The sequence below is a fragment of the Bacillus sp. BML-BC051 genome, assembly GCF_019656175.1.
Taxonomy (GTDB): Bacteria; Bacillota; Bacilli; order Bacillales; family Bacillaceae_G; genus Bacillus_A; species Bacillus_A mobilis.
Genome location: NZ_BPLI01000100.1, coordinates 1 through 54,746 on the forward strand (window position 1 = coordinate 1; position 54,746 = coordinate 54,746).

Consider the following 54,746-nt stretch of genomic DNA (forward strand, 5'->3'; position numbering starts at 1 on the left):
AAATAATACACGAACAAGTACAAGTATATATAAAATATAAATTCACGATGAATTATTAATCGAAATCAAAGTAATTGCTATAGCAAACTAATTATAAATATAGTTTGGTCAATCTAAAAACAACTTGTTTAATTATTAATTCTAAACAAGTTGTTTTTAATTTTGTTAATTAACATCATATACAAAAAAAATTAGAATTCTAAATCTATCAAATTACACCAATTCAAAACAATGAATGGATAACTAATAAATAAAGAAAAAGGGGGGGAAAACACACAACTAATATATAATAAGTTTATTACTTTTTACTAGTTGACATAATATATATTATAGGCAGTTATAGAAACAAAGCAATATCAGGTATCAAAAACCAAGTAAACTATACTTAATGAGACGAAACAGAGATTTTTAGTGAGATTTACATAAAATCTTAACTAAACGAATTTCTACAGTTTTTATTGTTTTTTGTTATAAATCTATCACAGCAAGTCTTATTCGATAATCGCTTAGGATTTAACGAATCAAAAATATATTTGATCGGCAAGAAATTTTTATACAGAAAAATTATTTCTATACAAAATATAAATCAATAATTTTATTTTATGTTTTACTTTATGAATTTAATGCTATTTACACACGTTTTATAACTTTAGATTATTTTTGTTATTTACGCTTGACTTTCATTACACTCATTGTTTTTTATTCTAGTTAACATAACGTTTATTTTTAACATAAAAAAATCTCCCTCACCTTCAGGAAGATTTTTTAGCTTGCTAGTATTTCAGTTATATACTCTTAATAACAATCCCAATTATAAATTACATTGGAAAAATCTAGATTTAACAAATCGTCTTTCTTTATAAAGAAATTAGCAACACCAGAATCTCCCCACATAATATTTAATGAATCGTCTGTGTCGATTTGTAGTAATAATACCTCATGTTGCTGGTATTTTTCTTCCCATTCCCTTGGATCTGTCTGTGTAAAAAATGGGTAACCACCAATTTTATGTCCTTGATCTTCACATAAATCATCATATAGTTCGCCTAATTCTGTATTATTTTCTTCATCAACAATTTCTTCCCAATCAATTTCCTCACTAAACATCTTTTCAAATCGATAATCCCTTGATGTTACTGGTTGATAACCTAATTCAAACTTTAATTTTGCTGCTTCGGGAATAATAAAGCCCTCTAATTCTAAAGTGTTTAAATAACTAAAATCAGTAATTACCTTATTTAAATCTTTTATAATTGTCGAATGATAAATAATTCGAAAGTCTTTTTGGGCTGTTGGATGATCAAAATCTGCTCCGTAAAGTTCATCATCAGCACTTACGAAAAACTGTAACATTCCCTCTTGAGGCATGTATTCAACATGCGGCATTTCTTCAAAGTTTAGCTGCGCAAGTAACATCATAGGTTGTCCATTTGAATCTTTAGGATGCTCATGATCTATAGGTAAATACGGATAACCACCAAACTTACTCTCAAAAGGTGTTGTCTCTGCTAATGTTCCAGACACGTTAATATACGGTTTCACACTTTCTTCTAAAATAGTACGATACTGCTCTAGTTTTTTTGGAATTTGAAGTTGATACGTATTCTTCATTGCATTTGCCTCCCTTTAATAATGAATTGAAAATGCCTTACTTAATTATATAGCAAAAGATAGCTTCATTAAAAACCGTTAAAAATCCGTTTTCACCCTTGTTTTTTGCGCACTTGGTGGACAAAGTAGATTATGTTCTAATACCTTTTTATTAATAGTTCGAATTAGATCCGCCGCTTCTGCAATATTTGTATTATCTTTTAGTTTTTCTTTTAATTCATCAATTTCCTTTGAAAGCTCAATCCACCTAGGTAAAACATGATTATTCTTTAAAGTCCTATACAGTTGTTTTTCAGGATTGTACGAAAGGTCTTTATCAAGATTAAGAGGTTTCCCTTTACCGAGTAAATTATCAAAAGACCCTTTCTTTTCTGCTTCTTTAACGATAGAACTAATATGATCCTCATACGTATAGGACCAAACTTTCTCATCTTTTACTAAAATCTCTTGCTTTTTCAGTTTTTTATCTATTTCTTCTTGATTCATAGATTCTCGCTCCTTTTTATTTTATAGTGTCGTTTTTTTTAGTTTTAATGCTTTCAATCCATCAAACAACTTTTCTCGCCACCACACGCCGTCATGTCCGCCTTGAAACTCTTCATAAGTAATTTGGTATCCCTTTCCTTTTAAAGCTTTATACAGGCACCTATTAGCCGTTAAAAGAGGTTTGTTTTCAAGTTCTCCTGCTGCTATATAAAAATGAGGTTTAGTTGCATTTGAATTTATAGTTGAAATTTGATTTTCATAACCATCCTTTTTCCAATGCACGGATCCAGACATTGACAACACGTTTCCGAAAACATGTGGATTTTGAAGTGCTGCATAAAAAGCTGCTAAGCCACCAAGACTGAAACCGGAAATTGTTGTATGGTTCGCTTCTTGATGCACACGATACTTCGCCTGAATCCACGAAAGTAATTCCTCTGTTAAAAATGCATTCATTTTATCGTTATAAGTTAGCTCTTCTAGCCGATTAACTGGTTCTATAGCAACAGCAATACAAGATGGGATTTCTTTTTCGTAAATTAAATAATTGAGTGTTTTTGCGATTGAAAGGTCATTAATGAATGAATTCCCATCAAATACAATGAGAAGTTCTTGAAGATGTGAAGTGTGAGAATAATCATGAAGCGTATAAATATAAATTTTACGTGTGTTATTTAAAATTGAACTATGAAAAGAATATGTTTCAATTTTTCCAGATGGATAATGATCTGAAGGAAAACGACTGCTATACTGCACTTCCATTCCTATATTTAACAAAGACGCTTTATTGGCATCTTCTCCAAATGTATTTTTATTAAATTGGTCTAATTGATACTGTTCACTACGCTTTATCCAATCATTTTCGAAAAAATCGTTTACTGAAAAATAGTACGTTGAAATAAAACTCTTATCCGTCCTAAACGTTGCATACCAAATATCTGTCTGTAACAACCGTTGTAGTTGATTTACAGACAGATCCCAACCAGGAAAACTACCGAATACATAAACGTTTTCCGTTTTTTGATCACCTAACCATATACGTTATAAGCTTATACTGACTTTCTACAGGACATTGTTCTATTAGTGGCGTATGATTCAACTTTATTTCATGAAAAAAAGTATACAAAGCTTTCTCATTTCCATTCTTTAATTGATTGTTAAGCTCCTCTAACTTAGGACTAATTATTGAAGTCACCCATCTTCCTCCTTTGCATTTCTTTTTACTAGATTGCTTTTATGAAATTTAGGATTAGGATGTTATGTATGTAGATGAGTTATTTATTAGAAAGTTTATCAATTGCCTGAATAGAAAGTTCCAATGCTTTTATCCGTCTTGTTAAAAGTGTTCTTTGAGGACTTCCAATTTTAGACTTATCATAGGATTTCTCTATTGATGGGAGCAAACCAGCAAGGATATTACGAGCCTCTGCTAATTCTTCTGGACTATATTGGTGAATTTCTTGATTCCAAATATTTTCTAGTACTGCTAACCCTACGCAAACTGCTTTAAGTCGTTTTTTTACTAATGTAGTATTGGCACCTTTTTCAGTCATCTGTGATAGTGCATTTTCAAGTTTACGAATTGTTGATTGTAAAGATTTTATTGATTCCAATTTATCTATATTTGATACGTTTTCCATTTTAATGTTGTCCCTCCTGGATTAACTTATTAAATACTGGATATAATAAGTACTTGATTTCACTCGAAATATTTTATCATAAATAACTAACTATATTCGAGTTGGATAATGGATTAAAGGAAAACGGTATCTAAATGCCTCTCCCTCCCTTACATCATTCTATATGTACTTCTTTTTTCTTATTAGAATCCCTATTTAAACAAGGTATTAAAATTGTATTTTTTATGAACAAAAAACGCACAAGCAGCATAACTTGTACGTTTTTATTTTTATTCAGTAAGATAATATAGTAATAGTTTTCGTGTTTTCTCATAATTCCTGAAATCTCTATACAAAATGGGATACTTCACAATTTCTGTTTCTATAGAACGATATTGCGGAAACCATTCAAAAAACGATTTCCTTAGCCACTTTATTTGTTGAAACGTAATATTCTGTTCGTTTCCATTTAGTACAGAACTTAAAGTACCTGCTGTATGCATCCAATAATGATTAAAAACAGCGTTTATACAGTCATCTTCGGTAAATTTACTTTTTAAGTCTCGCTGCAATTTTGCAGTAGCACGATACGGAAACGATTTATGCAGTGAACTATACATTTTCTGCAATTCATTAAAAATAACTTTTTTTCCTAATAGCAACTTTCCACCCCTTTATTTCTCTATCCAACTTAATAATTTTTCATAATGATATTGAGCATCTGTATAGCCAAGATTATATAGGTTAACAAGTTTCTCTTTATTCCTTTCTATTCCGCTTATAGGAAGCTGTACGCTAGGCTGAATGACATAAAAATTGTCTTTTTGTTCTATTCGATTCATATAAGATATCGTCTCATTATAAAAACGATAATGTTCTACTAAAGACTCTGCGATATTCGGATATTTTCTATATAAAATTTTAGCTAGTCCAGAAAACTTATTTCGCTGCTTCTCATATCCTACTGGTTTTGTCATAATTACGACGTTCTTTTGATAACCATCAGTTTGCGCTTTTAAAACCGGTATAGGATCTATAATCCCTCCATCTAGCAATTTCCGATTATCATATTCTACAACAGGTGCTATAAATGGGACCGAGCTTGATGCACGAATGATTTTTAAAATATCATTGCCATGTTCTATTTTATTGTAATAAACTGCTTTTCCAGAATCACAATCCGTCGTGCCTATAACAAACTGCTCCTTTGAGTTTAAGAAAGTATGAAAATCAAATGGTACAATTTTATTTGGTACTTCATCAAATAAAAAATCCATTCCGAATAATTCACGTTTTCGTATCAAATTTCGATAAGATATATAACGGTGATCTGATACGAGCTCTGTATTTACTTTTTTATTTCTTCCTTTTTGGCGTGATAAATAAGTGGCTCCCATACATGCTCCAGCGGATACGCCAACTACATAAGGAAAGTATAAGTTCTTTTCCATAAAATATTCGAGTACTCCTGCAGTATATAACCCTTTCATTCCTCCGCCTTCTAATACTAAACCGATATTTTTCATGCTATATCCCTCTGCTTCTTTTTTCTTACTTACATGTTAGCACAAGATTTTAAGATGAGGTTATATAAATGAATTGCAACAATAACCAGAAACTACTAAAGTAATGTCATAATTTCTTAGTAAATAGCATGGTACAATATAAGTAACACATTCCACAAATAACGGAGGAGGAATTTCCTATGGGTTTATTTAGCGGTATTTTAGGAAATGCATCAAATGCGAGTACAGAAAGTGTAGAACGTGATTTAGAGAAGATTATGTTAGAGGACGAGAAAGTTGAGCATGCTTATAAATTAATTCGTGATTTAATCGTATTTACAAATCGTCGCCTTATTTTAGTAGATAAACAAGGGATATCAGGTAAAAAAACAGAGTATCATTCTATTCCTTACAAAAGCATTACACAATTTAGCGTTGAAACAGCTGGGCATTTTGATTTAGATGCTGAGCTTAAAATTTGGGTATCTAGTTTGAGTACGCCAATTACGAAAGAATTTAAAGGTGACGATAGTGTTTTAAGCATTCAAAAAGCGTTAGTAACATATACGACGAAATAACGCCTTTTTGTATGTTTATTCATTTCTAAAATTACTAACCCGAGTATTTCGGAAGAATATGCATAGATTTTGTATATTTAATCTTAGATAACAGAAAAAGGTAAAGCGTATTTCAAATGCTTTACCTTTCTTTTTTGTAATAAACAAGTGTAGTTTTATCATTTAATTTCTTTGTTACTTCTGTTCTTTTATATCCCATCTTTTCGTATAGAAAACAATTTCTTTCTTCTTCTAAAATCGTAGCAAGTTCAAAGCTTCGTGCTTCTGGAAACATCTCTTCAATTAAAATAAGTATCTGCTGAGCAATTCCTTTCCCTTGATAGATTGGATGAATGAACATTGGACTAATCCAAAATTTATATGGTATTTCTTTTTTGGAAATGCATATCGCTCCAGCAAGGTTCGAATCAAATATAATCTTATAAAAGTTATTACTTGGATTATTTATCCTTAAAATCGTTTTTTCAATAGATTCATTCGCTGGATTTGTTTCATAGTCTTTATATTTATTTAATAAAGGGTTAAACGATTCTATTTGCATTTGAAATAAAGCTGCTGCATCATTTTCTGTCGCCTTCTTTAAAGTAATCTTCATGTTACCAATTTAGTCGCTTTCTTAATGAAGTAATATGAGCTGTATGATGACGTCCGTGCCATGCATATAGTCCAATTGCAGCAGCAAGTTTTGTTTCGCCTGTTTCTGGATGATTAAATGTCTTTTCAAGATCTTCAAGTTCTAGAGAATATAAAAGGTTAACCCATCTTTTATGTAATGAATCTAACATTACTAGTGAAACATCTACTGGTAATTTAGAATCAGGTAGTTCTGCCCACTTTTCTTCTTTATACGGTTTAATCGTAGGGTTCTTTTCTGTTAGTGCTAATTTAAAGCGTATGTAGCTGTTCATATGGCTATCAACAACGTGATGGACTACTTGACGAACCGTCCATCCACCAACTCGATATGGCGTATCTAACTGCTTCTGATCTAAATCTTTAATAGCCTTTGTTAGTTCATTTGGTAAATCTTCAATTTCTTGAATCCATGTATCTATCATTTCTTCCGTTATAGGGCGTTTGTATGTAAATTGCCCAATTGGATAACGTAAATCATTCATGAATAAGTCCCCCTTATTATAAGCGCGAAGTATTTCTCCATATATAATGTACAAATTTCACATGTTCTCCATTTAATTCTACAAATGTTGTATCTGCTTCGTTTTGATAGGAAGAAAACCCGCTTTTTTCTAATACACTTTGTGATGCGAGATTATTAGTAGTTGTTTTAGCATGAATCTCATTAATTTTATTATTTTTCGCTACTTCTAAAACTAATTTTACAGCTGCTGTTGCAACTCCTTTTTTAGTAAACTTTTCTCCGACTCGATACCCTAACGAACTGCTTCGGTTTTCCGTATCTATATCTACTAAATTTATTCGTCCTACAATTTCTTTTTCTTCATTACGAATTAAATAAAAATAAGAATCTCCATCCGCCTGTTCTATTAATAAATCGTCTAGTAGTTTTTGAAAATATTCAAAATCGAAATATTGCGAGCCGCGATTTGGTACCATTGTTTCAAAAAAAGATTTATTCGTAAGTTCAAACGTAAATAAATCCTTCGCATCGTTTTTCTTTAATTGTTCTATGTATATTTTCATTTCGTTTACCCCTTCTATATCTACTAACTGTTATATATTCTTTTTTAATCAACTATTTTCCTGCTATTTCTTTCGCTTCAGTAACACAGCGAGTAGCACTTTCGGATGAAATAGGTGAAATGGACTACGAATTAAATTCATCACTCTTACTAATCGAATATAAATGTCAGAGTCACTTGCAGATAGTTCATATATTTGTTTCGTATACCAAAGCTGAAATTTTTGCTTTATCGTTAATTCTCTTTTTAGCTGAGGATGGCGTGATATCTCCGTTGTAGTCATTTCCCATGGAGTTTGTATGATATGAGCGGTCTCTTTATAAAACCGCTGAGTAAATGCTTTATTAAGTTTTTGTCTTCTTTGTAAAAGTAACTGTAATTGGTGAGCTTCCATAGCAGCAACTGAAACACCTTGCCCGAATACAGGATCAAAACGACAAAATGCATCCCCAACTACTAACAGTCTTTCGGGTAGATCATTCACTAAATCAAATCGCCGACGTACTTGATAAGGAATTTTGTACGTTTTAATATGTGAAATTGGCTCTGCTTTATTTAGAAAATCAGTAACATTAGAAATTGATAGGTTTTCAGCAAAATTATAAAATTCCTCATCTGTTTGTGGCGCTGTTTCATTTGCATATCCGCTGAAAGTAACAAAATAACGATTATCTTCAATCGTTTGAATAAGAACGCCATACGGATTATCTGGGAAACTTGGAGACATTAGCATATTACAGCAGTCTAATTTTTCATTTCCTTTAAGTTTAAACATTCTAGTTGCGTAAAATAAATCAATACGCGCTTTCTCTTCTTGCACTTCGATATTATATTCACGTAACCACGCTATACTTTTTGAACCGAATCCACTTGCATCAACAACTATATCTGCTTGAATTTCTTCTTGTGTGCCAGTCTCTAAACATTTCGCTTTTACTCCACATACTTTGTTACGTTTTCCATCTATTAATAACCCTTCAACCGATGTTCCATATTTAGTCGTAACATTTGAAATATCATCAATTCGTTTTTGGATATGCCATTCAAGCAAAAACCTACTTTGTTGGATCATATCTACTTTTCCTATGAATTGCTGTTTCCATAAACCAAATTGGTGCCATTTTATATCACGAGTAAAGTTATTTACGATACTACCGGCTTCAATTAGTTCATTAGTGATAGCAGGAAACAATTCCTCAATTGCTTTTTCTCCACCCTTTAATAACACATGGGGATGACTACTTTGCGGAACTCTTTTTCTCGAAGCTTTTCCATCCCATCTTTCACCAGCTTCTATAATGATTACTTCTTTAAAAGTAGTTGATAATGCTTTTGCTGCGAGTTTCCCTGCGATACTTCCGCCAATCACAATAGCCTTATTAAACATATTTTCCTCCTTAATGAAAAAAGACCCTGCCTTGTATGAATGAAACAGGATCTAGACGAATAGTTACTACATTAAAACACGTTAGTATATTGCAACGTTAAAATTAAAATGCCTAATCCCCATACGTAATACGCGAATACTTTTAATGAGTGACGTTTTAAGTATTGAATCATCCATGAAACAGCTATGTAACCGAAAAATGCTGCTGATAATGTTCCGACGATTAAAGATGTACTGGAAATAGATTCTGCTTTCCCTTGATAAACATCTGCTAATTGCAAAATGATAGCTCCGACAATAGCTGGAGTTGATAACAAGAAAGAAAAGTAAGCAGCAGTTTCACGGTCTAACTTCCTCCATAATGCAGCGACGATTGTCATTCCAGAACGAGAAATTGCCGGAAAAATAGCAGCTGCTTGAAAAGAACCGATAATTAATGCATCTTTATATGTAATGTCATCCATTTTTTTACGACCATTTTTTTGTTTATCGGCCATATATAAAAATAAACCTGTCACTAAAAACTCCCAACCAATCGTAATACCTGTTTTTGAAATATCCTCAAAGAAGTCTTTAAATAACAATCCAATTACAACTGCAGGTATCGTTCCGACAATAAGTAGTAGCATTAGTTTTGAAAATGGATTTTTAATTAAATATATAAATTCTTTTTTGTAATAAATAAACACCGCAAGCAAAGTCCCAATATGCAGCATCGTATCTAAAAACAATCCGGCTTCATCTAATTGAAACAAATGCCTTCCTAAATAAAGATGACCTGTACTACTTATCGGTAAAAACTCTGTTAAACCTTGTATGATTCCTAAAATAAAAGCTTCTAACCAATTCATGATAGTCCCCTTTCTCGTTTGCTTGTACCAATATATGAAGGTTAAATTTTCGATATGAAAAAAACTATATTTCTCTATGAATTTACTTTCATTTTATGGATATATATGTAAAAAGAGGTCAGGAGGGTTACTATGTGGCAACATACGAAATTCGGCAATGTATTACTTTGGATAGGACCAATCCTTGTGTTTGTGGGGTTATGTATGACAAATGTTATTTCAGATATTCCTTTTTTTGAAGGGAAACATAAAACAAGTGGAATTGTACTTATATGCATAGGTGTATGCTGTTTTATTGTTGCTAATCATTTAAAAAAAGGTGAAAAATATGAGGACTAAATTTAAATAAAAAAAACAATCCCAGTATATGTGCTAGGATTGTTTTTTTGTTACTTATTTATAGAATACTTTATCAACGTTATATTTTGCTTTATATTCATTAATGATAAATGTTTCGTAAATTTCTCTTTCTGTTGGATCTTCTACGATACATGCATCAATGCGGTATACTTCATCACGGTGATTTTTAATTGGTGAAACATTGTCTTCAAAATGCTTTTTAATACGTTGTCTAATTTTACGAGCTTTACCTACGAAAAGAAGTTCGTCATTTATATTGTAAAACATAAAAATGCCGCCTTTATCTCTAGGGAACAAGTGGAAATCGATAAAACCATTAATTGGAGTAATGATTGGCTCGTCTCCTTTAAAAACTTGTTTACGTTCAGTAATTGAAACATCAGCTTCAGGAATATTAATTTTAATCAAGTTCATTCACGTCCTCTTTTATTATAAAGATAAATAATAGCATACATATGTAAGAAAAGCTATGTTCCGAGGCATATTTCATTTTATAATTCAAATATTATAGGAGTATCATGTAAACTCTTCTTCCAAATCAAATGATCACTTGATTCTCCCCAATAATCCTTCAGTACATAACTAGGCTCTCCAAACTTCTTCGTCCATATACTTTGCGCTTTTTTGTATCCACTATCTAAACAGTATTCTGTTATTCTTCTGCTAACTAATGTAATATACATTGCGTTTAGTAATACATTGCCTATGCCCTTTCTTTGATATTCCGGTAGTACAAATACTGTTCCTATTTCATATAAATCTTTAAGAACACCACCTGTACAACTATGAATCAATGTACTCGCTGGACCAATTTCAATTGTTCCAATGATTTTATCGTTACTTGTATCAATTGCTAATAAAAAGTAACGACTTTCTCCGTTACTATCCAAATCATTTTTCAAATACTGTTTTTTCGTATGTATTTCATTTTCTATGTCATCTAATAATTGTGATAACCCTTCATTTTTAAATGTATGAGTAATAACAAGACGAAAAAACATATTTAGCTCATCTATATCATCCGAATTTGGCCTTCTTATTTTAACGTTATACACGACTTAGATCTCCAATCTTTGAAAATATATGAGAAATTGTTAAATCCATATTTTATATACTCTATTCAACATTATTCTACAAAGGCCTGCATAAATCCAACAGTATAGAAAGCTCAGAATAAATATTGATAAAATAACTTTCATATCCAAAGTCGTATGAACAGTAGGACCTAATACAGGAAATCGAAAAATATCAAGAACGACCATAATTCCTATAAGTAAACATATCGCCGAAAAGGAAACAATCCAAATCCTCCTCTTAAATTGTATAAAGGATACACCTAACGCAATACCTAATAAACCTGTAGTAAAAGGAAAAACAATTAGTTCACTTGGCTCAATAATAAATAATAGGAGAATAGTAAGAATATAAGAAAGTATTCCCGTGCGAGTAGAATAACAAATAGCGAAAAATATAGGCAGCGTCGCAAAAGGACTAATAAATAAGCCGATACCAGGGATTAAGTTCCCAGCAGATTGCAAAATAGCAGCAAGTGAACCGAGTAACGCTGTAATGACTAACCTCTTTGCTGGCGTCATCTTTCTTTTATGATTAAAATTCGTTTCATGCGCAATCATCGGTTGATACCAATAGTTTCTAAAGTGATTCATCAAAATCCCCCTAAAGATATATAATTTATCACTTTTTCTTTTTATTCATGCACTTTAGGAGAGCTTTTATCATATCAAGGAACAATTTCAAAAATAGTACCTTTGTTAAAATCAGTTACTTTCATAGAACCGTAAACTCCTAAATATAATCTAGTCTGATTTAAGTTTGTTCCTAAACTCATAAAATAAGCTGCTTGCTCACCAAAATCATAATTAGTTTCAATAACATGAAAATCATTACGCGTCTCGTCTATACCAGCTCTAGAATAAGCTAACGCACCCTTTGCCGGAGACTGAGACTCTTCTTTCTTAGCAAGATCAGTAAACACAATACTACCAGTCAAACTAGGAATTGCAGTTCCCATATACGGCTGAACGCCAGTAAGTGAAGTTCCGTCAAATTTATCTGGTCTGGAATCTTTATGATAATAACTAATTAGAGGTTGTATACGCTGCACTGATGTTTCTATAGTTTCATTATAATAAGCCATTATTCTCTCATCTAAAGTTGGATTCTCAGAACAGTGCCTTATAAAAGAAGTTGGTAATTCTCCTTCCCATCCTCTCCACCCAAAGTTAATGAATCCATATTGATCGAGAGTAACTCTCATTAAATGAGTTTGGATAAGTTCGGTAACTGGTATTGGTTTATATTGAACAAAAGAAAAAATAGACTCTACAATATCCTGTCCGACATTACCAGCATATTTGATATATTGATTATAAAACCTTTGAAATGAAATACCTGTTATATTACGTACGCCTTTTGCAATTACTGTAAGTGTTTCTTGTATAGATAAAGGAAGTTCATTAAAGCGTGTAACTACTGAAGGATTGGTTATGGATGTATCTCGAGTTATATCGATTTCAATTATTTTACCCGCAATTTCTAAATCATCTTGACTTAAATTAAAAGGATCATAGCCAGAACCACCATCTCCATTTGTAAAAACAAGTTTTCCAGTCTCAGGTGAAAAGTTTAAGCTATTTACGCCGTTATGATTAAAAAATGGACGTTTTATATTCAGTAATGTTCGTCGCTTTTGAGGTTGACCGTTTGATTGTAAAATCCATTCTTCAATTGTATCAATATGATCATATTGAGTATCTCTATTTATCCAATGTAAGTTTAAAGTTTTCGGGTCACACGGATTCGGTTTAAATTGTTCCGAAATTGCACCTGGTCCTTGAGTCCCAGCCATTGAATAATGAAGATAAAATAAGCCGTTTTTATTAAATTGCGGATGAAACGCTAAACCTAGTAAGCCACGTTCATCATACCCGCTACTAGAAACCCCTTCTTCAAATGTGCCTAATTTAATAATTCGGTGACGAATATTTAAAAATGTCTTTATAGCTCCGTCTCCTATGTAAAAAACCTCTCCTAATTGAGTTGCGATAAATAGCCTTTCGGTCGATTCACCTGGAAGTATAGCTGTTTTTATTACAGTTGGTAAATTTAAGTTATGAACGATGGGCTGTAAACGAACCTTAACTTTTGTCAATTAACTGTACACCTCTTTTTATTCTTTTTATATAGAAGAATATGATTAAAGTAGTTCAATTAGTATTAAAAATATAGACGTGAAAGCGTGATATCCCTGTTCGTATAAGTCTATTTTCTATTTAGCATCAATTAACTTACATTCCTTTTTATTACATTTTTCGGTATAATGTAAGTATAAAATATAAATTAGGGGGACAATCCATGGCAATCTTACTACAAATCATCGTACCACTTATATGTGCAATATACTTATTTACCCTCTATCGTAATGGAATATATGGATCAGTTTCATTCCTCTTAGCAGTCATGATAGGGATTTTCGGTTTAGAGAATATCTTTCAATATGCTAGTTTAACAGATCATGCTGTTTATCCGTATTGGGGAAGTTTGAAGGCTGTAATCTTTATTTTATCCGTGGTGTTTATATTCAAAAGAACACCCACTCCATATAATATTTAACAATTATTCATATTTATTTAAAGCTTTTTTCGGGAGGGGTTATACAATGAGAGCACCCTATCAAGTATTAATATTTCCTTATATATTAACTGACGATTCTATTCGATATGCTATTTTTAATCGAAGTGATTATGGTTATTGGCAAGGAATAGCTGGTGGTGGAGAAGATGGTGAGACTCCTATTGAATCAGCAAAACGGGAAGCGTTTGAAGAGGCTGGTATTTTAAGAGAATTTCCTTATATACAATTAGATTCTGTGTCTTCACTACCAGTAGAAGATGTAGTTGGAGAATTTCTTTGGGGAGATGATATTTATGTAATAAAAGAATTTTCTTTTGGAGTTAAAGTTCCTACAAAAAATATTTCAATATCCAAAGAACACTCCAATTATAAATGGTTATGTTTTGAGGATGCAGTAACGCTTTTGAAATGGGATAGCAACAAAACAGCATTGTGGGAATTAAACAAAAGATTATTAAAGCAATTAAAGTATTAGCTAACAAAGCCTAAACAACTACAAAAAAATGTAAAACTATTAATTTGTTCTTGGTATTTCTAATTAATAAAGGTAGGTTTTACATATGTCCATAAATGTTATCTCAATTGTATCAATAATAATTTGGATTGTGTTGATTACAGAATTGGTAAAACCTTCAAAAGAACAAAACGGACGAAAAATAGTAACTTTATTATCTGTTGGTTCACTATCATCGCTTATTTTGACGATTTCATTGATTCAAAATGTCCCGTTTTGGAATTGATTATGATCTAACTAGCAAAATTAACTATAAATAAAAAAGATTAGGAGCGAATCCTAATCTTTTTTATTATTCAATTGCACCCGCAACGTCATAATCGTTTAAATCTAATTCAATTGTTTGGCCAAGTGCTAGTTTAGCTAATTCTGATCCTAAATATGGGCCGGCAGTTAAACCTGAAGCACCTAATCCATTCGCAACGAGAATACCTTCACAGTTAGGTAGTGGTCCAATAACAGGTAAGAATCCTGGAGTAAATGGTCTAAATCCAACTCTCGTTTCAAGCATAGTACCATCTTCTAAACCAGGTGCAACTGTTAATGCTTTATGGAATACTTCATGTAAACCACCTGCCGTTACACGATGATCGAAGCCAGTTTCGTTTTCATGGGTAGCGCCAATCACTACATGACCATTGTCAAACGTTAAAATGTATTGATCGTTTGGCGGCATAACAACTGGCATATTTCCTGTTGCTGTATTTTCCGTTTGCAGGTGAACAATTTGTCCTTTTTGGAACGTTACTAAGAAATTGATACCTAATGGATTCAATATTTCATTCGCCCATGCGCCTGCAGTGACAATTACCTTTTCTGCTACCATTGTTTCGTCATTTACTTTAACTCCAGTAATGAGATTACCTTCACGGACTAATACTGCATCGCCTTTAATAAAAGTTGCACCATGTTTTTTCGCAGCACTTATTAATGCGTTACGTAATGATCTTCCATTTACTCGTGCAGCGCCACTAATATGAACAGAACTGTATTCTTCTGATAATGCTGGGAATAATTTTTTCGTTTCTTCAGCTGATAAACGTGTAATTTCCCCAATCTCTGGTGCATCTTCACGTCGTTTATAAGCGCGTTCTTCCATTTTATCTAACTTTTTCTCATCCGTATGTAAACTAATTGCACCTACACGTTTGTATCCTGTATCTGTTTCACCATCTGCTTCTAATTGCTGAATTAAAGATGAATAGTAACGTGCACCGCCTTTAGCAATTTTATACCAAGCTTTATTACGACGTTGCGAAAGCCATGGACATACAATACCAGCTGCTGCATCAGTTGCTTGACCTAATTGTTGGCGATCCACGATAGTAACGTTCGCACCTGCTTTAGCAAGATGATAAGCAGTAGATGCTCCTAAAATACCAGCTCCAACTACAATATACGATTTCATTTCAAACACCTTTTCTCTTTTGCTAATTATTTAAATATAAGAACTTACTTTAGTATACTGAAAGGAATTCTTTTTTCAATGTGTTAGGTGTAATTAATTGTTGCATCATTGTGACGTTCCTAACCATTATTTTTTCTTCTTACGGAATAATTCAATTGTTTTATAGCCTTGTGAAAGAATTTCAATCATTTTCTCAAGACGTTTTTCACGTGTTTTTTCTTGTTTTACAGAAAATAAATTACGTGCCCAATCTTTTTGATATCCAGGTGTTAAACTTTGATAAAACTTAAGTTCATTCGGATGATTAACCAATAATACTTCCACATCTTTAATACGATCTGCATAATCAGCAACACATTGGCTCATAGCAGGCGTTTTCTTCTCTTTTTTCTTTTCACGCTTTAAGCCTACAACAGTAAAGATATCATCCATACTTACCATTCGTGCAAATTTAATATCACTCTGTCGTACATACCCATCTTCGCCAACGTTTAATGCTGGAAACATTTCATCTCGGTGAATAAACGTACTGTAACGAGAATTACCTTTTTTCGGATATGCGAAGAATATATAACCTTTTTCAATTAGTAATTCTTCATTACTAACAATAAAATTCGTTTGTTTTACCATTTCATCAAGTGTTTCTACAAAAATAAAAATGGCATCATGATCTTTGGAAAATACAGTTTCTTTTCCTGTAAAAATGTCATAATCACTAGGTTCATTAATTACGACCATATTTGTATACTTATTAAGTTTCAATTTATCAATAATTGACATAAAAAATCTTCCTTTACATTCAAAATTCATTGTTCATACTGTTCTAGTGTATTATATCTATTAAGAAAATCAAACTTTAATAGTAGTTTTAAATTAAAGTTAATAAAATAGCCGATTCTGTATAAGAACCGGGTAGCTATTCGTTACATCATAACTCAATAGCAAATAAAGTATATAAAAGCTCTCTATATTGATCTTCTGTAATTTCACGTTTCACTTTTTCACCATGAATGATTTCAGTTAAACTTGTATTTGTTAAAGAGATATGGCCAGAGTCCGTTAATTTGACTACGATTGGGCCATTATTAAATATAGATTTCTCATCTTCTATTACTCTTTTTTGAACATCATTCACTACTGTCTCATCAATGATACGATTATAAAAAGCATGACAAACTTTCCACTCTCCGTTCGTATCTTTTCTTTCTAGAACGTAATTTCCTTTACTCGTGTCTCGTTTTTTTACTCGATACGTACCGTTTTTAGAGGAAACAGACTCACCACTAAATGGCACTGGGACTAGAGGTACTAAAGAAGCAATACCTACATCAATTAAGTATCGTCCGTTATTATGATTTAAAATAATTGTTATATGCCCATCCTCAAGTGCCCATGCGTGTATATCATTTTTATATACAGTACCAAGTGCAAGCTGTACATCATAACCACAATCTTGTAAAAAGTAGTAAAAAAGAGTATTTAATTCATAACAAAGTCCGCCACGGGATGTAGTTAAAATTTTATTCTGTAAATTTTCCATAGTAATTGTATTCGCATTACGTGCTATAACATCTAAATTCTCAAATGGTATAGTGTGTGCAAATGCAAAGAGAATTGTATTTAATTCTTCAAACTTCACTTCAGTACGGTTTGCAAGATTCAATCTTGTAAACAGCTTATGTTGTAGACTTGTCATAGTCAGCACCCCTTAACATGTATAAGTTAAAATAGTATATGCTGATTGTAAATTTGATGAGGTACTGAAACAATGTACATTTCGTTTAACTGTACCGGTACAAAAAGTCTAACTCACAAGATTACTTAAGAAAAGAGGCTACAAATATAAATTTAATAGTTTATCTGTAGGTAAATGATTATAATCGCTTAAATCAACAAAATATTGAAGTTGCCACATTTGGCTCTTTTTCGCTTGGTTGTTCTCAGGGGTATCCCAAATTGGATACACTCTCATAGCCATCTTCCCTTTTTGACTTTGTGTTTTTAATATTTTTTCTTTAAGAAGAATTTCTTTAGGGAAAATAAATTGTCCTAGTTTATTATCATCTATACAAGTGATAATTAATAAGTCAGGAGCAGCTTCATAAGAAAATGCTTGATTTTGCATATTGTCATCTTTCTCCCAAAAAGAAACGAATTGCCCAATTTTATTAGGGGTAATTTTTGATATTCTAAAACGAATGCTTTTATGATTTAAGTAAAATAAACATCCCGCATATTCAGCATTTTGCTGTTCTTCTTTTAGATTCGTGATTATTAATTTGTTAGGTTTGTAAATTATATTGTTTAAATTTCGAATTACATCATTAAATTTGTTCAAGAAAATTCCCCCTTTATTCATTTCTTAGTTTATCACAAACATCAGTTCTTCTATATCGTATATAATCATGAACTAAGTGAAATGAGGGAATTTAGCAGGATATAATTATTACTTTAATGTACTTAGTTTTTCAATTGCTTGTTGTTCAGTTGATAAGTAAAATATATCTCTACCTTTATTACATTCATAAATAAAATCCTTTAAGCTTTTACTAGTATACATAGAGAAATCCCCAACAATAGCAAACTTTACCTTGTAGTTTATAAACTTTTGAAGAATATCGCCCGCAAGACGTGTCTTTAGATCAAAGAAATCTTCACTTATTAAAGATTTTGGGATAATAATATGTTTCGCATCTACCTCATATTGAACTGTTGCCATAGTATCTAATGCAGACTGAACATCCGATATTAATACCTTATCGTTTCTAATGACCGCAATATTGATTCCATCGACTACTACTTTCTTTATCTTCATAGTCCCACCCCTATATAATTTACACAGTATGAGTAAAATCGTTTTACAAAACTTCGTATTAATCATAGATTAAATTAGCCGCAGCTATTAAAATCGCCTCTATTTTTTATTGTAAATATATACTTTTTATTATTAATACGGTCAATGAAATTAATGATAGTTTCTCTTTTTTATATTTTCGAATATATATATGAAATTACTTTTACTTGTTATAAAAATATCGTGGAGTAACATAACTTAACAAACTATCCAAAGTGTTAATCTCGGCATATGGTTGTATTTTGGTAGTATTCTTGATTTTCTGAGGGTTAAACCACACGCCTTTTATATTTGCATTTTGAGGACCAGCAATATCCTTTTCTAAGTCATCCCCAACAAATAATACATCATCTGGTTGCACATTAAGCTTGTTTAATGTTAGTTCGAATATACGCTTATCAGGTTTACTAAACCCCACTTCTTCAGAAATAATAATTGTTTCAAAGTAATTATTTAAATTTGTGTTAATTATTTTAGCCGTTTGCCTCTGCGTTGATCCATTTGTTATAATTCCAACTTTTAAGTGCTTCTTTATGTGATTTAAGAAATGGATAGTGTTTTGGTCTATCGAAAAACATTTAGGGAAATTTTCATTCCAAAAATTTTGGATATAATTGCGTGGCAATCTATATTCCGGTGCAAATTCATCAAATAATGATTCTAAAACTATCGTTTTATCACTATTGCCGTATTCTCTTTTATCGTATTCTTTGAATTTCAATAACATATTGTTTTTGATCGTATCACTAACATCCTCATAACACTTTTCTAAAACTAATAAAAACAATTTATCTACTGCCTTATCCCTATCAAGTAACGTATCATCTAAATCAAACAGCATCGCTTTATAACCCATCAAATAATTTCACAACCTTTCTCACATGATTTAAATAATCCTTAGTTCGCACCTTAGGCCTTTACTAAATTAGCAAAAAAACTCCAAAGTTTGTGGCGTACGCTCTAGAATTTCGCTGGCTTCTTTTATATTTAAATTCATCTCCTTTCTATTAAAATTTCGAAAGTGTATTTTCTGAAAAATTAAAAAATTGCATACATTTTACATTATTATACATTATTTTTTCGTAAATATTAATCGTTCAGCATTTTATATGATAAGTTTTTTCAAGCACACAAATATTTCTCCATAAAAAAGGAATATGGGTAATAGTACTTTTTTATGGAGAATACAAAATCTTAAAAATCGAGTTAATACGTTAAACGTCCTATGAAGTTTCCTACTGTATCTCCACATAAACTACAGATAGTACGGCTATAATGACTACCAGAGGTGATATTATGAAAAACTATCATATCCTCGTGGTTGAGGACGATCAAGAAATTCAGGAATTAATTAAACAATTTTTAATGACACAACAATATACAGTGGTAGTTGCTTCAGATGGACTAGAGGGTATGACACAATTTAATAAGCAATCCTTTGATTTAGTTCTTCTAGATGTAATGATGCCCAATCTTAATGGATTTGAAGTTGCTAAAATGATTCGAAGTCAGTCAAACATACCAATTATTATGCTAACTGCGTTAGAAGAAGAGGAAGATCAAATGAAAGGGTTCGATCTTGGGATTGATGATTATATTACAAAACCCTTTTCGTTTCATGTTTTAATTAGACGAGTCGAAGCTGTACTTAGAAGAAGTTATGATAAAAATGTAAATAATCATTTGGTGTTTAAAGAAGTGCGTATTGATGTTGATGCATATAGAGTATATGTAAATGATGTTGAAATTTTGTTAACGACAAAAGAGTTCGAAATTCTGCAACTACTATTTCAAAATGAGAGAAAAGTACTTACAAGAGAAAATATCGTAGAAAAAGTTTGGGGATACGATTATTTTGGAGAAACACGAATAATAGATACACATATTAAAAACCTACGTAAAAAACTAGCCATCCCCTATATTAAAACAATAAAGGGTATTGGTTATAAAATTGATGAATAGAATTGTAAAAATCATGAAGATGAAGCAAATTACTTATAAACTCTTTATGACTACATCTCTCATTTTGTTATCCTTTGCAGTATTGATTTATTTAACTTTATATTTCTTTCTCCCTACGTTTTATGAGCAATACAAAACAGATCAACTTCAAACAGGGATAAAAGAGATAATTGATAAGTCCAAAAATCTTACGTTTCAAGATGCGATACCACTTTTTGATGAATACGCAAAAAAAAATAACGCCATGCTTTCGCTTCAAAATAAAGAAGGAGTAATTATTTACTCGCCTTCATTTTCTTTTATTCAAAGTGGTACACAAACAACAGTAGTTACTAAGGCAACACGAATTGATAATGCGGGTACTATTAGCAATTCATATAATGTTACGGAACCAATTCAATTCCAAGATGGTAGTTTAACGCTTGTAGTGTTCGCAACATTTCAACCGATCGATGAAGCTTCGCAGGTATTAGTGCGCTTTCTCCCCTATATTAGTATCATCGTGCTTGTGATTGGTATAGGGAGTGCTTATTTCTATTCGAAGTTTATTACAAAGCCACTTATATATATTAATGAGGGTGCACAAAAGATGGCAAATTTAGATTTCTCCGAAAAAATTGAAGTTCGCTCTACAGATGAGTTAGGAGAATTATCTAATAGTTTGAATGACATGTCTATTAACTTACAACAAGCTATGTTTGATTTAAAAAAAGCAAATGAACAATTAAAAAATGATATTGAAAAAGAAAGAGAAATAGAAACAAAACGCAGAGAGTTTTTTGCCATTGTAGCACATGAATTAAAGTCCCCTCTTACTGTAATGAAAGGATACTTAGAAGGGATGATATACAATATTGGCCCTTATCAAAATCGTGATCAATATTTAAGGAAAAATCATCAAATTATTGAAAGTATAGAACAATTAGTTCGTGAAATTTTAAGTATGTCAAAGTTAGAACAACACACTTTTAAACTAAAAATAGAAGAAGTTAATCTTTCAAAGTTAATAGGTACAATCACAAAAGATCTCGAATTTTTCGCTTCTCAAAAAAGCATCCAAATAATAAAAGAAATTGACTCTGACTTTTCTGTTTATACAGATCGTGTTCTTTTTGAAAAAGCATGTAAAAATATTATCCATAATGCAGTTATGTATTCACCACATAATGAAAAAGTCTATATAAAGTTAAATGAGGATTCTAAACATGGTCAAATCAAAATGCAAATTATAAATACAGGTGTCAATATTAAAGATGAAGATATACAACAAATTTTCAAACCATTTTATCGAATTGAAAAATCTAGGAATCGAAATACTGGAGGAAGTGGTTTGGGGCTATATATTGTTAAACAAATTCTTGAAACGCTAAATATAAAGTATTCTATAAAAAATATGGAACACAGTGTGCAATTTTGCATGAACATTCCTTTATCTTAACAATAAACAAACAAACTCCCCTCTTAGTAGGACGAGTTTGTTTGTTTTTGTAGCAAGTATAATCTTATTAGGAATCAATAAGTGGACTTTTCGTTTTTTTAAGATCTTTATTTCTACCATCCAATCTTAAAATAAAATCAGTAGTTGTTATTACTTATTCTATCCGAAACGAGGTTGTTATATATGGGCTATCCAATTGAAATTCCCGTTACAAGAAAAACTCAATCTAAATCCATATTAAATTAAGTGGAGTTCAAAAAATGGAGTTTGCGATGCTTAAAAACAAAGTTAATAGATATGTTAAAAAATTTAATCATAAATGGAACAAATGTGTTACTTAGATTGTCTATTACGTATAAAAAAGGTGTTCTTGATAGTCCTCTCATTTTGTAATATAAGAAATACAAGAGGAGTGCTATCCAGTGCATTTGTTAATTGTATAGGTATACAAAATCCATATATTCTTGAAAGAGGTTGAAAATGTATGATAGTTTCAAAGAAGTTTTTTCACATTGCACATTATAAAAAGGTGCTACCTGTAGTATTACTTTCATGTGTAACGCTTATAGGCTGTTCCAATAGTAATATTCAATCCGAACCACCGAAACAAGCCAAACAAGAAAATACAAGTAGGCATTCTTTTGTAAAGCTTGAAAAAGAATATGATGCTAAACTCGGTATTTATGCATTGGACACAGGTACGAATCAAACTGTTACTTATCGTTCAGATGAACGCTTTGCATACGCATCTACCCACAAAGCCCTTGCTGTTGGAGCACTGTTACAAAAGAAATCAATAGAAGATTTAGATCGAAAAATTAAGTATACCAGCAAAGATCTTGTGAATTACAATCCAATTACAGAAAAATATGTAGATACAGGTATGACTCTGAAGGAGCTTGCAGATGCTTCCATTCGATATAGTGATAATACTGCACAAAATCTTATTCTTAAACAATTAGGCGGGCCAAGTGAATTCAAAAAATCACTAAGAGAAATAGGAGATTCCGTTACAAATCCTGAACGTTTTGAACCAGAATTAAATGAAGTGCAGCCAGGTGACACTCGTGATACTAGTACCCCAATGGCATTAGCTACTAGTCTTCAAACTTACGCGCTAAGTGATATCCTTCCAATTGAGAAACGGAACTTTTTAATAGATTTGATGAAAAGAAATACTACGGGGGACAACTTAATCCGTGCTGGAGTTCCAGAAGAATGGGAAGTAGCCGATAAGACTGGCTCTGGGTCTTATGGAACAAGGAATGATATCGCAATTATTTGGCCACCAAATAAAAAGCCAATTGTTCTTGCGGTACTTTCTAATCATGCTAAAGAGGATGCGAAATATGAGGATAAACTTATTGCGGACGCAACTAAAATAGTGTTAGATTCTTTAAAAGTAAAGAATAAATCAAAGTAATGAGTTTAAGCCGTTCCTATTTTGCAGCACATATAGTTTGAAAGACTTCTACTTTATCTAAACACCAAGAAATGTAAGCGTGTTTTTAGGCAACGAAGGAGGCAATATCCTCCTTCTGATCTAATCAAATTCTCATCTTAATCCTATTGAAGATGCCACCACACCGGAATGGTCATTCACGTTCGAATCTCCTATTTAGAGTTAATATTTTATGTTTCCTCTCACCTTCAACCATTCTAATGCTCAATCATATTACGCTTATTTTTAGATTTTCCATTTGTAGCTATATTAATCGAGACATTTAAATCTAATTCTTTATTTTGAAGGGATATCCCCCCCTCTTTTTTGTGTTTTTTCCATAATTTATTATTCTGCCGATATAAAGAATGGGATAACTGATACGTGTCAATCCCTCTTTCGATTCCTTTTCGGTACGTTTTTTTAATTTCTTTTTCAACTTGGGCCTCTGCAATTTTTTTAATATCATTTACAGTCATAAAGTGTATTAATTGAAAAATATCAGCATCGAAATGGATGTTCATAAGCATGTGTAACTTTCCATTTTTCACAAAATATTTTGTATCTATCTTCGGGTTTTTCAATACTATATGTCCAATAATTTTCTGATTAAATTTTAAAAGTAATGGAGCTCGTTTCGTATTTTCATCCGTCCAGCGAATCCCAGCAATATCATGGCTGTTTAAATGATTTATATAGGATTTATCACTTATAAAACCATAACCATTAAATTTTAACAATGGAAATGATGTATGCCCTTTTTTCCAATATGCTTTAGTCGTAGCTAAGAAAGGAATACGAGTTGTCATCCCGGGTTCATAATAATTTCTTTGGAATTTATATAAAGGTAAAGGATCTATTATTGTATATTGCTTGGTTATCTCTTTTGGTAAATTAATGATTGTATATAATTGAGAAATATTTAAAATATTATTGTTCGCTAATATATTTTCTAAAGGTTCCTTAGTTCCAAATATCCACATAGTGTCTCGAAATTGAAAAAAACGAGAGAAAAAATCATTAAATTGATTTATGTCACCATGTTTTAAAAATCGCTCTGTTACAACAATTGTTTTGAGATGCTCCCATGAGATTTCTTGTTGAACCCCCTTATAAAAATCAAATGCTGCCTCATCTAAAATGGGTCCTTTTCCCTTTCCAATATAGGCCTGGCTATAATTACGAGTAGTGCTCCCTTCTTGTTTAGCTATGTTAGAAAAATTAATAAATTGCGGACGAATGATATAATTATTATCTTTAAAATCGATACCTAGACTATTTATATACAAAACGTGATGCAACTCTCTTTGATCCCAACACCCTGTTAGAAATGTACACATCATAAAAAGAAATATAACTATTCTTTTATTTTTCTTCATCGGTACTCTCTCTTTTCCTTGTATTATCTTGAGTATGCAATTCTTTTGGTCTTTTTTTCATATACGTGAAAGGAATTCTAAATGTGGCTGCTAGCATACTTTTAAATACAGGGGGTGAATATGGTGTAAAGAATGGGACTCCAAAAGATCGTAAATTCACTACATGTATCGCCATCACAAGAACACAGAAGATAAATCCTACTATACCTAATAAAGAAGACACTACAAATACTATATATCGCAATATACTTATTATCCCTGTTACCGACTGATTAGTTAAAGCAAATGTCGAAACAACCGAGATTGCTATTATAATGACCATAGATGCTGAAACAATTCCAGCACTAATGGCGGCTTGTCCAATAATCAATCCCCCTACCACAGATAATGTTTGACCAAATACTGCAGGAACACGCAATCCTGCTTGCCTCAAAACTTCAAATAGGGTCATCATTATTAGCCCTTCTAAAGGAGCAGGAAAAGGAATCCCTTCTCTTGATAAGCTTAATGTAGCTAACAACGTATAGGGAATCTGATCTGGATGATATGTAATTAATGCTATCCAAATTCCTGGAAGAAATATAGAAATTGCTATCCCAAAAAGACTTACAAGCCGTACAAAGCTACCGAATATATAGAAAAAATCTTGATCTTCAGATGTATTCACAAAAAAAGGAAATGTAACTGGAGCAATAGTGGCTGTCGGTGACCCTTCGACTAATAAAATAAAACGCCCATACAACAAACAATTCACAGCATAATCAGGACGTCCTGTATATTCAACTAAAGGAAATACACTAAATTGATTGTTTGTAATTAATTCTTCAATCTGTGCACTTGAAACAATCCCATCTATTTTAATTTGTCTTAATTTTAATCGAACTTGATTAATGATGTCTCGGGATGCAATATCTTTTAAATACAAGAGGGCTACTTTAGTTTGTGTTCTTTCTCCAATAATAAATTCTTCATAACTAAGAGAACTTGTTTTTAGCCTTTTTCTAATTAATCCTATATTTGTGTTTAACTCTTCAACAAATCCATCACGTCCACCACGAATGGTCATCTCTGTATTTGTTTGCTCAACTGATCTTGTAGGTATTTGGGCAATATCAACTATATACCCTTGTTTAGATTCTTCAAAAATAATGAGGAGGTTACCTTCAAATATAATCTTAGATATAGTTTCATTCGAATTTACTATATCTAATTTCTTTACTGATAACTGAGGAATTAATGTTGAAAGGTTAAATTCTTCTATAGAATTACTTAAAAGCTTTTTGCAAACTTGAGATGATGTGGCTTGTTTTAATTTTGTATTATCAATTAAGTTTTGACAATAAATAAACAATACTGACCTTATTTTTTCTTTTTCATCCAATTCACGCTTTATTACTTTTACATCGTTGCACCCTTCAAACCACTCTAGTATTATCTTCTTGTTTAATTCTACTCGTTTGTTCATCTACATTGTCTCCTTCAAACTCAGCAACCTTATATAAAATACATTCTCATACTCTTTCAAGAGCTTTTCTTAAATTTAACAACCCACACAAACACCATTAGTAATATAGAAAACAAAAATAGTCCTAATGCTGAAACTGGTAAAACAATTTGAGATACAAACCAATAGAAACTAGAGTCACTGATGGGTAGTATACTTATTACTAAAATACATGAAAGTATTGCAAACATAACCCCATTTCTTGTTTTCCGATTTGTAATTGATAACAAATCTGGAATGAGAAAAACAACAAGCGATAGACGAATAAAGATTCCTACAAGCCACTGATACACGGAGAGAAAGTCTAAATTTTCAATGTACCTACCTATTGACACAAGTCTCCATTCTTCAAATGCTGGATATCGTTGGTTTGCTGCTGCGAAAGGACCAAATTCTATAATAGCTGCCATAACTGGGCCTATTGTGATACCAATAATAACAATACCTAAAGCAATCAATTGATATAATTTTACTTTTGAACAAATATGATGTTGTAAAAAAAGAATAAAAATTAATTCTAGAAATCCTGCTGCAGGATAAACCATTCCCCTAAATATTGGATTCATTCCATTTTCCATCATTGGCTGAAGTAAAGAATAATCTTTATGTGGAACATTTGCAAACATTACAAAAAAACCAAGTAAAAATACAATTGGTAACAAAACACCTGTTGTAAGTGCAATAGATTGAATTCCTTTTGTAGCATTATAGAGACAAATCAACGAAAAAAGTATTCCTAATACAAAGTGAGGTGTTTCTGGTAAATAAAAAGAGAAAAAGGTTAAGGTTTCTTTTAGTGCAACGACACCAATCGTTATTAAATAAAGTGCAACTATGAATATGATTGGATATACACTGAATTTCCCGAAATTATTTTTTAGCCACAAAAACAAATGTTCATTTTTTATGTTTTTATATATGATGAATATTATTGAAATCCAAAGCAAGTATAGGATGCTTACTAATATGATAGAAATCCATGAATCTCTACCTGATGTATCTAATAACATAGGAATCATAATGACATGATTAATTATCCCAATACTACCAATGAGTATCATAGAAACTTGAAATAAAGTAATTGTTTGCTTAGTCATATTTACCACCATATTTAGTAATGAAGAAATATTACATAGTATAACTGATACATCACTTCTTTATTCCAAATGGTTAGCTCCTTCTATTCTGTACATAATTTCTTCAGGCAGATATACTATAAACACAATAGTTCTAGAAAGGTGATGATGTTATGTATGAACAACAAAATAATAGAGATAGAGATCAAAAAATGATGTTTTCTATGCAGGGCGTTCCCTCAAATAAAATTAACATGAATCAATTACCTAAATGGATTAGAATTTTTGGCTATTGTGCGTTTGGTTGGATAATAGTATTTAGTTTAATTATGATTGTAGGTTTAATTCTGCAATAACTATACAGATACACAGTTAAACGGGACAGCATTTAGATTATATATCTAGGTAATGTCCCGTTTAACTGTGTGATTATCCCATGATATAGGTAACCAATTATAAGAAAAAGAACTTGTAGGATATCCTACAAGTTCTTTTTCTTATATTATTGAAACGGGAACAACAAACTATTTTACATTCAGTACAGGGAGACCATTTTGATTATGGCTTGATTTTATTATAAATCAAATATAAGCTTTTGAAAGGGTTGTATTTTGAAAATTATGTGAATTGAACAACTACGATGTTTATATTAGATTTCATTTACGACCAACTTCTTCTTACTTAAATACACTGCACGATCTGATTTTTTAGCAACTTCCTGTGAGTGCGTCACAACAATAATGCATTTATTCTCTTTATGTGCAAGTTCTTGAAACAGTTCTATTATATCCATTGCGGTTTCCTCGTCGAGGTTTCCTGTCGGCTCATCTGCAATCAGTAAATCAACATTACAAGATAGTGCTCGAGCAATTGCTACACGTTGTTGTTGCCCACCACTTAGTTGCAAGACGTTTCGTTTCGCTTCTATTTCTGTGAGTCCTACTTTCTCTAATAATTCTAATGCCCTTACCGTCTTATTTTTCACTTTGACACCTGTAATTTCCATTGCTGTTAAGACGTTTTGAAGAGCTGTCATATAGGTAATTAAGTTATAAGATTGGAAAATTACAGATACATTTTGATTACGGTATCGATCTAAACCAATCTTCCGAATATCTTTGCCATTATACAGTACATAACCATTTTTAGGGATATCCAGTCCACAACCTAAGCTTAGAGTTGTAGTTTTACCAGATCCAGATGGTCCTAAAATCGTGTAGAAATGCCCTTTTTGAAAAGAAAAGTTGACATTGTCTAGTATTGCTACATTTTTCCCATTACTTTCATAATAATAATCCAAATTTTTAAATTGTAAAATCGTTTCCATATTAAGCCTCCTTATTCATCTTTTAAAAGAATTTGTTTTGGATTTAAACGTAGAATAGATAATGCCGGAAGAAGCGTTGCTATTATAGCAATAGCTAGTCCAATCCCTCCCATTTTCCCTACATCTTCTCCTGTTACACTTACATCAATTTTATCAATTGGATCTTCTTTTTGATTTTGTAGCGTGCCACCAGGTCCAGACATCATTACAGTACTATTATTTCGCATGGTGTCCGTTTCTTCGCTTGTTGTAGCAATTTCATTCGAAAGTAAATTATCCCCGATATATTGAGAAACTTTAGCTCCTGTTGTTATGGATAATCCAAATGCTAAAATAGCGACACACACTACTTCTACTACGAACTGCGCCATCAGCTTCCACTTTTTCTCTCCAATAGACAATAGAATTCCCATTTCTTTACGACGTCCTTTAATTGATAGCATAATGATTAATCCTAAAATAATCGCACCTGCAATCGATACAATATAAATAATCATTTGAGAAGTCGAAGAGATATTTTCGATAGGACCAATCATTTGTTTGTACAATGAATCATGCGCATCTAATTTATAATAATTAAAATCAATATTAGATTTTTTTGCTTCTTTTTTAAATGCATCAATATATTGTGGATCATTCAAGAAATACACGACTTGAACACTACTTATACCTTGGTCTACTTCTAATTTTTTCATAGTTGAATGTGGCATATATAGTTTATTAGCTGGATCCATAATAGGAGGAGCCTGTTGACCCATTGCTTGTTCATTCGTTTCGTAAATACCGATAATTTCAATCTCGAGGGTTTCCTTCTTATCCCCTGATTGTACTTTTACTTTGTCTCCTACTTTCAAATTGTTTAATTCCGCTAATCGTTTTTCCATTAAAGCTACATTCTGATCTTTCATCTGTTCTGTAATTGGTTTTCCATCAATGATTTTACTTTTTCCGTTTTTAAAGCTTTCTTGTAATGCAGTCTTGCGGACTCCCTCAATCATAAAAGAAGCATTCATATCTATTTCTGTACCAGAGCTTGAACCGCCTCGCACAGCCGCCATTCCCACTTTACCTTTTCCTTCTTCTTCTCCTTCTGAAGCTCCTACTAGTTTAAGTCCATCAGAAATACCGAAAGTGTTAGCTATGTAATTATAGTCTTTTACATACTTGGATTTCGCTAATTGATCTGTTTCTTTTGTATCGAGCTGCGGTGGCTTTGGCATTTCTCCAGTTTCCTGAGCTTTTTGACCTAATTTGTCGAAATCAAGACCTAAAGTAACATCTGCACCAAGTTTTTTTCTTGCAGCATCAGCTGCCTTTTTTGATGCATTTTGGATTGTGAATCCTGAAAGAACCAAATTTGTAACAATCAGAAATACTGCCATTAAAATTAATGATGTTCCTATCCTTTTTTTCAAACTGAGAATTGCGCGTTTCATAAAATTCATTTTTTCTTACCTCCTTGATAACTTGTATTCTATATATGTTATCTAGAGTCTATATGGAGCTAATCAGTAGTTTATCTATAGATATAAGGAGTTTATGTGTAGTTATTCATTGGCCTGGTCAAGAAAACCGAAAAGCCAATCCAAAAGCGTAAAGAGAATTATAGGAAAAGAGAGAGAGGTTAAGCTTAATTTAATGTATGTAATATAAAAAATATTTATTGTATAATTTATATGCAATAAATATAGAGAACCTATTTAAATATCTACATAGGGATTGTTAATGTACTCATAGAAATCACGTCATTTTAAAAGGTACACTTTTTAATACAAAAATAAGCTATTTTGAATGGTTGGATAGAGTTGAAGAGACTTATATTCAACTATGGGTTCCCTATACATCATTATCAATCTAATATTTTGCACTTTCGATAAAACGAAAAAGACGTTATCCTTTCTGTAGAATTATAGGAAAGGATAACGTCTTTTTTATATTTCTATACTCAAAATCCCTTTGAATTGTTTTTGGATGGTAAAACATGTTTCTCTACTCTTTCATATAGAGTAAGCAATTGATTGATAAAAGAAAATTTCGGTACTACCCAATACGAAAATAAAGCTGAAACACACCCTATTAAAGCCCCTATTGCAATGTCAAAAGGATAATGAACCCCTACCCAAATACGAGAAATCGCTACACAAAATGCAAGTGTAAGCCATAACCATCCAGTTTTTTTACGAACAAGCCAAAACGAAAAACATATCGAAAAAAAGAGAATCGTATGGTCACTAGGAAATGAATTATCTACAGTATGGTCGACAAGTTTATTAACATCAGGCAATACTGCAAACGGTTGATAATTTAGATGGAATTTCCCTGCTATTTTTCCAATCACCTCAGCAATTACAAAAGCAACCATCGCTTGTATAACCATCACCCTAGTTTTTCTGGACCCAGTAAACCAATAAGCTAAAATAATTAAAGCAAAAATATATACCATATATTCTGCCAAAAATACCATGGTTGAGTTTAGGAATGAATATTGTTTACCTAAATTATTAATTGCTCGGAAAATATCAATATTGAATTGTGAAAAAGACATTTTCAAATCCCTCCTTTTTAGTAAGTTGTTTTACTGATTTCCATATACCTTCATTACATGAATAGTTTTGGTTATTGTACTCATCTAAAAATACTAACCTCTTATGACATCGCTTTCTTCTTTTTCATTTTAATAAAAAAAGAAAAAGGAAAACATCGAACTTTCTTACAAACATTCGTGCATTCTTACAGTTTTGTCATTTTCTCGTCACTTAGTAACTGGATTCATCGTCTTGCCTTTCGCTATTTTCAAACCTCTTGTAACTTTAGGTTTATATCGATATTTCTTTATATGGTTCTGCAGCAATGATTATCCTAATTACACAATAAAAAGGAGAAGAACCTTGGTGAGTCTTCTCCTTTTTATTTATGTTTTTCATTGAATTGTAATAAAATTACAGTACGTGAAATTATATCGTTTTAATTTTAAAAGCGGAGTGAAAACAACCTTCACTCCGCTTTTTGTAATTATTTAATTGGTTTCTCTGTTTTTAAAACTAATGAACTTAATGCAGGAACTTTAATTTTATTATCATGAACAACGTAAAGTGTTTTACTACCTGCTTGCTTACCATCTACTAGTACCTTCCAAGGACCTTTTGATGGAAGCGTTATGTCAACGTTTTCTCTATTTGCATTATGAGTCACCATAAAGTATTCGTTTTTATTACCAATTCCCTTTATTGAATAAGCGACAACATTTTTGGGAGTATCAATAAAAGAAACTTGTTTTTTAATTTGTTCTGCAGATGTCATTCGAAAAGCTGGGTACTTTTTTCGTAATTCTATTAAGCCTTTCATATAATCTACTTCATTCTTAAATGCTGCACGGCGCAACCAGTCCATTTGGTTAATTGAATCTGGAGATTTGTAACTGTTATGATCACCATATTTCGTGCGCATAAACTCTTGTCCTGCATGTAAGAATGGAATACCTTGTGATGTTAATAAAATCGATGAAGACAATTTGTGCATTTGTTTTCGCACTTCTTCACTGTCACCTGGATTAGTCAACTCAAGCTTGTCCCATAATGTATGATTATCATGTGCTTCCACATAAGTTAGCACCTGCTCCGGATCTTGATAAGTAGACGAATTTATATCGTAGTCAATGCCTGCTGTAATCCCGTTTTTAATACGGCCTTCCATGTTTTCCTTCCCATTTACAAAGCCATTTTCTTTCTCCTCAAATACACTACCTTTCAATCCATCTCGTATATTATCGTTAAAATGGGCAATCCCTTTCATTTTCTCCGCATTTTTTTGATTTGCTTTCAACTCAGCTGCAAGAGGTGTATTTAAATCCCACCCTTCTCCATGCAGTATAATAGAAGGATCAATTTGATTAACGGCATTACGTATTTCATTCATTGTTTCATAATCATGGATACCCATTAAATCAAAACGGAATCCGTCTAAGTTATATTCTTTTGCCCAGTATGCGACCGAATCCACCATAAATTTTCTCATCATTTTTCGTTCTGAAGCAGTATCATTTCCTACTCCGGTTCCATTTGCAAATGTTCCATCTTCATTGTAACGGTAATAATAACCTGGAACTAACTTATGAAAATTAGATTCAGCAGCATTATACATATGGTTATATACTACATCCATTACAACACGAAGATTATTATCATGTAGTGTTTGAATCATTTGCTTTAATTCAGTTATTCGGACAGTTGGCTCATATGGATTTGTAGAATAGGATCCTTCTGGAACGTTGAAATTTTTCGGATCATATCCCCAGTTATATTGTGGTTCGTTTAAATTCTCTTCATTTACTGATGCATAATCAAATATCGGTAAAAGCTGAACGTGCGTAACACCAAGATCTTTCATATGATCAAGGCCTGTTTTCACACCTTCAGGACCTCTTGTTCCTTTTTCTGTTACCCCTAAATATTTTCCTTTCTGTTTAATACCACTTTCGGGCTGAATAGAAAGATCACGTACATGCAATTCATAAATAATTGCGTCTTCCGGATTTTTAAATTTTGGACTTTTGTTTGCTTTCCATTTTTTCGGATTTGTTTCTTCTAAATCAACAACTGCACCTTTATCTCCATTTACAGAAGCAGCACGCGCATACGGATCAACTGCTTCAGTCCACTTATCCCCAATTCTCACCTTATACGTATAAAAGAGACCTTTTTGGTTCCCTTTAAGTTCTGCTTTCCAAGTGCCCTTTTCACCTTGTTGCATGTTTATTTCAGTACCTATTTTATCGTTCCATTTTTTATATGTAACTAACTTCGCTTCACTCGCAGTAGGAGCCCATACACGGAACTTCGTATGCTGAGGCGTATATATATTACCTAAATCGTTACCACTATAATAAAATAATTTATCAAACTCTTCGCTACGAATGACTTTACCTATTTCAGTATTCGTATCAGCTACGTTTTCTATTTTAACTTTGTAGGTCTGTTTTAAATCAATTTTCTGTTCCGTAATTATTTTCACCTTATTAGTAATATCTCCACTGTTTATATCATAAGGACTAATATCTTTAATTTTAATGCCTTCAATTTCAATATTCCGTTCTTTAATATGAAACGGGACATTAGTCGTTACAGTAATTTCATTGAAACTATCAATAGTTGCTTTTTGAATGGATAGATCCGAAGAGGGCTTAGAGTTATATACTTTATCATCACCAGAAAGAATCCATACTTCAGCACGACCATCCTTTATATTTTCAATCCAACGATCGCCACCATCTTTTTCCCACTCATTCGTACGAATGATAAATCCTACACGATTATATTCACCATCTATATTAATCTTAGCGTACTTTCCAAATTCATCTTCACCAGTAAATTCATATGATTTACCATTTGCATTTTCTCCCCATGTCCAAAGGTTCCATTCTTTTGTATTTCCAGACTGCTCTTTGTAATGAATGATAACTTCAGTTGTTTTCGAATTTGAAACTGCCTTTACACTTTGAAAAGAGAAAACAGATGATAACATAACGATTATAGTCAGTAATACAACGGATTTGTTAATTAATCTTTTTATCATTTGCACCACATACACCCTTTCTTTAAATAGTACGTACCATTTATTATGCTCGTACTAAATTACACTATTTAAATTAATCTAGAAATCTCTTTTACTTCACCCCCATATTGGCAATTTTCACATATGGATTTCAATGATCTTCTTATTACGAAAACGTTTGCATTAATGTTCAAAAAAATAGATTTGTTTATGTCTGCATATATGTATAAATACTAAAAGATCAGAGAAATCATTTTAAAGCAATCGTTTGTTATCGCTTTCATTCTATAGTACTTCCTATCAAGAGGTCAATATATTATTAATTTTCAGTTTTTATATATTTTAAACCTTTTATATTTGTCGTAACTATTGAAGATATACAGTGTAATTATTGCTTTATAAGTTTATTTTCACTCATACATTGCTGTATAAAGAAACAGCTACTATCTTTAAAATGACAGTAGCTGTTTTTCATAATGTAATAATATATGAATGAAAACTATATTTCTAACTTACTTAATTTTTGCTGCATCAAATGCCTTTTGAACCGCTTGAACTTCAGCTGTATTCGCTCCATATTTATTCGTTGCCACTCGAATACATGCTGATCTCAATTCTTTGAAATTAGAAGTCATATTTAACTCATCTGTATTTGCATAATAGAAGATATCAAACATTTTATCTTCACCTATCCCTTTAACAGTTACACCGTTATGAGTTCCACCTTTTGCAATGAGATACGCAACTTTATTAATAATACTTGAATTAAAATGAACGCCACCTTGATCCCATCCATTAAAATCATTAAATTCACTGTAATCATCTGGATAAGGTACACCAAGTGAAGATGGAACAGAAGCCGGGTTTTCCATATCACGGAAAACAGATCCAGTTTGTTCCCCCATCGTCCAGTTAAATTTTCCATTATTTACGTATTTCTCAATAGATGTTCCCATTATATCAGAAAGTGCCTCATTAATCGCACCAGATTCACCGTAGTATTCAAGGTTAGATTCGCTAGAAGTAACAGCATGTGTAAATTCATGGCCAGCTACGTCATATGCTTTGACGATAGGATCTCCATATACAAGCATACTTCCATTATTCGCACTTAAAGCATTCTGCCAATTTTTTGGATCATTCGTATCTCCCGAATCCCAAGCATGTACAACTGAAACTACCTTTTGTCCCTTATTATCAAAGCTATTACGCTTATATTTATCTTTATAAAAATCAAATACTTTTGTTGCTAAGTAATGAGCACTTACTGCTTTTGAATCGCTAAAAGTTGTCGAAGTACTAGTTGCTAATGTACCAGGATAATAGCTTTCTTCTTTAGTAATGTCTCTATAATTTACATCATATGTTTCAATTCCTTGGCCTCTTGTATAATCAGCAAGAGCATATTTGCCATTACTTTGTTTAGAGATACCAAATGTACGTGATATACCTAAATCATCTTTTCCTGTTCCAGTTAATGATGTAAGATTGCTTTTTTTACTTTTCTTTAATGCTCCAACTAGCTTTTCACTTGCTTTTAAGTTAGATTCTTGTACCATATTTTTTAACATATCACCATTTTGTGCATTTACTAAATAAGTTCCGGAAACATAGTTTGGTGTTGCAGCTTCAAATGTAACCTGGTATGCATTGCTAGCTTGTCCATTATTTTCATCAACAAAAATAACTTCTTTAACTTCTGGCTCAGAAATAAAATTGATATCGTTCCCGTACTTCGTATAAATATATTGTGTTGCTTCATCTTTTGATAGATTAATAGGTTTTTTCAATTCTTCTTGTTTTAAATTTTGCGCGCTATCACCTGAAACACTTTTAATAACACCGTTATTATCTACGTGTGCAGTTAATTGATGACCATATACTTCTTTTCCTTCGTATGTTTGCTGTATACGTACAAGTGTAGTCCCATCATATGAACCACGTTTTTGAAGAACTTTATAATCTACTCCTGTTTCTCCATTGACTTGCTTTGGAGAAAGAGCTTGTTCTGTTTTCTCCTTCAAAGCATCTTTTACTACATTCTCTGGTGCCTTTTGTGACGGTTGTGTAAGTTCACCCGAACGGAACGATTCTTCCTGAATTTGAACTTGTAGTTGATCTGTTTCTTCAGCATGACCTACTCCGTATGGTGCTACAGCTGTTAAAGCTAAGCCTGTCGTTAAAGCTACCTTAGTTAATGTGTTTTTGTTTTTCATTTTTTCACCTCGTATAATTTTTAAAATAGAAAGCTTGTACAAAGTATACTTGCTGTTTCTGTCGAAAAAAAGGGAAAATACACAATTTATGTAACATTATGCAAAATTACATAATGTAAGGACGTTGATATAAATAAAGAACAACAAATATAAGTGGTTAATTTCAATAAAAAAAAGAGCTCCCTAAGGCGCTCTTTACATACGATTATAAATCATAAATGCATTGTGTCATTTATTAGTATATGCTCGTCTCATTAATTGTTTACTTGGTGATTTCTTTGCACATTAACCATTAAAAATCCGTTATCTAATACATTAAAATTCTTCGTTACTATTTGATTAGTAAATGAAAGAGAGAGTTAAAATAATTTAAGAAACAAACATGATAAAAGCAAACCAATAGATAAAGATAGCACTCGACATGTATTGTGTAATTCTTTTTTTCATATAAATTTGTTTTACTTATTTACTTTTTTAGGATTAATTTGAAATTGCCCTTTCCAAGATCCAACTATTTTTCCTATTTTATTTATGTCTACATCTAATGTTAAAGGTTGTTTAAAGGAACCTTTTCCTTCAGGACCTTCAACAAATGTAATGACACCTTCTGGTCTGTCTTTATCGCGAATGCCTACATGCTCTAACTTTTTTCCTTCTGACAATAATTCGAATGGTAAATTGTCTTCACCTTGAATAAATGATAATTGTGAAAACATACCATTTCCTGTATTATATTCAGGATTTTCTTCTTGTTGTCCGTTTACTTTTCCATCGCTTTTTATATCTAATCCATTTGTATCAAATTCAAATGGCATTAAAGTTCCATCGGCTTTTTCAACTCTATAATGAACAGATATACGTGCATCTGCCACATATAATTCTTTAAAATGTACAGTAATCCCCTGATCTGTTATCTTCTCATCCAGAGGCATGAACTTGCCATTTGACATTCCTTCTACCTTGTTGTTATTTTCATCTCTTATCCCTTCGTTGACTACCTCATCTTTAGAAACTTCATTAGCAAAGTAAGAAGCAATATTAGTTGCTGCAACTTGAACCTGTGGAATCATAGCTATAGTAAAAATACCTACCGCAGCAACCGCTGTATACATTAAGCGTTTTGATTTTTTATTCACATTTGAAAATACCCCATGCTTTCTTTCTGTCGTTTTATTTACGCTAAGTACATTATTAGACTCGTTATAATTTTTAAATGTTTGCCATGCTTTTTCAACATCAATGTTTATTTCTGGAGTCTCATGAGTAAGTGTTGAATTTTCCCACTGACTTAATTCCGTTAGCTCAATTAATAAATTTTGACACTCCTTACATTTGTCTAAATGCTTTATAAATTGTTTTCTTTCCTCACGGGAAAGCTCGCCATCAATAAATGATTGAATGGATCCCATTTCATAACAAGTCATTTATTTCCCCTCCATTTGTTCAAAAATTTTCCGGAACTTTAGTTTAGCTCGTGCCAACAATGTTCCAATAGACGAATCATCAACCTGAAGTACTTGTGCGATTTCTTTATATCGAAACCCTGAAAATTTCATTAATAATATCGTTCGATCTTGTTCTTTCATTTTTCGCAAAACCATTTGTACTTTTGTAATTTCTTCTTTTCTAATCCATTCATCATCTAGTGACGAATCAATTTGAACTTCTTGATACTGGGTTTCTTTATCGATTCTTGCCTGATGTCTTTTTTCAGAGCGAATGTAGTTATAGGCGACATAAGTAGAAGACTTTATAAGCCAAGCGCGTAAATTTTCTATTGATTTCCAATCCGAATGATACAGTTGCAAAAACACCTCTTGCGCTAATTCCTCAGCAACCGTCTGTTCTTTAATGATCCATATTATTTGTTTTACAACATACGCATAGTGTTGTTTAAACAACGCTTCAAATGTTATATGTGAAACATTCCTCTCTTCACTTTTTATTGTTTGCATGTGAATAAAACCTCTCTCTCGTTTGATGCCTGCATTATAGAGAAACCAGAATGCTCATTTTTGTGACAAAAAAATAATATTTTTTTATTATGTACTACTACGTACATTCATGATATAAACAAATATTCATATTAATTAAAGTAAACTTTTTTCTCAATAACAATATAAAACCCACTCTCAACTATTTTTAAGAGTGGGTTTTAAACTATTAAAAAAACAATTATTTTAATACCTCTTACAATTTATACTACTTTTTATTTGTTCTTTTTTATTGGTACAAATAAATCAACCTTTAATTTTCCTTCTAGGTCTTCTGCAACATTGTTCATACAAAACTCTAAATTATCCCTATCATAATCTGCACTATACTCACTATTTGGTAACCACACTGCGTACATGTATCGATAAACTTCACTTAATTTATGAGGTTTATCATAAAACTGGTATAGAGCGTATATACCTCCATCTACACATTTAAATTGCATATCTTGATGAGGTTCTTTTTCAAAGTTTTCAGGTACGGTAACGCAAGCATCATGTCGGCACTTCTGACTTGCAACAAATTCAGGATTATCTAATGAAATTCCGATAAATGATTGCTCTGGTGGATGTAGATTATTTTCATTTGCCCACTGTAGTAACTTTTCCCAATGATCTTGTGGTTCAAAGTAACTACCAACTCTTCTTATAAATGCCACTTCTAATTGCGGTAAATTCTTTATTATAACTTTCATTTACATCAGCCTCTCTATACATATCTACTCCATTTATTTAGCTCTCGTATATATGTATTCCTTCCTAAATAAAACAAATTCTCTAATTACAGAATCGATATAAAAACAATACTAAAGTTGTATGTAGTTCCATACTTTTACACAATTCTATATTCTTTTTAAATCGATATATTAATAATAAGAGAATGAAGGAGGTTTTGCATTGATTAAAGGACTATATGAAGCACACTTACCGGTTAGTAATTTACAAAATTCTATTTTTATCATTTAATAATTATTTAGTGTGCTTTCCTCATACAGAGGAACTTGCCACTTAATATTTATTAGTATATACACCATAAATTAAGCGAGAAAAATCTAGATGTATTTCACATAATTCTTTTTTAAAATTTCCATCTAATCTATTCACTTGCGTTCGTTTATCAAAAAAATTCTAACGATTAAATGCACATCCTATCAATTCATCATTAAATAAATGTAAAAAATGCCCCTATTCATTCATTTTTCATGCGTATGTATGTACATTTGTTAATTTATTCGATATATTATGTGTATTGAATGATTACGAAAAGCTTATTGGTCGCTTATACAACACCTTATATTTTTATATCCGTGAAAACTACAAAATGTATGTAAATCCATTTGTCAAATGAATTTAATGCGGAAGGAGGTTTGTGGTTACTTCATCGGGATATAATAATTAGTTTTAAACTGATAAAAATATAGGAGGCGACATAATGTTTCGTACGATTTCAAATTTCATGAGAGTAGCTGAGATAAGAAACAAAATTCTTTTTACGCTAGCGATGCTAATCGTTTTTCGAATTGGCACGTTTATTCCAGTTCCTCATACTAACGCAGAGGTATTAAAAGTACAAGATCAAGCTAACGTTTTAGGTATGCTAAACGTATTTGGCGGAGGAGCACTGCAACACTTCTCAATCTTTGCTGTAGGTATTACACCATATATTACAGCTTCCATCATAGTACAATTACTACAAATGGACGTTATACCTAAATTTTCGGAATGGGCAAAGCAAGGAGAAATGGGCCGTAAGAAATCAGCTCAATTCACTCGATACTTTACAATCATTCTCGCATTCATACAAGCCATTGGGATGTCTTATGGCTTTAATAATATAGCAGGTGGACAATTAATAACAGATCAAAGCTGGACTACATACTTATTTATTGCGACAGTTTTAACTGCAGGTACTGCATTTTTACTTTGGTTAGGCGAACAAATTACCGCTAACGGAGTTGGTAATGGTATTTCGATGATTATCTTCGCAGGACTTGTTGCAGCGATTCCAAATGTTGCGAACCAAATTTATTTGCAACAATTTCAAAATGCAGGCGATCAATTATTCATGCATATCATAAAGATGGTTTTAATTGGTCTCGTAATTTTAGCGATAGTTGTTGGCGTAATTTACATACAACAAGCCGTGCGTAAAATACCGATTCAATATGCAAAAGCTGTTTCAGGAAACAATCAATATCAAGGAGCAAAAAACACTCATTTACCTCTTAAAGTAAATAGTGCTGGTGTAATTCCAGTAATCTTTGCTTCTGCATTTTTAATGACGCCGCGTACAATTGCGCAGCTCTTCCCTGATTCAAGCGTCTCAAAGTGGATAGTTGCAAATCTTGATTTTGCACATCCATTTGGAATGACACTTTATGTCGGTCTTATCGTTGCATTCACATACTTCTATGCATTTATTCAAGTAAATCCAGAACAAATGGCTGAGAATTTGAAAAAGCAAAATGGATATGTGCCTGGTATCCGCCCTGGTAAATCAACAGAACAATATGTAACGAAAATTTTATACCGTTTAACATTTATCGGTGCGATTTTCTTAGGTGCAATTTCCATTTTACCGCTCGTATTCACAAAAATTGCTACGTTACCACCTTCTGCACAAATTGGTGGTACAAGCTTACTAATCATCGTCGGTGTAGCACTTGAAACAATGAAGACGTTAGAAAGTCAGCTTGTGAAACGTCATTATAAAGGGTTTATAAAAAAAGTAAATTAAGTAAAAAAACAGTTGGTTATTTTCCCAACTGTTTTTTTGATTCTACTACCTCTAATTTCCCCACTAATGTATCGATCACTTTTTCCATGTTCACAATTTTTTCTTCTAATGCTTGGATGCGTTTTTCGCTATCCTCTACATTATTATATTTTAACTCATCATTGGACGATTTGAACTGCTCCCATAATTCGAAAATAGTATTTTCAGTAGGTGATTTTGATTTTTCATCATCACGGGTTGCATCTTTATTTGATTCTAATTCAAATTGAAGTTCATATGTATTTCCAGTTAACTCTTTAGCTATTTCCGCAATTAAATCTGTATAAGACTTTTCAACCCATTCTTGTTGAAATTCGTTTTCAAAATAAATGATCAATGAATTTTCATGTATTCTGGCTGTCGTTTTTTTAACCCATGTTTCATATGAAGGTCTTGAAATTATTAATTGCATTTTACCTTTTATTTCATTCCAAATTGTATTGGTTTCTTCTTGTTCGGAAGTGAGTGGATTATTTTGCATATGATGAATATGTGTAATAGAAGTAGTTTTTGATTCTATTTCGAACCAAATTTGATATTCTTCATTAGTTAGATTCTGTACGGTACTTGAAATTATATTTTTATACTCCCCTTCAAGCAAGTCACGATGAAACGCATCTTCACAATAGATTATTAATGTATTATCTTCTATCGTAGCATTTGTATTTCTAATCCATGTCATAAATGTTTTCTCTGTTAATTTTGGCCTTAATGCTTTCTTTACTTCATCCCAGCTACTAAGCCTTTCTTTTTGAATATTTTTCAACTTAGATGGTTCGCCATTACATAGATCGAACTGGATTTCAAACGTCGTATTAAACATTTCTCTTAATGTATGAAATACTAATTCTTTGTAATGAGATTCTAACCAATCACGTGCAAATTCATTCGGACAATAAATTGTTAATATATCATCCTCTAAATAAACAGATGTATTAGTAAACCAAGTTTCATATGATGGTTTTGAAATTTGCGGTCGAATTTTTTCCTTTACTTCAGTCCAATTTATTTTCATAATAACTCCCCCTCTTTTTTGGTTTTCTTTCATATAGCCTAATAATATTACGACTTTCCCATAAATAAAGTCAATCCGTATTATTAATAAAATTAAAGCAGCCCTACTTTATACAGGGCTGCTTCTTTATACAACTACATTTCCTTCTCAAATAATCTACCTTGTTTGAAATAAGACCGGAGTGTGGATCGGTTAGCTAAAAATACTCCAACCAAAATGAAACAAGCACCTATGCCCATTGTAGGATTTAAAGGTTCTCCTAATATGATATATCCTACAATAATAGCAATTAAAGGTGATACGTATAACCATGTTGATGGGAATACAGGATTTGTTTTTGATAAGAGCCAATAATATAATCCGTGCCCACCAATTGATCCGATAAAGATAAGATATAAAATAGGCCACTGTACACTCCATGAAGCTAATACAGTTACATTCGGTTGTTCTACTATGACAGACACGATTAGTAGTAAAACACCTCCATAAAACATTTGAATGCCATTAATGAGAAATGGTGATACACTTTGTAAATCCGAAAGTATTTCTTTTGAGCGAATAGAGCCTATTCCGTAAAATAACTCTCCTATTATTAAAACGAAACAAGCGATACTCCATATAAAACTTAATTCTTGGTGCATTCCTGGTAAAGAAACAAAAACAACGCCTATTAGTGCAATAATTAGGGCTAACAGTTGCTCCTTTTGTAATTTCGTCTTATTTCTCCTTGCCTGTAATAACAATATCATCATCGGTCCCGTTGCAGAAAGCACAGCAGCTAACCCTGAAGAAATATATTGTTCCGCCCAGTACAATGTAGCGAATGTCATAAACGTTAAGCAAAAACCAGCATACATAATACGCTTCGAAAATACATGTGGCATAATTTCTTTTCGCTTTAACTTAAATATAATCATCAAAATTACGCCTGCTAAAAAGAAACGAATGCCCGCCGAAAATAATGGAGGCACTCCTGCCTCAATCCCAATTTTTATCGTTAAAAATGTTGTTCCGAAAATAATACATACTAAAATATAATTGAAAATGACCATTTTTCTTCCTCCTTTTTACTCTTATCATGAGTATAGAAGGTGTAGTGTATAACAGTGTAGCTATGTATATAACAGTTACCTAAAATCGTAGTTGATTCTCTTTAAATTTTTCGCTTTAATTAAATAAAAACGAAAAAGGTGAAACCATGAAGATTGTCCTTCGTAAAGAATCCAACATACCGTATTATCAGCAAATATATATGCAAATTGCTGAAAGAGTACAAAGTGGCATGCTCTCGCATGGTGACGCACTTCCATCTTTACGCTCTATGGCCGAAGATTTACAGATTAGCCTACTAACTGTTCGTAAAGCATATAAGCAATTAGAAAAGAAAGAATATATTCGCATCCAGAAAGGAAAAGGTGCTTATATACATAAACATGGAAAGAAAGATTTCAAACCAATTCCGTATAACTGGCAACAAACGAAAACGATAAATGTTATGCGATCTCAATATGCAATGAATCAGCACCGGAAATATTACGATTTTTCACAAGCGATTTTGTATCCTCGTTTATTGCCAAATCCATTCTTAGCTGATGAAATGCATAAAATACTGAATAAAGACCAGATGATCCTTGCAACATATGGGCCAGTTCAAGGCGATTATGAACTACGAGTTGAAATAGCAAATTACTTACATGAACACCAGCAATTAGTGACAGACCCATCTCAATTATTAATTACAAGCGGAGCACAACAAGGGATAGATTTAATTGCTCAAACATTATTAAAACCTGGTGATATTGTATTAGTGGAAAGTCCGTGTTACAGTGCAGCACTTGATATTTTTATCAATAAAGGCGCTCAAATCATTCCAGTTACACTTGATAATCATGGAATTCGATCCGATTTAGTCGATGATATTTGTCAAAGTAAAAATCCCGTATTATTGTATACGAATCCGACTTTTCAGAACCCAACAGGTACAGTAATGAGTAAAGAACGGAGAATGGAACTTATAGAACTAGCAGAGCTATATCAGTTTTTTGTAATTGAAGATGATTCTTTCGGAGAAATATATTTTGAGGGTGCGACTGTTCCCCCTCCTATCAAAAAATTTGATACGAATGGCCACGTAATTTATATAAAAGGATTTAGTAAAACGTTAGCACCTGGACTGCGTATCGCCTCGCTTATTGCTGATGGACCTATTTTCGAATGGTTATTTGCTGTAAAAGGTTCAATGGATATCGGTAGTCCTTTATTAACACAAAAAGCACTTCTACCGTTTTTACGTGCAGAACGTATGAAAAACCATTTAGAAAAATTACGTACCGCTTTACAAATTAGACGTGATATAACGATTGATATGTTATCACCACTTAAAGAAATAAGATTTCAAATACCAAATGGTGGATTTAATTTATGGATTACACTTCCTGATTCGATAGATCCCTTTAGCTTATTACAAAAAGCAAATGAAGTAGATGTTTCTTTTTTACCAGGAACAGCTTGTCTATTAAATAATGATACAAATAAAAACCAATTAAGGCTTAGCTATTCTATGTTAAATGAAAAAGATATGTTGATTGGTTTAGAGAAATTACATGATACAGTACGAAACTATAAGCTATAGAAGCATATGCACAATATCTTTAAGCTAAAAAGTAAATACCCCAAAATATTTTTGCTTTGGCGTATTTACTTTTTGAAGGATAATTAATCATTTTTATTCCACTTTCATTACAATCTTACCTCTAACATGTTGACCTTCACTCAAAATATGAGCTTCTCTAACGCCTGCTTCATTAAACGGGACAACTTTACTTATGATTGGTTTTATTTTTCCATGTACAATTAAATCTGATAATTCTTCTAGTTGCTTTCCATTTGGTTTTAGCCATAAAAAACCTGATTTTATCCCTTTTACTTTTTGAATTGGCTCATGAACAATCGAAACGAAAACACCACCAGGTTTTATAATTTGAAAACTTTTTTCCTGTACTTCTCCACCTATTGTATCTAACACAATATCAAAATCTGATAGTAGTTCTTCAAATTTATCTTTTTTATAATCAATAACAAGATCCGCTCCTAAAGACTTTAAAAACTCTTCATTCTTACTACCTGCAGTTGTCGCAACAAAAGCTCCAAATGATTTTGCGATTTGGATTGCTAAACTTCCAACTCCGCCAGCACCGGCATGAATAAGTACTCGGTCATGTTCTTTTATTTTTGCGTAATCTACAAGACTTTGCCACGCTGTAAGTCCTGTAAGAGGAATCGAAGCTGCCTCTTCAAAACTTAGATTTGTAGGCATATAGGAAACTAAATCTGATTTTACTGTAATGAATTCAGCATAAGAGCCCTGTCCTATATTTTCAGGTTTCGTATACACCTTATCTCCTATTTTGAAACACTCTACCTCTTCCCCAACTTCTTCAATAATTCCAGCTACATCTAAGCCTAAAATGATTGGAAATGAAAATCGTAACTGTTGTTGCAAGTCTCCTTTTCTTATTTTCCAATCTACAGGATTAATAGATGTTGCGAGAATACGTATTAATACCTCGTTATCTTTAACAACCGGTTTTAAAACTTGTCTTTCTGTTAATTCTTCAACACTACCATATTGATCTATAACAATTGCTTTCATTTCCATTCCTCCTTGCTGTTTATTTTAATAACTTACAAATATTTCTCAAATTTTTTTGCCTTGAATTATCATAAACTTATTTTTGGAGGTAATTTCGTAAGAAAGATAATGAATTCCAAAATGAATCTAACACACACCTTAGAATCATTCAAAACTGTATTTTTAATTACATTCAAAAGAAATGGGGATAACTTTATGACTGAAAAGATAATTAAAATAAACGGGATTGATATATGTACAGAAAGCTTTGGGAATCCTAAAAACCCAGCTGTTTTATTAATTATGGGTGCTACGTGTTCAATGGTTTATTGGGATGAAGAATTTTGTGAACAGTTGGCTAACACAGGGAAATTTGTTATTCGTTTTGATAACCGTGATGTAGGACGCTCTGTTGCGTATGAACCCGGTACTTCCAATTATACAGTTACAAATATGGCAGAAGATGCAATTGGGATACTTGATGCTTATCATATTGATCAAGCACATCTATTTGGTATGTCTTTAGGTGGTATGATAGCTCAAATTGCTGCTGTAAAATATCCCGAAAGAATATTGTCGTTAACATTACTAGCTACAAGTGTAATAGGCTCTGACGATAACACACGCGATTTACCCCCAATGGATGAAAGGATTTTAACACATCACGCAAACGGCACGCATTTAGATTGGACAAATGAAAATGTTGTAGCAGAATATTTAGTTTCCGGATCTCGCCTTTTATGTGGATCTAAACGAACATTTGATGAAAAAAGAGTCTATAATCAAGTAAAACAAGAAATAGAACGCGCAAACAATCTACTAAGTATGTTTAATCACGCTTTACTTCAAGGTGATGATGCTTATGAAGGTGTGCTTCACTCCATACAAGCACCTACATTAGTTATTCACGGAACAGACGATACTGCACTCCCTTTTGAACATGGTCTCGCACTTATTGATGAAATTCCTAACTCAGTCCTACTAACTCTTGAAGGCGCAGGACATGAAAATCATCCTGATGACTGGGAAGACATCATTCATGCAGTTATTGAACATACATCTAAAATATAGATAAATAACGAATAGAAGGGGCACACCATAATTTTTGCCCCTTCTATTCGTTACATGTAAAAAAGCCCATCACTGTATCCGTATGTATAGTGATGGGCGCTTCTTATATTTTTCTATGTTTAAAAAAAAGGACAATCTAATTGATCAACAGATTCCCATGATTTTTTTTTTATATTTTCGGTGGATTTATTAGCTTCTAGTGGTACGTTTTTAAAAGGGTTTACTTCAACCTTTAATATGGAAGATGGTTCTACATATAATGAGAAAACATGGCTACTTGGTATAGCTTTTGACACATCAATATCTCCTACTTGTTTAAAGAGTTGCTGCGCTGCAAAGAAAAAGAAATTGGTTGGGTTTGATTGTTTATTCAGCCATGCAATCATTTCAGGTGATACTGATTTATGAATATTGATTTTTACTCGATCACCACGTTTATATCGCCTAGATCGCATACTTCCACCAACTAACTTATCGTTAAGTTTGTAAATCCTAACTCTTTTTGCTTATGCTCTCTATATTTTGGCGAACAAGTGTAGACTAATAATCCACGTGCATTTGTAAATAATGGATTATCTACAAAGATTACATTTGTTAGTCGTCCTTTTTGTTTTAAAATCATTTTTAAACTGTTTTTAATAATTACTGCGCCCCCGCCATAAATAAATACGTATGGATCGTCTTTCATGTCATCAATTTTGTTTATGATATCTGTTGCGACACGCGCTGCTAAACCTAATAATGCTGGTTGTGATTCTTCAACTAGTAACGCATTTCTTGGGTGCTTTTCATGTAAATAAATTTGGTTAAACTCTGTAATACTATCAATCGTCTTTGTTGGATACTTCCGATTCCATCTTGTAATAATTTGTAGTAACGTTTCTTTCACACCGTATGATAAGCCCTTACTTAGTTGTGGTCTAAAGTTCACACCTAGTGAAACTACTTCTTCTGTCGTCCCTGCACCAATATCAAAAGACAATAAAGTTTTATCAACAAAATCAATTTCTGAAACTTGATTTTGTTCACATTCTATTTTATGTTTCACTACATTTCCTTCTTCATCATATACAATGCCCCACGTACCAGAAGCGCCCTCAGGTAGGCATTTACAATATTCGATTGAAATATTAATTGTCACATCACGTCCGTTTGGATAATGGAACACAACCTTATGATTGCCCATATAACGTTTCGCATTTCCCGCAGCTATTTCTTGTGTAATAAGCTGCATAGGAAGAGCAACAGATAAATCATAACGAATATTAATATGACTAGAAGTTGGACTTTGACGCATAGCACTTACTGCTAAACCAGATAGAATTGTAATAACCATTAACTCATCAGTTGACTTATTTGATTTCTTCTCAACCTCAGTGCCTTTTAATTGATCTTGAATGACTTTTTCCCCAACGATATACCGCACGTTATTTAACATTAGCGATGGAGAACTAATGGTCACGTCAATGTGATTTTCTAATTCAGATAATGAAACATCTCCCTCATCTAACAATCCTGTAGGCTCTCCTATATATAAAGAATATATACTCGGAATAAAAATAGGGTCTTGCCCTTTCACCATTAACTTCAAACCGTTATTTCCTGCATCAGCACCAGCTTTTAATAGAATAGACATAACTACCCCCTAAATTAATCTGACATCCCTTCCAAATATATGCGAGCCCATTCTTTTACATTCAAATGTAATGTAATTTTTTATAAAAGACAAAAATAAAATATCAAATTATTTCCTTATTGTGTAAAAAGTATTTGACATGAAACTTTTCCAATTTTATACTATGTATGTAAAGGGTTTTTTACATTATAGGAGGTGTCATTTCTAAATTGAATCATAAAAAAATCATTTTCATAATTATCGTTACATCATTACTCGGAATCCTCTTACATGGCGCATATAAATATATAACGGAAGGTTCAATTTTAGGAGGAACAATATTCGCTTTTTCGTTAATACTTGGTAATTTAATTAATCAAATTACTTGGGGAGATCCAAACGGAGTGTCGGAAGAAAGCCAAGATGAAATGGGACAGCAAATTAAATATAAAAGCTTTAAAGTTGCTTACTTTGTACTTATATGCCTTATGTTTTTAATTTTAATAGCATCAGAAGGATTTGCATTCTTATTACTCGATGAAATAAAGAATCTTCCTCTTTTTATCGCCCTTTGTTCTTCTTTCTTTATTTATCCTATTGTCGAACTTATAGTCGCAAAACAATATAAATAAAAAGGTGAGATTTTCTATATACAGAAAATCTCACCTTTTTAAATTTACATACTCTCAACTATCGCTTTTAATTTATTCACTGTCCGCCAATTTCTCACTGTAGCTGGTGTATATAACTTCTGAAACTGGTTCATTAATTTAGAATTTCGAATGCTGTTTTTGAATAACAAATACACAACTTTTTCATGTATATAACAATCTTCAGTTTCATTTTTTTGCATAAGAAGCTGATCTTTTTCTTTTTCAGAAAGTTGATTTGCTAAGAAGGCAACATATATACTTTCTCCTTCTAGCAATGAATCGAATTCATAAGGACAGCTTTTTATCATATTTATAAATTCATCACATGTTCTTAATATGACTGGAACATCAAAACCAAAAACGTTTTTAATTTCCAATTGTATTCGTTCCTTTAGAAATATTATATCTTCCTCAGATTTGAACACGACATTACCGCTTTGAATATATGTTTTTACTTGTTTTAACCCTATGGATTCAAACATTTGTTTTAAATCCGCCATTTTGATTACCTTATGCCCGCCTACATTGATTCCTCTTAGTAATGCAATATAAATTGTCATATCATTTCTCCTCGTTTAAATGTGTTTCAAAGTTGATGTAAAGATATTTAATACCCTATAAAAACCTTACTACATTTTATTATAGTAAGGTTCTTATAGCGGTTTAATTTTATTCAACGAAAGCATCTGTTTGTTGAATAAAAAGTGCTTTCGTTATAAAGCCGTTGACTTTTTAAACAAAGGTATGTACCTTCCACTAGGTCCATAAGCAACTCCAATCTTTTCCCAGCCATATTTTTCATAATAGCCTTTAAGATCTGAAGTAAGATAAAGAAATTGGTACCCTCTCTTTGCAGCTTCTAGCAGTCCATGATTCAACAATTTTGCTCCTACAGAATTGCCCCTAAATTTTTCATTTACAAACAAACATGCTAGCCAAGGACTCAAATCCTGGCGACTATTTAAATCATTGCGAATTAATGCATACGTTCCGATAATCTCATCATCTACTTTTGCAATGTAAAAACTCGGTATGTCATTTGGATCAGTTAAAGCATTAATCATACAATCTTCATAGAATGCACGCCCACCTTCCTCACCCCATTCTTTCCAAAAAACATCTATGGCCTTATTAAATAATTCATCCTTCTTTAGTAATTGAATGATTTCCATAAAGCTACACCTCCCAAAAGTATTAATTAATGATTGTCTAACTATAAAAACTAAATGTATTTCAAGTAACTTTATTTTTTATGTAACTATCTATAATTTCTTTATTCTTAAATATAACCTATTACTATGTATTCTTTTATTGTCTACATAAAAAAACTTACTACTTTATTATGCAAGAGTAAGTTTTTCTTCTCGTTATTTTATGATAGGTAAATGCATTATGATTTGTTGACCAATTGGTCCCATTCTTCTAAAGCCTTTATCTTGGAAGCCGACTTTTTCGTATAAATTTTGTGCAGGAATATTTTTTTCATTTACAGCAAGTACAACTTCATTTTTTATCGGGAAATAACATTTTACAAACTCTTGTAATAGTGCTAATGACTTTTTAGCATATCCTTTTCTTTGTCTATTGTGATTTATAGAAAATGATGTTAAAAGTAAAGCATCCTGATTGTCTGTGAACTCCTGTACTCTATCTCCTGTTTGCAATGCAAAAAGACCAACAGGTACCCTATTGTAATCTAAAATAACAATCACATTTTTTGTTCGATCACTTTTTGCTTTCTCCAATAATTCACCTGGATCTGATGTGAATTGAACTTGTTCACTTGGTAAAGTAAATGTTTGTATAACTTCCTTATATTTCTCCTTATACGGAACTAATTGAATTTCCCCTGTATGTATGTTCATGCGAAACTCTCCCATTTTTCAACTTATTAACTTAAACCTTGCTGCGCTTTTGAATGCACTTTTCCATCTAAAAAGGTAATTTCAACTAATGAAGTTGAATCGCTTCCCTTCCAAGAAAAAATTTGTTTAATTTGTGTAGAATCTTCTACACCTTCTTCTATAAGTAAATTACCATCAAAACCAATTAAATCTTTCACTTCTGTATAAGTCATTCCTTCATTTATGTTCGAGAAATGATTTATATTGATAAAATCTTTCTGCTGCCTTTCCATCACAGTAGAAGAAGTCGCTGTTTGTTTCTTCACTTCTTTCTTCTGTTCACACGCTGTCATACTGAAACCTAAGCATAAACTACATACTATTAATGCGCTTTTTTTCATCATAACAGTTTTCCCTCCCATCATAATTAAACCATATATTCCCTTGAAAATAAACTGAATATTAAATATTATACTGAAAAATCCCCGTACAATTAAGTACGGGGTTAATTTTATTTATTCAAATGATTATTTGATTGGTCATTCTGTTCTTTTCTTAGTTCTTGTTCTTCATCTTTTGGTAATTGTTTATCATTATCTTTAATTGGATTCGTTTCTCGATTTTCAATCATGTCATTTGGAACTTGCGGCATTACGCGGCCAACGATGGCAGCTAACTCATCAAGTATACCTTCACCTGTTTTTCCTTTTTTAATTTGCTTTCCAATTTGTTTCAGTCGTTCATACGTATCAACATCTGCTACAACGACTGCATTAGCACCATCAGGATCGTTTTTCAAACTTTCTGCAACAGAGTATTTTATGGACTCAACGCGAGTTCGATCAAGTTTCGCTTTTACATCAATACCTACAATAGCATATTTGCCGACTACTACGGCAGTTGCATCATTGACACCTGGCACACTTGCCGCTAAAGATGCTAAATGGTCTGCTGCTTTTTCATTTGGCTTATTTGGTTTGTTCGTGTAATTAACATTTTTCGTCGAAACATTTTTTTGCTCTGGTTTTTCGTTTGGATTGTCCTTTTTTCCAACACTGCATCCTGTTATAAAAAAGCAAAGCATCAACATATATATTAGGATCTTCATTATTCTCACCACTTTACTATTAAAGTTTAATCATAAATTTTTTCAACAGCTTGCATTTTCTTTACTTTTTCCTCTGCGCCGCTATTTGCATTAATGAAAATTTGGTACGTATCTTTCCCTAAAGTACCTACAAACTCATAGCAAAGTACTTCATTATGCAAATCATTTACTACGACAGCTTTTCGTTCTTCCATAACTTTAACATCTGGATTGATTTTCTTTCTTGCTTCTGCTGCAGTTAGCTTTGCTGATGGAACTGTTCGTTTTTGATGTGATGCTAAATATTCTTTTGCGGAAAATCCAACGATAGAACCGTCATCTAAAGCAATTTTCATTTGGATTGCTTCTGGATAAATTCGTATGCCATTCTCATTTACTACATACGTAAATACACCAACATTATCATATTGCGAGCTATCATAAAGCTCCATATTATTAAATTTATGGTCCTTTAAAAATGTCAAACCTTTACTTCCTGCATCATTTAAACTAATTTTTTGTGCTTTAATTTCCCGATTATTCATAACCCAAATTGGATATCCGCCTTTTCCGGTAATATCCATATAAAACTCATTATTCGTTGCTGGATCTTTTATTTTCACACTATAGAAGGATTCTTTCGCACCTTTTCCACTTTTCTCAACATCTACTTTTTCATTTCCTTTTAAGTTCAAAAACGATTTTGCAATTTTCGCTGCCTCATCTTTAGAAATTGCTTTCCCTTCTGCTTCAAATCCGCCTTTTTTATTTTTTTGTGCACTAGTAAAGGTAGGTCCGAAGTTTGTAGATGAATATGAGGTTACGTTTTTCTCTACTGTTTTTAATCCGTCAATAATTGTATTGTCTGCAGGATCACGATTTGATGCGAGTGCCATCTCAACATCCATCCAGCGTAAATTATTTTTCAAAACTAGATGTTGTACTTTTCGTAACTCATCTTGTATATTTCCAGCATTTGAATATAAAGTTTCCAATGTTTTGTACTCTTGCTCATTTAACGGCTCTTTTTCTAAATCACGAATAGCTGCACGGTAACTAAAATCACCGATATTTGCTAAAAATTCTTCTGTTTTATTAAATGGCATTAACGTTAATGGTAATTGCCCTACATCCGAACGTGCTTCAGATGTTAATCTCCATACATCTGCTAATGCAGGTGATAAAGATGCACGTGAATTCATCGCAAGCGTTGTTCCAATTTTGTCGTGCAATAAATCAACCTCATATGCTAAATCATGAAACGCTCGTTGATAGCTATTTTCTGCTCGGATTAATACCGCATTCTTCTCTTGGTGCTCTTTATAGCCCCAGTAACCAGTTCCGACTACACCGACTGTTAATAATACGATTATAATACCTCGTAACATAGTTCCACCTCCGCTCTATTTACAGAAAATATGTTTCCCAATCTTTTTAATTTGTGGACGAGTCCAGATCCATTTACTTGTTGCGGTATCAGGATTGAAGTAGTACAATGCATTTCCTGTTGGATCCCATCCATTAATTGCATCTAATACAGCTTTTTTCGCTGTTTCATTTGGCGTTAAATATATTTGTCCGTCTGCTACCGCTGTAAATGCTCTTGGCTCAAAGATTACACCCGAAACGGTATTTGGGAACGATGCACTTGTAACACGATTTAAAATAACCGCCGCTACTGCAACTTGTCCTAAGTATGGCTCCCCTCGAGATTCTCCATATACTGCGTTTGCCATGAGCTGAATGTCATTTTGAGAATAACCATTTGGAACATTTGTCCCTTTATTTTGAGGTGGTTTATTTTCTTGTGCAGTACCACCACTATTTCCTTTATTCGATGTCGTTCCTTTATTAGCAGTCGACTTGTCATACTTCGTTGCTTTTACTAGCATTTGCTTCGTTTTAGCTCCAGCTAAACCGTCAACAGGTAATCCGAATTTCTCTTGAAAATTTCGAAGTGCCCAGTATGTACCCCATCCGAAAACACCATCCACTTTTCCCGTATAAAATCCGTTATATTTCAAACGAGATTGCAGTTCAATGACATCTTCGCCAGATGCTCCTCTTTGAATGACTTGATTAGAAAAAGCTTCTACATTTTTTAGTTGTATACTACTTACCATCAAAGATAGCCCGATGAACGCAAGTAAAACTGCTATTTTAAAAATAGCTTTTTGGCGCATAATTTTCCCTCCTTAATTATGTAAATGATTTCTTGGTTATGTTTTGTAAAAGCCTCGCTTTTATGTAAAGAAGACAAAAAAATCCAAACTCATATCGTTAAAAAAATATGTAAACAATATAAAAAAAGATAAAAGGAGTTCATCATGAAAAAATTGTTTAAGCGTATCGCAATCGCCATCCTGTTCATAACAACATGTTCAAACATATATACTGAGCCATCAATTGTTCATGCGCAGCCTCCGTATGCCAAATGGGGGAAACTTGCTGTAGAAAAGACGAAAGAACAATACCCAAAAGCTGAGATTATTGATTATCTTCATATAGGTAGAAAACCAAAAACCGTTCAGATAACAGTCGAAAAATTTAAATTGTGGCTACGTGAGGATGGGAAAGAATATGGTGTTTTTGTTGATGTAGAGTTTGAAACGAAGACGGATAAGTTTATAAAAATGTCGTTTCAGAAGACGAGTAGATAAAATAAAAGAACCCGACTGT

General features: G+C 32.3%; 56 protein-coding genes and 2 pseudogenes. 14 read left to right on the forward strand and 44 right to left on the reverse strand.

The annotated features are described in order from the left end of the window. Positions 1-795 precede the first annotated feature (795 nt). From K5S59_RS28170 to K5S59_RS28195, 6 genes and pseudogenes are all read right to left on the reverse strand, one after another. The gene (locus K5S59_RS28170; protein WP_120450267.1) at positions 796-1,611 is read right to left on the reverse strand and encodes a YwqG family protein; all 816 of its coding nucleotides are present in this window, start codon (positions 1,609-1,611) and stop codon (positions 796-798) included. 78 nt (positions 1,612-1,689) lie between these two features. Then, positions 1,690-2,097 (reverse strand): DnaJ family domain-containing protein, encoded by a 408-nt coding sequence (locus K5S59_RS28175; RefSeq protein WP_120450268.1) that lies wholly within the window; start codon positions 2,095-2,097, stop codon positions 1,690-1,692. Between the two features lie 21 nt (positions 2,098-2,118). Then, positions 2,119-3,292 (reverse strand): annotated as a pseudogene (locus tag K5S59_RS28180) (alpha/beta hydrolase-fold protein). 79 nt (positions 3,293-3,371) lie between these two features. Next, the gene (locus K5S59_RS28185) at positions 3,372-3,737 is read right to left on the reverse strand and encodes a hypothetical protein (RefSeq protein ID WP_098872431.1); all 366 of its coding nucleotides are present in this window, start codon (positions 3,735-3,737) and stop codon (positions 3,372-3,374) included. A gap of 269 nt (positions 3,738-4,006) precedes the next feature. After that, positions 4,007-4,378 carry a YxiJ-like family protein gene (locus tag K5S59_RS28190; protein WP_000924177.1) on the reverse strand — a complete coding sequence of 124 codons (372 nt, stop codon included), beginning with the start codon at positions 4,376-4,378 and terminating at the stop codon, positions 4,007-4,009. 12 nt (positions 4,379-4,390) lie between these two features. Beyond that, complete coding sequence (locus tag K5S59_RS28195) at positions 4,391-5,242, reverse strand: patatin-like phospholipase family protein (RefSeq protein WP_098259337.1); 852 nt, start codon at positions 5,240-5,242, stop codon at positions 4,391-4,393. A gap of 179 nt (positions 5,243-5,421) precedes the next feature. Here K5S59_RS28195 and K5S59_RS28200 point away from each other — a divergent pair, with 179 nt between their 5' ends. Continuing rightward, positions 5,422-5,799 (forward strand): PH domain-containing protein, encoded by a 378-nt coding sequence (locus K5S59_RS28200; protein ID WP_097844857.1) that lies wholly within the window; start codon positions 5,422-5,424, stop codon positions 5,797-5,799. Positions 5,800-5,920: 121 nt separating this feature from the next. Here K5S59_RS28200 and K5S59_RS28205 read toward each other — a convergent pair. The 5 genes and pseudogenes from K5S59_RS28205 to K5S59_RS28225 all read right to left on the reverse strand — a co-directional run. Next, positions 5,921-6,394 (reverse strand): annotated as a pseudogene (locus K5S59_RS28205) (GNAT family N-acetyltransferase); the annotation flags it as partial. 1 nt (position 6,395) lies between these two features. Next, on the reverse strand, positions 6,396-6,917 hold the full coding sequence (locus K5S59_RS28210; RefSeq protein WP_017561595.1) for a YfiT family bacillithiol transferase: 522 nt from the start codon (positions 6,915-6,917) through the stop codon (positions 6,396-6,398). A 16-nt stretch (positions 6,918-6,933) separates the two neighbouring features. After that, a complete protein-coding gene (locus K5S59_RS28215) occupies positions 6,934-7,461 on the reverse strand; it encodes a GNAT family N-acetyltransferase (RefSeq protein ID WP_120450270.1) in 528 nt (175 codons plus the stop codon). Between the two features lie 63 nt (positions 7,462-7,524). Next, positions 7,525-8,847, reverse strand: coding sequence for an FAD-dependent oxidoreductase (locus K5S59_RS28220; RefSeq protein WP_098872434.1), 1,323 nt, complete (start codon positions 8,845-8,847; stop codon positions 7,525-7,527). A 71-nt stretch (positions 8,848-8,918) separates the two neighbouring features. Next, positions 8,919-9,698 (reverse strand): undecaprenyl-diphosphate phosphatase, encoded by a 780-nt coding sequence (locus K5S59_RS28225; protein ID WP_071723293.1) that lies wholly within the window; start codon positions 9,696-9,698, stop codon positions 8,919-8,921. Positions 9,699-9,830: 132 nt separating this feature from the next. Between K5S59_RS28225 and K5S59_RS28230 the strand changes: the two genes are divergently transcribed. Next, positions 9,831-10,037, forward strand: a complete 207-nt coding sequence (locus tag K5S59_RS28230; protein ID WP_016134636.1) for a hypothetical protein — start codon at positions 9,831-9,833, stop codon at positions 10,035-10,037. A gap of 54 nt (positions 10,038-10,091) precedes the next feature. On the opposite strand, the gene K5S59_RS28235 is transcribed toward K5S59_RS28230, so the two are convergent. From K5S59_RS28235 to K5S59_RS28250, 4 genes are all read right to left on the reverse strand, one after another. Then, positions 10,092-10,472, reverse strand: coding sequence for a nucleotide excision repair endonuclease (locus tag K5S59_RS28235; protein WP_120450272.1), 381 nt, complete (start codon positions 10,470-10,472; stop codon positions 10,092-10,094). A gap of 77 nt (positions 10,473-10,549) precedes the next feature. Then, positions 10,550-11,113: a GNAT family N-acetyltransferase gene (locus K5S59_RS28240; RefSeq protein ID WP_000282949.1), complete on the reverse strand. Its 564-nt coding sequence runs from the start codon at positions 11,111-11,113 to the stop codon at positions 10,550-10,552. A 39-nt stretch (positions 11,114-11,152) separates the two neighbouring features. Further along, complete coding sequence (locus K5S59_RS28245; RefSeq protein ID WP_001015343.1) at positions 11,153-11,725, reverse strand: YybS family protein; 573 nt, start codon at positions 11,723-11,725, stop codon at positions 11,153-11,155. Positions 11,726-11,799: 74 nt separating this feature from the next. Continuing rightward, positions 11,800-13,230, reverse strand: a complete 1,431-nt coding sequence (locus K5S59_RS28250) for a PQQ-dependent sugar dehydrogenase (protein WP_120450273.1) — start codon at positions 13,228-13,230, stop codon at positions 11,800-11,802. Between the two features lie 203 nt (positions 13,231-13,433). Here K5S59_RS28250 and K5S59_RS28255 point away from each other — a divergent pair, with 203 nt between their 5' ends. From K5S59_RS28255 to K5S59_RS28265, 3 genes are all read left to right on the forward strand, one after another. Then, positions 13,434-13,691, forward strand: a complete 258-nt coding sequence (locus K5S59_RS28255) for a hypothetical protein (RefSeq protein ID WP_000996281.1) — start codon at positions 13,434-13,436, stop codon at positions 13,689-13,691. A 46-nt stretch (positions 13,692-13,737) separates the two neighbouring features. Next, the gene (locus tag K5S59_RS28260) at positions 13,738-14,187 is read left to right on the forward strand and encodes an NUDIX hydrolase (protein ID WP_212982211.1); all 450 of its coding nucleotides are present in this window, start codon (positions 13,738-13,740) and stop codon (positions 14,185-14,187) included. 85 nt (positions 14,188-14,272) lie between these two features. Continuing rightward, positions 14,273-14,452: a hypothetical protein gene (locus K5S59_RS28265; protein ID WP_000026615.1), complete on the forward strand. Its 180-nt coding sequence runs from the start codon at positions 14,273-14,275 to the stop codon at positions 14,450-14,452. 66 nt (positions 14,453-14,518) lie between these two features. Here K5S59_RS28265 and K5S59_RS28270 read toward each other — a convergent pair whose 3' ends face one another. From K5S59_RS28270 to K5S59_RS28295, 6 genes are all read right to left on the reverse strand, one after another. Beyond that, entirely contained in the window at positions 14,519-15,634 is a 1,116-nt protein-coding gene (locus tag K5S59_RS28270; RefSeq protein ID WP_120450275.1) for an NAD(P)/FAD-dependent oxidoreductase, read from the reverse strand. Positions 15,635-15,760: 126 nt separating this feature from the next. After that, a complete protein-coding gene (locus K5S59_RS28275; protein WP_120450277.1) occupies positions 15,761-16,414 on the reverse strand; it encodes a YdeI/OmpD-associated family protein in 654 nt (217 codons plus the stop codon). A 148-nt stretch (positions 16,415-16,562) separates the two neighbouring features. Then, the gene (locus K5S59_RS28280; RefSeq protein WP_120450279.1) at positions 16,563-17,330 is read right to left on the reverse strand and encodes an arylamine N-acetyltransferase family protein; all 768 of its coding nucleotides are present in this window, start codon (positions 17,328-17,330) and stop codon (positions 16,563-16,565) included. Positions 17,331-17,468: 138 nt separating this feature from the next. Then, complete coding sequence (locus K5S59_RS28285) at positions 17,469-17,993, reverse strand: MepB family protein (protein WP_002071916.1); 525 nt, start codon at positions 17,991-17,993, stop codon at positions 17,469-17,471. 87 nt (positions 17,994-18,080) lie between these two features. Continuing rightward, positions 18,081-18,449 (reverse strand): DUF4180 domain-containing protein, encoded by a 369-nt coding sequence (locus K5S59_RS28290; protein WP_061679051.1) that lies wholly within the window; start codon positions 18,447-18,449, stop codon positions 18,081-18,083. Between the two features lie 202 nt (positions 18,450-18,651). Then, positions 18,652-19,344 carry an HAD family hydrolase gene (locus K5S59_RS28295; protein WP_120450281.1) on the reverse strand — a complete coding sequence of 231 codons (693 nt, stop codon included), beginning with the start codon at positions 19,342-19,344 and terminating at the stop codon, positions 18,652-18,654. Positions 19,345-19,784: 440 nt separating this feature from the next. Here K5S59_RS28295 and K5S59_RS28300 point away from each other — a divergent pair, with 440 nt between their 5' ends. The 3 genes from K5S59_RS28300 to bla all read left to right on the forward strand — a co-directional run bounded on the left by K5S59_RS28300 (position 19,785) and on the right by bla (position 23,311). Beyond that, positions 19,785-20,450: a response regulator transcription factor gene (locus K5S59_RS28300; protein ID WP_060486774.1), complete on the forward strand. Its 666-nt coding sequence runs from the start codon at positions 19,785-19,787 to the stop codon at positions 20,448-20,450. Then, positions 20,443-21,888: a sensor histidine kinase gene (locus tag K5S59_RS28305; RefSeq protein ID WP_212981864.1), complete on the forward strand. Its 1,446-nt coding sequence runs from the start codon at positions 20,443-20,445 to the stop codon at positions 21,886-21,888. Before K5S59_RS28300 ends, K5S59_RS28305 begins: the two co-directional genes overlap by 8 nt. A gap of 484 nt (positions 21,889-22,372) precedes the next feature. Continuing rightward, positions 22,373-23,311 carry a class A beta-lactamase gene (gene bla, locus K5S59_RS28310; protein WP_120450285.1) on the forward strand — a complete coding sequence of 313 codons (939 nt, stop codon included), beginning with the start codon at positions 22,373-22,375 and terminating at the stop codon, positions 23,309-23,311. A gap of 236 nt (positions 23,312-23,547) precedes the next feature. On the opposite strand, the gene gerXC is transcribed toward bla, so the two are convergent. The 3 genes from gerXC to gerXB are packed head-to-tail and all read right to left on the reverse strand — an operon-like array spanning position 23,548 to position 27,309. Beyond that, positions 23,548-24,708: a spore germination protein GerXC gene (gene gerXC / locus K5S59_RS28315; protein WP_212981865.1), complete on the reverse strand. Its 1,161-nt coding sequence runs from the start codon at positions 24,706-24,708 to the stop codon at positions 23,548-23,550. Beyond that, positions 24,695-26,173 carry a spore germination protein GerXA gene (gerXA, locus tag K5S59_RS28320; protein ID WP_120450289.1) on the reverse strand — a complete coding sequence of 493 codons (1,479 nt, stop codon included), beginning with the start codon at positions 26,171-26,173 and terminating at the stop codon, positions 24,695-24,697. The genes gerXC and gerXA overlap by 14 nt, the downstream gene beginning before the upstream one ends. 56 nt (positions 26,174-26,229) lie before the next feature. Continuing rightward, complete coding sequence (gerXB, locus tag K5S59_RS28325; protein ID WP_120450291.1) at positions 26,230-27,309, reverse strand: spore germination protein GerXB; 1,080 nt, start codon at positions 27,307-27,309, stop codon at positions 26,230-26,232. A gap of 152 nt (positions 27,310-27,461) precedes the next feature. Here gerXB and K5S59_RS28330 point away from each other — a divergent pair, with 152 nt between their 5' ends. Further along, the gene (locus K5S59_RS28330) at positions 27,462-27,644 is read left to right on the forward strand and encodes a hypothetical protein (protein ID WP_000273229.1); all 183 of its coding nucleotides are present in this window, start codon (positions 27,462-27,464) and stop codon (positions 27,642-27,644) included. Positions 27,645-27,937: 293 nt separating this feature from the next. Here K5S59_RS28330 and K5S59_RS28335 read toward each other — a convergent pair whose 3' ends face one another. The 8 genes from K5S59_RS28335 to K5S59_RS28370 all read right to left on the reverse strand — a co-directional run bounded on the left by K5S59_RS28335 (position 27,938) and on the right by K5S59_RS28370 (position 39,070). Continuing rightward, a complete protein-coding gene (locus K5S59_RS28335; protein WP_098872440.1) occupies positions 27,938-28,615 on the reverse strand; it encodes an ABC transporter ATP-binding protein in 678 nt (225 codons plus the stop codon). A gap of 11 nt (positions 28,616-28,626) precedes the next feature. Further along, positions 28,627-30,060, reverse strand: coding sequence for an ABC transporter permease (locus K5S59_RS28340; protein ID WP_098872441.1), 1,434 nt, complete (start codon positions 30,058-30,060; stop codon positions 28,627-28,629). Positions 30,061-30,560: 500 nt separating this feature from the next. Continuing rightward, a complete protein-coding gene (locus tag K5S59_RS28345; RefSeq protein ID WP_000010596.1) occupies positions 30,561-31,160 on the reverse strand; it encodes an undecaprenyl-diphosphatase in 600 nt (199 codons plus the stop codon). 467 nt (positions 31,161-31,627) lie between these two features. Continuing rightward, positions 31,628-34,192 carry a type I pullulanase gene (gene pulA, locus K5S59_RS28350; RefSeq protein ID WP_120450295.1) on the reverse strand — a complete coding sequence of 855 codons (2,565 nt, stop codon included), beginning with the start codon at positions 34,190-34,192 and terminating at the stop codon, positions 31,628-31,630. 485 nt (positions 34,193-34,677) lie between these two features. After that, entirely contained in the window at positions 34,678-36,381 is a 1,704-nt protein-coding gene (locus K5S59_RS28355) for a M4 family metallopeptidase (RefSeq protein ID WP_098873320.1), read from the reverse strand. A 458-nt stretch (positions 36,382-36,839) separates the two neighbouring features. Then, positions 36,840-37,805, reverse strand: a complete 966-nt coding sequence (locus tag K5S59_RS28360; RefSeq protein ID WP_000128530.1) for a DUF4179 domain-containing protein — start codon at positions 37,803-37,805, stop codon at positions 36,840-36,842. Next, complete coding sequence (locus tag K5S59_RS28365) at positions 37,806-38,336, reverse strand: RNA polymerase sigma factor SigX (protein ID WP_001193462.1); 531 nt, start codon at positions 38,334-38,336, stop codon at positions 37,806-37,808. A gap of 254 nt (positions 38,337-38,590) precedes the next feature. Beyond that, entirely contained in the window at positions 38,591-39,070 is a 480-nt protein-coding gene (locus K5S59_RS28370) for an AraC family transcriptional regulator (protein WP_000864413.1), read from the reverse strand. Positions 39,071-39,807: 737 nt separating this feature from the next. Here K5S59_RS28370 and secY point away from each other — a divergent pair. After that, the gene (secY, locus tag K5S59_RS28375) at positions 39,808-41,112 is read left to right on the forward strand and encodes a preprotein translocase subunit SecY (protein ID WP_000490104.1); all 1,305 of its coding nucleotides are present in this window, start codon (positions 39,808-39,810) and stop codon (positions 41,110-41,112) included. A 16-nt stretch (positions 41,113-41,128) separates the two neighbouring features. On the opposite strand, the gene K5S59_RS28380 is transcribed toward secY, so the two are convergent. Both K5S59_RS28380 and K5S59_RS28385 read right to left on the reverse strand, forming a co-directional pair. Then, positions 41,129-42,166 carry a DnaA N-terminal domain-containing protein gene (locus K5S59_RS28380; RefSeq protein WP_000700978.1) on the reverse strand — a complete coding sequence of 346 codons (1,038 nt, stop codon included), beginning with the start codon at positions 42,164-42,166 and terminating at the stop codon, positions 41,129-41,131. A 134-nt stretch (positions 42,167-42,300) separates the two neighbouring features. Then, positions 42,301-43,218 (reverse strand): DMT family transporter, encoded by a 918-nt coding sequence (locus K5S59_RS28385; protein WP_098259299.1) that lies wholly within the window; start codon positions 43,216-43,218, stop codon positions 42,301-42,303. Between the two features lie 146 nt (positions 43,219-43,364). On the opposite strand from K5S59_RS28385, the gene pdxR reads away from it, so the two are divergent. Continuing rightward, a complete protein-coding gene (gene pdxR / locus K5S59_RS28390) occupies positions 43,365-44,798 on the forward strand; it encodes a MocR-like pyridoxine biosynthesis transcription factor PdxR (RefSeq protein ID WP_098259298.1) in 1,434 nt (477 codons plus the stop codon). 93 nt (positions 44,799-44,891) lie between these two features. Here the strand turns inward: pdxR and K5S59_RS28395 are convergent, their stop codons facing one another. Further along, positions 44,892-45,818 (reverse strand): NADP-dependent oxidoreductase, encoded by a 927-nt coding sequence (locus K5S59_RS28395; RefSeq protein WP_120450296.1) that lies wholly within the window; start codon positions 45,816-45,818, stop codon positions 44,892-44,894. 195 nt (positions 45,819-46,013) lie between these two features. Here K5S59_RS28395 and mleBCA point away from each other — a divergent pair, with 195 nt between their 5' ends. After that, positions 46,014-46,868, forward strand: coding sequence for a BCA family alpha/beta fold macrolide esterase (gene mleBCA, locus K5S59_RS28400; protein ID WP_000136606.1), 855 nt, complete (start codon positions 46,014-46,016; stop codon positions 46,866-46,868). Positions 46,869-46,987: 119 nt separating this feature from the next. On the opposite strand, the gene K5S59_RS28405 is transcribed toward mleBCA, so the two are convergent. Together K5S59_RS28405 and K5S59_RS28410 are read right to left on the reverse strand one after the other, a co-directional pair. Then, positions 46,988-47,323 carry a hypothetical protein gene (locus K5S59_RS28405; RefSeq protein WP_097844822.1) on the reverse strand — a complete coding sequence of 112 codons (336 nt, stop codon included), beginning with the start codon at positions 47,321-47,323 and terminating at the stop codon, positions 46,988-46,990. Between the two features lie 11 nt (positions 47,324-47,334). Then, entirely contained in the window at positions 47,335-48,504 is a 1,170-nt protein-coding gene (locus K5S59_RS28410; RefSeq protein ID WP_000025614.1) for a ParM/StbA family protein, read from the reverse strand. Positions 48,505-48,713: 209 nt separating this feature from the next. Here K5S59_RS28410 and K5S59_RS28415 point away from each other — a divergent pair, with 209 nt between their 5' ends. Continuing rightward, on the forward strand, positions 48,714-49,115 hold the full coding sequence (locus K5S59_RS28415) for a hypothetical protein (RefSeq protein WP_001015824.1): 402 nt from the start codon (positions 48,714-48,716) through the stop codon (positions 49,113-49,115). 44 nt (positions 49,116-49,159) lie between these two features. On the opposite strand, the gene K5S59_RS28420 is transcribed toward K5S59_RS28415, so the two are convergent. The 7 genes from K5S59_RS28420 to sleB all read right to left on the reverse strand — a co-directional run bounded on the left by K5S59_RS28420 (position 49,160) and on the right by sleB (position 54,250). Then, positions 49,160-49,696, reverse strand: coding sequence for a DUF1697 domain-containing protein (locus K5S59_RS28420; protein WP_120450298.1), 537 nt, complete (start codon positions 49,694-49,696; stop codon positions 49,160-49,162). Between the two features lie 153 nt (positions 49,697-49,849). Next, complete coding sequence (locus K5S59_RS28425; protein ID WP_000402856.1) at positions 49,850-50,308, reverse strand: GNAT family N-acetyltransferase; 459 nt, start codon at positions 50,306-50,308, stop codon at positions 49,850-49,852. 195 nt (positions 50,309-50,503) lie between these two features. Beyond that, the gene (locus K5S59_RS28430; RefSeq protein ID WP_001020880.1) at positions 50,504-51,001 is read right to left on the reverse strand and encodes a GNAT family N-acetyltransferase; all 498 of its coding nucleotides are present in this window, start codon (positions 50,999-51,001) and stop codon (positions 50,504-50,506) included. A gap of 26 nt (positions 51,002-51,027) precedes the next feature. Continuing rightward, positions 51,028-51,384 (reverse strand): hypothetical protein, encoded by a 357-nt coding sequence (locus K5S59_RS28435; RefSeq protein ID WP_000976461.1) that lies wholly within the window; start codon positions 51,382-51,384, stop codon positions 51,028-51,030. Positions 51,385-51,491: 107 nt separating this feature from the next. Then, positions 51,492-52,088 (reverse strand): YhcN/YlaJ family sporulation lipoprotein, encoded by a 597-nt coding sequence (locus K5S59_RS28440; protein WP_000697997.1) that lies wholly within the window; start codon positions 52,086-52,088, stop codon positions 51,492-51,494. 26 nt (positions 52,089-52,114) lie between these two features. Further along, the gene (gene ypeB, locus K5S59_RS28445) at positions 52,115-53,455 is read right to left on the reverse strand and encodes a germination protein YpeB (protein WP_000943717.1); all 1,341 of its coding nucleotides are present in this window, start codon (positions 53,453-53,455) and stop codon (positions 52,115-52,117) included. A gap of 15 nt (positions 53,456-53,470) precedes the next feature. Continuing rightward, on the reverse strand, positions 53,471-54,250 hold the full coding sequence (sleB, locus tag K5S59_RS28450; RefSeq protein WP_001249049.1) for a spore cortex-lytic enzyme: 780 nt from the start codon (positions 54,248-54,250) through the stop codon (positions 53,471-53,473). Positions 54,251-54,394: 144 nt separating this feature from the next. Here sleB and K5S59_RS28455 point away from each other — a divergent pair, with 144 nt between their 5' ends. Continuing rightward, complete coding sequence (locus K5S59_RS28455; RefSeq protein ID WP_000732615.1) at positions 54,395-54,727, forward strand: DUF3889 domain-containing protein; 333 nt, start codon at positions 54,395-54,397, stop codon at positions 54,725-54,727. Positions 54,728-54,746 lie beyond the last annotated feature (19 nt).

Coding starts and splice junctions, on each gene's coding strand:
- K5S59_RS28170 (WP_120450267.1), bottom strand. CDS start 1,611: ATGAAGAATACGTATCAACTTCAAATTCCAAAAAAACTAGAGCAGTAT.
- K5S59_RS28175 (WP_120450268.1), bottom strand. CDS start 2,097: ATGAATCAAGAAGAAATAGATAAAAAACTGAAAAAGCAAGAGATTTTA.
- K5S59_RS28185 (WP_098872431.1), bottom strand. CDS start 3,737: ATGGAAAACGTATCAAATATAGATAAATTGGAATCAATAAAATCTTTA.
- K5S59_RS28195 (WP_098259337.1), bottom strand. CDS start 5,242: ATGAAAAATATCGGTTTAGTATTAGAAGGCGGAGGAATGAAAGGGTTA.
- K5S59_RS28200 (WP_097844857.1), top strand. CDS start 5,422: ATGGGTTTATTTAGCGGTATTTTAGGAAATGCATCAAATGCGAGTACA.
- K5S59_RS28210 (WP_017561595.1), bottom strand. CDS start 6,917: ATGAATGATTTACGTTATCCAATTGGGCAATTTACATACAAACGCCCT.
- K5S59_RS28215 (WP_120450270.1), bottom strand. CDS start 7,461: ATGAAAATATACATAGAACAATTAAAGAAAAACGATGCGAAGGATTTA.
- K5S59_RS28220 (WP_098872434.1), bottom strand. CDS start 8,847: ATGTTTAATAAGGCTATTGTGATTGGCGGAAGTATCGCAGGGAAACTC.
- K5S59_RS28225 (WP_071723293.1), bottom strand. CDS start 9,698: ATGAATTGGTTAGAAGCTTTTATTTTAGGAATCATACAAGGTTTAACA.
- K5S59_RS28230 (WP_016134636.1), top strand. CDS start 9,831: ATGTGGCAACATACGAAATTCGGCAATGTATTACTTTGGATAGGACCA.
- K5S59_RS28235 (WP_120450272.1), bottom strand. CDS start 10,472: ATGAACTTGATTAAAATTAATATTCCTGAAGCTGATGTTTCAATTACT.
- K5S59_RS28245 (WP_001015343.1), bottom strand. CDS start 11,725: ATGAATCACTTTAGAAACTATTGGTATCAACCGATGATTGCGCATGAA.
- K5S59_RS28255 (WP_000996281.1), top strand. CDS start 13,434: ATGGCAATCTTACTACAAATCATCGTACCACTTATATGTGCAATATAC.
- K5S59_RS28260 (WP_212982211.1), top strand. CDS start 13,738: ATGAGAGCACCCTATCAAGTATTAATATTTCCTTATATATTAACTGAC.
- K5S59_RS28265 (WP_000026615.1), top strand. CDS start 14,273: ATGTCCATAAATGTTATCTCAATTGTATCAATAATAATTTGGATTGTG.
- K5S59_RS28270 (WP_120450275.1), bottom strand. CDS start 15,634: ATGAAATCGTATATTGTAGTTGGAGCTGGTATTTTAGGAGCATCTACT.
- K5S59_RS28275 (WP_120450277.1), bottom strand. CDS start 16,414: ATGTCAATTATTGATAAATTGAAACTTAATAAGTATACAAATATGGTC.
- K5S59_RS28280 (WP_120450279.1), bottom strand. CDS start 17,330: ATGACAAGTCTACAACATAAGCTGTTTACAAGATTGAATCTTGCAAAC.
- K5S59_RS28285 (WP_002071916.1), bottom strand. CDS start 17,993: ATGAATAAAGGGGGAATTTTCTTGAACAAATTTAATGATGTAATTCGA.
- K5S59_RS28290 (WP_061679051.1), bottom strand. CDS start 18,449: ATGAAGATAAAGAAAGTAGTAGTCGATGGAATCAATATTGCGGTCATT.
- K5S59_RS28295 (WP_120450281.1), bottom strand. CDS start 19,344: ATGGGTTATAAAGCGATGCTGTTTGATTTAGATGATACGTTACTTGAT.
- K5S59_RS28300 (WP_060486774.1), top strand. CDS start 19,785: ATGAAAAACTATCATATCCTCGTGGTTGAGGACGATCAAGAAATTCAG.
- K5S59_RS28305 (WP_212981864.1), top strand. CDS start 20,443: ATGAATAGAATTGTAAAAATCATGAAGATGAAGCAAATTACTTATAAA.
- bla (WP_120450285.1), top strand. CDS start 22,373: ATGATAGTTTCAAAGAAGTTTTTTCACATTGCACATTATAAAAAGGTG.
- gerXC (WP_212981865.1), bottom strand. CDS start 24,708: ATGAAGAAAAATAAAAGAATAGTTATATTTCTTTTTATGATGTGTACA.
- gerXA (WP_120450289.1), bottom strand. CDS start 26,173: ATGAACAAACGAGTAGAATTAAACAAGAAGATAATACTAGAGTGGTTT.
- gerXB (WP_120450291.1), bottom strand. CDS start 27,309: ATGACTAAGCAAACAATTACTTTATTTCAAGTTTCTATGATACTCATT.
- K5S59_RS28330 (WP_000273229.1), top strand. CDS start 27,462: ATGTATGAACAACAAAATAATAGAGATAGAGATCAAAAAATGATGTTT.
- K5S59_RS28335 (WP_098872440.1), bottom strand. CDS start 28,615: ATGGAAACGATTTTACAATTTAAAAATTTGGATTATTATTATGAAAGT.
- K5S59_RS28340 (WP_098872441.1), bottom strand. CDS start 30,060: ATGAATTTTATGAAACGCGCAATTCTCAGTTTGAAAAAAAGGATAGGA.
- K5S59_RS28345 (WP_000010596.1), bottom strand. CDS start 31,160: ATGTCTTTTTCACAATTCAATATTGATATTTTCCGAGCAATTAATAAT.
- K5S59_RS28355 (WP_098873320.1), bottom strand. CDS start 36,381: ATGAAAAACAAAAACACATTAACTAAGGTAGCTTTAACGACAGGCTTA.
- K5S59_RS28360 (WP_000128530.1), bottom strand. CDS start 37,805: ATGACTTGTTATGAAATGGGATCCATTCAATCATTTATTGATGGCGAG.
- K5S59_RS28365 (WP_001193462.1), bottom strand. CDS start 38,336: ATGCAAACAATAAAAAGTGAAGAGAGGAATGTTTCACATATAACATTT.
- K5S59_RS28370 (WP_000864413.1), bottom strand. CDS start 39,070: ATGAAAGTTATAATAAAGAATTTACCGCAATTAGAAGTGGCATTTATA.
- secY (WP_000490104.1), top strand. CDS start 39,808: ATGTTTCGTACGATTTCAAATTTCATGAGAGTAGCTGAGATAAGAAAC.
- K5S59_RS28380 (WP_000700978.1), bottom strand. CDS start 42,166: ATGAAAATAAATTGGACTGAAGTAAAGGAAAAAATTCGACCGCAAATT.
- K5S59_RS28385 (WP_098259299.1), bottom strand. CDS start 43,218: ATGGTCATTTTCAATTATATTTTAGTATGTATTATTTTCGGAACAACA.
- pdxR (WP_098259298.1), top strand. CDS start 43,365: ATGAAGATTGTCCTTCGTAAAGAATCCAACATACCGTATTATCAGCAA.
- K5S59_RS28395 (WP_120450296.1), bottom strand. CDS start 45,818: ATGAAAGCAATTGTTATAGATCAATATGGTAGTGTTGAAGAATTAACA.
- mleBCA (WP_000136606.1), top strand. CDS start 46,014: ATGACTGAAAAGATAATTAAAATAAACGGGATTGATATATGTACAGAA.
- K5S59_RS28405 (WP_097844822.1), bottom strand. CDS start 47,323: ATGCGATCTAGGCGATATAAACGTGGTGATCGAGTAAAAATCAATATT.
- K5S59_RS28410 (WP_000025614.1), bottom strand. CDS start 48,504: ATGTCTATTCTATTAAAAGCTGGTGCTGATGCAGGAAATAACGGTTTG.
- K5S59_RS28420 (WP_120450298.1), bottom strand. CDS start 49,696: ATGACAATTTATATTGCATTACTAAGAGGAATCAATGTAGGCGGGCAT.
- K5S59_RS28425 (WP_000402856.1), bottom strand. CDS start 50,308: ATGGAAATCATTCAATTACTAAAGAAGGATGAATTATTTAATAAGGCC.
- K5S59_RS28430 (WP_001020880.1), bottom strand. CDS start 51,001: ATGAACATACATACAGGGGAAATTCAATTAGTTCCGTATAAGGAGAAA.
- K5S59_RS28435 (WP_000976461.1), bottom strand. CDS start 51,384: ATGATGAAAAAAAGCGCATTAATAGTATGTAGTTTATGCTTAGGTTTC.
- K5S59_RS28440 (WP_000697997.1), bottom strand. CDS start 52,088: ATGAAGATCCTAATATATATGTTGATGCTTTGCTTTTTTATAACAGGA.
- ypeB (WP_000943717.1), bottom strand. CDS start 53,455: ATGTTACGAGGTATTATAATCGTATTATTAACAGTCGGTGTAGTCGGA.
- sleB (WP_001249049.1), bottom strand. CDS start 54,250: ATGCGCCAAAAAGCTATTTTTAAAATAGCAGTTTTACTTGCGTTCATC.
- K5S59_RS28455 (WP_000732615.1), top strand. CDS start 54,395: ATGAAAAAATTGTTTAAGCGTATCGCAATCGCCATCCTGTTCATAACA.